Genomic DNA, 52,863 nt, shown 5'->3' with positions numbered 1-52,863 from the left:
AGCCACCTGCGGACGACCTACCAGTTCCTGAAGCCGACGCGGGTGTCGATTTGCCCGATAACGCTCAGGCTAACGTCCCCACAAGCGCAGATGAACCTCCAACCGATGTGCCGGGCTTCGATCCGACGATGCCTCCGCCAGATGACTTCAACGCGAACGACTTCGACCCGCTCGACCCCACTTTGCCACAGGGAGTCGAACCAAGCGTGCTGATTCCCGGTCCTGTCGATCCAGTTGCGCCTGTCATTACTGAGAGCAACCCATTTGCCGACTATTTCGATCCATTTTTTGGCGTGTATTTACCGGCTCGTGGCGAAGAGCCAGTACTACCTAACGGCGAGGACGGCTACACGGTTGACGATTTATTCGTGTTTGGCGATCGTCTGACCGAGAACGGCGGCGAGTTTGGTAAGAACGCCGTAGCCAAAAGCACTGGTGCGAACCCACCCTACGACGAAGCACCCTACTCACCGCTTGGCAACTTCACCGACGGCTTGAACTGGACTACTTACCTCGCGCGCGCTTTGGGTGTTGAGGATTCTGCCGAGCAGGACACCAACTTTAGCTACTTAGATGCTACAGCGCGGAATTTGGTCAACCCTGTTGACCCCTTCGGCGAGGCTACTGAATTGAACACCTTCGCAGGTCAGATTAATACCTTCGAGGAAACCTATGGCACGTTTACCGAAGACGATTTAGCGATCGTCAACTTTGGTGGCAACGATCTAACTTTACCGCCAGAGGAAGGGGTAGCCCCAGAGGAGGCTGCCCAGCAATCGATCCAAGCGACCATCGATGGTATTGCCAGCCTGCAAGAGTTGGGTGCCGAGAACTTCCTAGTCGGACTCGTACCGCCAGTCGAACTGGCACCGATCTTCAGCGATCGAGAGTTTCTCGATCTCCTTGGTGTCGAGCCTGGGTTCTTCGAGCCAGTAGTAGAGAACTACAACCAGGGTTTGACGGCTGCGCTGGAGGAATACGAAGCAGAGTCGGGCGCGAACATCGAGATCTTCGACACCAACGCGCTGTTCGATGCCATCGCTGCCGAGCCAGAAGCATACGGCTTCGTCAATGTAGACGAGCCAGTGTTAAGCAGCCAGACACCAGTGAACGGCGAACCAATAAAATACAATGAGGCAATTGTTGGAGAAGATCCAGCAGTGCAGCATTCGACGCTGTTCCTCGACCCTTACTTCCACCCGACCGCACTCGGTCACTCGATCGCCGCCGAGGCTGCCCGCGATGAACTGCTCGATCTAGGCGAGGCTATTTCTGGATCGACACCGAAAGAAACAGGACTGACCATTGAGCTTTACGATGCGGACAAAGATACCTCGATCGCATCTCTTAAAGATGGTATGCAAATTCAGGCAAGCGAAATTGCCGATAAGAATCTGACAATTTCTGCCACAGTCCCAGAAAATAGCAACTACTTTGAGGAGGTGGAGAGCGTATTTCTCAATCTAAATGATGGTCAAGTCACTAAAACAGAGAATTTTGAACCCTATGCTCTATTCGGTGCTGATGGTGGGGAGGATTTTAAAGGAGGAATTGACTTGCAGGGGGAAAACACCATCTCTTTCGATTTATATTCCCAAGATCGGCTTGGCGGCGAAATGCTTGGCAGCATAAATATAGACTTTTCGATTGTCTAAGTATTCCTGAGTTCGACAGTCCGTCGATCGCTAACTCGATCGCCTGAAGGCAAAACTCTGGTTAGGTATTGACGGATTGTCTGCGAGGTATGATTTTTGGGTAATTTATATCAAATCTGATTGCCAAAGTATACTTTTGGGTTTGGGTTTTATCCCAAATCCTGTTTGAATACAACAGTTATAGGTTATGCGAGGCTAGGGGGTAAAAGAGTTTGAGCTTTTTTTAGGTCATAATTGCAAATATTATAGAGCTATGCCAACTCTATTAGACTTCCTAATTGGAATAGTCAATCGCCTTTTTACACGATAAAACTAGACGTGTTAGATATTGACTCGATTGAGATGATAAATCTAATAATTTTAAACTTCCGCCCATAGTTTCCAACAAACTTTGTGACAGCATAAATTTCATTTTGGGGGACAACTTCATTTTGCTGCCGTTAGTATCTATTTCTTTGAGAAGATTGCGATCGCTACAGTTGTTTGTTGTCTCTTTACTATCAAGCCAAAGATTGGCACTACACTGCAAATCAATGTGAATATCGACGAAGTTAGGAACGTTGCTAGCAGTTGTAACCTCAATCTCTCCCCCATCCATTAAGGAAATACCACTATCGATTAAATTGGCAACTAACTGAATTAAACGCGCGCGATCTGCCAATACATAGAGAATAGGATCGGGTTCTGTTACTGTTAGTTTCAAATTACGATTGGCAGCTTGAAGATAAGTCAACTGTCGAACGCAATGAAAAATTTTGGTTAATTGTAGAGTTTCAAAACAAAGACTAGTGCTACCGTGTTCGATTTTAGAAACCGCAACGATTTCATCAATTAATTTCATCAGCTTTAACGCCGACTGATAAGCCTGTTCGATAAATTCTTTTTCTTCTTGAGGGTTTTCACAAAGGTCGGATAAAATTAGCTGATGAATTCCGATTAGGCTACTTAAAGGCGATCGCAATTCATGAGAAGTTCTTGCTAAAAAACTAGCTTTAAATTCGCTCATTTGAGCCGCCATTTGATAGGCTAGCTTTACCTGCTTTAGTTCTTCTTCTAGTTGCTCGTATTTATTCATTTATATCCAGTCTTTATTTGACTCCCCACCATTGTAAACACTAAAAACGAGCTTTAGGTTTCAAACAAAATTTTTCCCTGACGCAGTATGACCCAACTATTGCCCTCCCACTTGGCGACGGTAGAGGGTTGACCGCTACCAATGAGTTCTGTTTGACTATATAAACTGGTTTCTAAAACCAATATTTGGGGAAAAGCCTCCGCAATTGCTGCCATAGTCGTTAATGGCTGTTCCCCAGACAAATTCGCGCTGGTGGTAGCTAAAACGCCCGTTTCTTCTAAGATAGATCTGGCGATCGCGCTATCGGGTATGCGAATCCCCACAGTAGTCGGATCGCCAGTATTAATTACTTTAGGTACTTGTGAAGAGGCTGGTAAAACTAAAGTAACCGCACCTGGAAAATATTTTGCCATTGTCTCCCGCCAAATAGTCAACTCCCGTGACGTACCAGTAATATATGGTAATAGTTGTTGTTCGGATGCTCCCATTAAAATTAGAGGCTTGTGAGCGGGTCGTTGTTTGAGGTCGTAAATTAACTGTCCCAACTCTGGTTTTACTGCCAAAGCTGGTACGGTGTCGGTAGGAAAACTCACTACTTTTCCCGCGATCGCACCAGCAATTAGCTTGGTTTGAGAAACTTCACTCATAAAAAATAAACGTTTAACGACGATAGGCTAGAGCAAAACGCTCGATTCCTGCTAAATCGGGTAATATTTCGATTTTATGATAACTTCCCTGCTGTTTTAGCATCCAAGCTACGGTAGCTGCCTGTCCTACCATCATTTCTACTAACCAAATGCCACCAGAGACTAAATATTGGGGAGCGGTTTCTACTAGCTGACGAATTGCTACCAAACCATCTTCGCCTCCATCCAAAGCCAGATGGGGTTCGTGTTTTACTACTTCTGGCTGGAGGTTGTTTATCTCGGCTGTGGGGATATAAGGTGGATTGGATACCATACCTCTGACTTTACCTTTTAATGCCGTTAGCGGTTGCCACCAGCTACCGTGATAAAACTCAATTCTTTCTGAAAGATTCCATAAGCGAGCGTTGGTTCTGGCAACTTCTAGAGCTTCTTGACTGCAATCGACAGCATGAACTGTAGCGTGAGGAAAACTAGTAGCTAAACCGAGAGCGATCGCTCCGCTACCAGTACCCAAATCTAACCAGTGTTCCGTATCGCCATTGTTGGCATCGATCGCTGCTTTCAATGCTAAATCAATAATTAATTCGGTTTCTGGACGGGGAATTAAGACCGCAGGAGTAACAGTTAACTTAAATTGTCGCCAATAAACAGCACCTACTATGTACTGTACGGGTAGATTGAGTTCCAAACGCTGTTGCCAATATTCAGCTAGTTTGACTAAAGGTAGGCTCGCAGAAATTCGATCTGGAAACGAATTTAAACGCAAAGATAGAGTATCTATGTTGGTAGTTTCACGCAGCAGCCAATCTACTTCCCCAACAGCTATATCTTTAGCGATCGCTTCTTTTAAAGCTCGATCTCGCCAAAGATATAGCTCTTTACCTAAAATCTCAAACCGACTTTTATTCGGCAGGTTGAGCTTCTGGTGCTGGTTGTGCGCCTGGTTCTGGGGCTGCATTATTCTGTAGAAATTGTAAAGATTCAGTAGAGGGTACTAGAACAACTTTATTAAGCATTTCATCGTCACTAGTTTGCAAAGTGGAAATTACACCTTCTAAAGGAACTACTTCAATTTTGACGCTGTTGGCTACCTCAGGCTTTTGTTCTTTAAACTTTGCCACCATGTTTTCTAACTGTTGCTTCTCAAAAAAGAAGGGAATAACCTGCTGGGAATCTCTTTCTATAGTCAAATAACCATCATCTTGTCCGCCTTTGGCAACAAATAAGGGTACTCCCCCCTCATAAGTTTGTCCGCTTTGGTCTAAAACTGTCTTGGCAGAATTTACCGCTTCTTCATCAGGTACATAAGCAAAGTTAAGACCATTTTCTTGACTTTGGTTGGATTCGGCTAACTTGTATACTTCTCCTAGAGAAACAGGAACTACTTTAACTTTGTTGGCTAAATCTGGGTTTTTAGTCTGTAGCTGGCTGACAAAATTGTTAGCCGCCTCCTGACTGATAAACACTCCCGCTACTTTAGCATCGTTTTCTCCAGAAGCTACCAGAGGCGCACCTTGTTCGTCAGCAATGGTAAACACAGGTACGGGATTGAGTTTTTCTAGTACTGTCTCTTCTGGAAGTGCCACAGCCTTTTGCCCTAATGCACCCAAACATAATATGCCAACCGCAAGCGAACCTATGGTTTTGTTCCAACTAGTCAGTGTTTTCATTATTAATTTTTTCCCTTACGCTTTTGTTACTGCTACCCTATTTTGAATATACAATCGTTAATTATTTGATAATAAACAATCTTAAATAAATTCGCCTTCTTTAATCCTATTTTCATCGTTGGTCACTTAAAATAACATTTTTGTCGTATATATGTAAATGTCAAAATCTTTTTGACAGATATTGATTTCCCCTCCACTGCTGTCGTTCCATTGTTCTCACTTGAGATTTTTAGTTTTTCCTCTAGATTCAGAGTCTTCCTCGCAAAATACGGGGGAGTAATTTTTCTGGCAATTATTTTGATTAGTCTACTAGTCAAAATCCTTTTTATTTTTTATCAAACATAACCAAGCCTTACAACACTAAATCGAGAATTGCTATATCTTGTTTGCTTTTAGTTTTTATAATCTTAAGATAGATAAAAAGCTTTATTTAACGCTCTATGTCATCACCCAAGCTAGATACTCCAACTGAAGATAAAAACAGCAATGCTTATTTAGACGAACTTCCCGATGAAGTGGAAATGTCGTTGTTCGACCATTTAGAAGAACTGCGGATGCGCATTTTTTATGCTTTGATTGCAGTCGCAATTGGAGTAGCTGGCTGTTTTGTATTTGTCAGACCGATAGTACGCTGGTTGGAAATTCCAGCACGGGGAGTTAAGTTTCTTCAGCTTGCACCAGGAGAATTCTTTTTTGTTTCGATTAAGGTGGCTGGCTATAGCGGTTTGGTACTATCTACTCCGTTTATTCTCTATCAGGTCGTGCAGTTTGTTTTACCAGGATTGACCAGGAGAGAGCGACGTTTACTCGCTCCCGTTATCTTTGGCTCTAGCATTCTCTTTTTTGCTGGTTTGATTTTTGCCTATGTTGCCTTAATTCCTGCCGCGCTTAATTTCTTTATCAGCTACGGTAGTGATGTGGTCGAGCAGTCTTGGTCGATCGATCGCTATTTTGAATTCGTGTTGCTGCTGCTGTTTAGTACGGGGTTAGCGTTTCAAATTCCCGTAATTCAGCTTATTTTAGGTTTTTTGGGTATTGTTTCTTCCGCTCAAATGATTTCAGGTTGGCGCATTGTGGTTTTAGGTGCTGTCGTATTGGGTGCAATTCTTACTCCTTCAACCGATCCTCTAACTCAGTCTTTGCTTGCTGGTGCGGTATTGGGGTTATATTTTGGCGGTATCGGTGCGGTTAAACTTATTGGTAAGTAAAACCCTCACTTGTTAAATATTTATGCTCAAGATTTTAGGAACCTATAGTAGTAAGTTAATTATTGTTACTGCGGCAATTGTCTTGGGTTTGTATGGATTAGGTTGTTTATGTTTGTGGCTGTTCCAAAATCGCCTGATTTTTTTTCCCGTAAAAGTAATTTCTGAAACTCCCAAACAATATGGGGTACCTTATCGAGATTTATTTATACCAGTTTCTGATACTGGAGAGAAAATAAATGGCTGGCTCTTCCCTGCACCTAAAACCGAACAAAAGTCTAAATGGCTAGTTTATTTTCACGGCAACGGTGACAATATTAGCTGGAATATTCAAAAAGCAATTAAGTTACGCGATTTAGGTTTTTCGGTTTTAATTGTTGACTATCGCGGTTATGGATTTAGCGAGGGGAAGTTTCCGACTGAAAAGACAGTTTACCAAGATGCTGAAGCAGCATGGAACTATTTAACTGAAAAAGAACAAATAAAACCCAGTCAGATTTTAATTTATGGTTTTTCGTTAGGTGGTGCAGTGGCGATCGAACTTGCTAGTAAACATCCCGACGCATTAGGACTAATAGTGGAAAGTTCTTTTACTTCAATTGTGGATATGACGAATAAAACTTCTTTGCCGCCTATTTTTCCCCTCAAACTTTTAGTCAATCAGCACTTTAATTCAATTGCCAAAATTAAATCTTTATCTATGCCCGTTCTATTTATACACGGAACAGAAGATCGCGTAGTACCTTACACCATGAGTAAAGAACTATTTGCTGCTGCTTCAGAACCCAAACAGCTTGTTTTAGTTCCAGATGGCGGACACTATGACTCGGCTTTTCAAGATCATCCGCTTTATTTTCAGTCAATTAAAAATTTTGTGCGTAGTTTTGATTAGACTTTTTGTACAAATCACAATTTACTTTTATTTTACAAAATGGTCATTATGGCAGAGTTTACGATTTAGCAAAATTATAATTAAATTAGTGAGTGCGATCGCAGCGTTTATGTCAGCAAGGAATTAAACTGAAGTTTTAAACATAAATGTAGCTATAGATATTAGTCATGTGGTTAATTGCGGCAGGAACTCTTTTAGAGACTCAAATCGTTTTTCTCAAACCAGTAAAGATAAACGAAAATTTTGCCCTGCCCAATAGCGAACGAGCGATCGCTACAGAATATCGAAAAACCTACATTAGATCTAACGCTTCAAAACGATTTGCCGAGGGAGTTACCCTAAATAACTATTTCCTAAAAACCAGAACTATTCCACTTATCATCACTAAAGATGACTTAGATAATCGAAATAAATATGAATTTACACCAGGAAATACTGCTTGGGAAACTCAAACCAGGATAGGCACAGTTGGTTTAAATGGCGATTTTAACGATCGGGCTCATCTACAAGCAGGACAAGCTTTCTGGAAAAACGATATCGGAGTCGGTGCGTTAAATGGAGTCGGTGCGTTAAATGTCAATGCCAAAATCGATGACCAAACCAGATTTGTCGGTGGTGATGCTAATTTTGCCAGCAAAACTCCTTTGGGCGCACTAAGTATTAATGCTAACTTGAGCGATCGCATTAGTTTTATGGGAGCTAAAGCTGTTTTAGAAAATCAAACACCTATTGGTATTTTGAAGCTCAATGCTAATTTGAGCGATCGCGCCAGCTTTACAGGAGGTAATGCTAATTTAGCCAGCAAAACTCCACTCGGTGCATTAAGTATCAATGCCAATTTGAGCGATCGCGCTAGCTTTACAGGAGGCAATGCTAGCTTGGCAAGCAAAACTCCTCTGGGTTCTTTAAAAGTTAGTGCTAATTTAAGCGATACTGCCAGTTTTATGGGAGGTAATGCCGACTTAACCACTGAAACTAATATTGCTTCGTTTGGTGGTAGTGCCAAAATTGATGACCAAACTAGATTTGTAGGCGGTAGTGCTTTTGTCAAAACTAAAATTTCTTTTGCCTCTTTGGGAGTCAACGGCAACTTTGACGAAGATACCAATTTTACTGGTGGCAGTATTAGTTTGGGTGCAGATACCAAGATAGGCTCTTTGGGAGTTAGTGCTAATGTCGATGACCATACCGACTGGACTAGTAGCAGTGCTTTTTGGAAAACTAAAGCTGGTTATGGTTCGCTAAAGTTAGATGGTAATTTCGATCGTAATGGCAACTTTAAATCTAGTGTGGGTGTTGAAATTCCTTTTTAAAAATTGGCATCAGTTAGAGACTGAAAACGCCTCTAACTAAGTTGAGACTGAAATCATTAGGTAATTACAGTAGGTTCATCTCGCTGAGTATATTCGCGAATTTGGGCGATCTTTTGAGCGATTTCAATCAAAGGTTCTAAAGCCGTCTGGGTTTCGGTATCGTGTTTGCTAGCATCGGGTTCGTAGCTTTCTAGGTACAAACGCAAAGTCGCTCCTTTAGTTCCCGTACCAGATAGACGAAAGATAATCCGCGAACCATCGGTAAAGCCGATTCTGATCCCCTGATTTTTACTAACGCTACCGTCTACAGGGTCGTTATAGCTAAAGTTGTCGGCATAATCTACAGTATAGTTGCCGTAAGTGTTTCCTTTCAGGTCATCGAGCATACCTTGCAATCTCTCAAAAAGTTCGTTGGCGCGTTCTTTGTCTACCTCTTCATAGTCGTGACGGGAATAGTAGTTACGTCCGTAAGTTTTCCAGTGATCGCGAACCAAATCTTCGACTGATTTGCCAGTTGCCGCTAAAATATTTAACCAGAATAATACTGCCCACAGTCCGTCTTTTTCACGCACGTGGTTAGAACCAGTACCAAAACTTTCTTCACCGCACAGGGTGGCGCGATCGGCATCTAACAAATTACCAAAGAATTTCCATCCTGTAGGAGTTTCGTAACATTCTACACCTAGTTTTTCGGCAACCCGATCTACTGCGGCGCTGGTAGGCATCGATCGCGCTACTCCCGAAAGTCCGTCTTTATATCCTGGTACGAGTTTGGCGTTAGCGGTCAATACTGCCAAACTATCGCTGGGAGTAACAAAAAAATTATTGCCTAAAATCATGTTGCGATCGCCGTCGCCATCGGAAGCCGCACCAAAGTCTGGGGCATCGTCACCAAACATAATTTCTACCAGGTCGTGAGCGTAGACTAAGTTGGGGTCGGGATGTCCGCCGCCAAAATCTTCTAAAGGTTCGCTATTTTGCACCGTACCTTGAGGCGCACCCAAACGTTTTTCAAACAGATTTTTAGCATAGGGACCCGTTACGGCGTGCATCGAGTCGATACACATCTGGAAGTCTTGTCTAACTAGCTGCCGAATACTGTCAAAATCGAACAGAGATTCCATCAAACGGGCATAGGGTTCTACGGGATCGATAACTTCTACCCCCATTTCTCCCAGACGCATTACCGTTAGCTTGTCCAAATTAACATCATCGGTTTCTAAGATTTTGTAACTGTCAATTTCTTTAGTGCGATCGTAAATTGCGCTGGTTACTTTTTCTGGTGCGGGACCGCCGTTGGTAACATTGTATTTAACTCCAAAATCGCCATCTGGTCCACCAGGGTTATGACTGGCAGAAAGAATAATACCGCCAAAAGCCTTATATTGGCGAATAATACACGAAGCTGCGGGAGTAGACATAATTCCGCCTTGTCCTACTAAAACTCGACCGATACCATTAGCGGCAGCCATTTTGAGGATAATTTGAATTGCCTGACGATTGTAGTAGCGCCCGTCACCACCTAAAACTATGGTTTGTCCTTCACAGCCCTCTAGGGCATCGAAAATTGCTTGAATGAAGTTTTCTAAGTAATGAGGCTGCTGAAAAACTTCTACAGACTTACGCAGACCAGAGGTTCCTGGTTTTTGGTCGTCAAAGGGAGTGGTAGAAACAGTACGAATATTCATATAACTATTTTCGAGTAAAGCTTTTATTAGCGAGCGTTTGGCTCTATACTTCCTAATTGCAATAATCAAAAGATCGCTGCACTTGCTGTTTGAATACAACAGCATTAAACATTAGGAAAATATAAAGTTAATTTTACAGGTCGAGTGGATCTGGCAGGTTATCAACTGCTACCAATGTTCTTAACCTTGCCTAATACTGTCCCCAATTACTAAAACTTACCTTATGCAATTTATTTATGTTATCTGCGCTATTTTCGCAGGAGTTGCCTTTGCTATCCAACCTTCGGTAAATGGTAAAGTCGCTCAAAGTTTGAATTACCCACTGCAAGCTGCTTTTGTTTCTTTTGCTGTCGGAACTATCTTGCTTGCTGGTATCAATTTACTATTAAACTCCAAGCTTCCTTCTGTAGAGCGGTTATTTTCTATCCCCTGGTGGTTGTGGTTGGGTGGAGGGGCAATTGGAGCATTTGTGGTAACAGCAGCTTTAGTCATTCAACCCCAAATTGGTGCGGGAAGATGGATTTCTTATTATCTTTTCGGACAGTTAGTGATGTCGATGTTGTTGGACCACTTTGGCTGGCTGGGACTGGAAGTTCATCCGATTGGTTGGATGCGATCGCTAGGCGTTTTTTTATTGGTGTTAGGCACAATTTTAATCGCTAATTATTAGTAAATTAACTACTAAGTAATTGAGTTTTTTCTCTAGTTATTCTCGATTGCAGCTTAGTTTGTAAATTGACAAAACTCGATCGCAATTTACTTGAAACTATGAAAGCTGGAGATTTATTAGAACAATTTGCTATAGGAAAACATAACTTTAAAAAGATCGATCTTTATGACTGCGATCTAAGTTGGAAATATTTGGCGAGAATCAATTTAAGTTATGCCAATCTCAGTATTTCAGTTCTTGAAGGCATAGATTTGCCAGCAGCCATATTGATTAAAGCTAATTTATTCCGCGCTGATTTAACTGCTGCCAATTTGTTTCGAGCAAATTTACGTGGTGCAAATTCAAGAGGCGCTGATTTAAGAGGTGCAGATTTGACCAAAGCTAATCTATACGGGGCGGATTTGACTGGTGCTAGTTTTACAGGTGCTGAGCTTAGCGGTGCGATTATGCCAAATGGAACGATAATACCAAAACATAGTATTATTCGATGAAAAAATATGGTTGGGTAAAACGCAGTTAACTATATTGAAAGCTTTATTTTTAAGCAATATTTCTTACTTTTAAGATATTTCACAACGATTGTTTTTATTTTATTGAAAATTTTTGAAATATAAAATGGCAGTGCTTTATAGTACTGTAGCTATAGAAAACTAGTTTCAACTGCTGTAGAACGAAAATACTCAATTTTTTTTTAAATACATAGTTATATAGTGACTATAGCAATCCTAAATCAATTGTGAACAAAAGAAGGAATGAGAAGATGGGTGTGGATAATAAAAGAGAAGCTTAAGTTTGAACAACAACAGAAATGGAATCACTAACCGAATTTATCCAAAGCAGTAGAGAACCCAGAGAACTCAAACGAGCCTTAGCAGTACAAATGGTTCGACAGAATTATCCTTATAGTCAAATCAAAGAGGTCTTAAAAGTTTCAGTTGGTTTTATTAGCACTTATCAGACAAAGTTCAAGAAAGAGGGGATTGAAGGACTAAAGCTAAAGCACAAAGGCTCTCAGGGTTATTTAACTACCAAGCAAAAACAAGAAATTATCGGTTGGCTTCAGCAGAAAAATTATTGGCAGCTATCAGAACTTCAGACCCGAATAGAAGTAAAATACGACGTGGTGTTTGCTAGTCTTCAGAGCTATTACAGTCTATTTCACGAGGCGGGAATTAGTTGGAAAAAAACTCAAAAGTCTAATCCCCGTAAAAATCCTCAGTTAGTGGAGCAAAAAAAACAGAAATTCAACTTTGGTTGGAAGCGAATCGCAACAAAATCGCATCAGGTCAACTAAAAGTTTTTTTTCAAGATGAGTGTCATTTGTTGTGGGGTGATATTTGTGGCGCAGAGCCTCTCGGCTCAAGTCGCGTCTAGCGACGCTTGCAAGCTCTGCTTGCTGCTATGGGGTCAAACCAGCCAAAGAATTAAAGTACCGATAGTCAATGAAAAACAAAAACAGACCTACTATGGAGCAATTGACTTACAGACAAAAAAGATGCTGGTTCAGGCTTTTGAGAAAGGAGAATCCTCATGTACTATAGCTTTTCTCAAATATCTACAATCACAATATCCTCAAAGCCGTATTGCCTTAATTTGGGATGGTGCGAGTTATCATCGTTCTAAAGCAGTAAAAAGTTATCTCCATTCAGTTAATCAAGGACTTGAACCTAAAGAGTGGAAGGTTACTTGTATCCGCTTTGCTCCTAACGCCCCAGAACAGAATCCCATTGAAGATGTGTGGTTGGGCGCAAAACGTTTTGTACGGGAATTTTATTCTATTTGTTCTTCATTGGCGATCGCTAAAAGACTATTTGAATTAGCTACCGAACACCAAATTTTCGATTTTCCCAAACTTTCACTATACGGTTCTTTTTCATGAATCATTTAGGATTGCTATATATGTTTCTAAGCTAAAAAAATGACTAAAAAACCAAGCTACCATTTGGTTCTAGCGATCGCAATTATCGCGCTGGTTATTGCCTGTAATTCCGAGCCTAAATTGCAAAATACGCAAATAGAACAACAGCGATCGCTAGAGCGAGAAAACGGTTTACAAATTTGGTGGGATAAAGGTTATATTGCTGAAGAAGATGAAATTTTGCAGCAAATTGTCGATAACTGGCAACAAAAAAGTGGCGAAAAAGCAAAATTAAGTTTTTATGTCGCCGATGAAATAGCTCAAAAAACACAGAGAGCTATCAAAGCAGGTAATCCACCAGATGTTTTGTTTTCTAGCCGTGCCGAATATCCCTTACTGGCTTTACAAGGAGAACTTGCAGATGTTTCAGATGTAATCGAACCTGTCGAGCAATCGTATACCGATACAGCTAGAAAATCTGCTTATTTATACAATAACGTAGAAAAAAAATACAGTTACTATAGCGTTCCACTTCATCAAGCCACAATTCACATTTTTTATTGGCGAGACTTGTTAGAGCGAGTGGAGAAAAAACCTGATGATATACCACTTGAGTGGAATGAGTTTTGGGATTTTTGGCGAGATGTACATACGAGTATTTATCAAAAACAACCCGAGATCTATGGCTTGGGTATGCCTTTTTCTATAGAAGCTTCTGATACTTATTACTTATTCGAGCAAATTTTAGAAGCGTACAATGTACAAATACTAGACGATTCGGGAAATTTAGCAATCGATAATCCAAAAGTACGTGAAGGTATTATTAATTGTTTGCAATGGTATGCCGATTTTTATTTGCAAGACTATGTTCCTTCTGATGCTATAAATTGGTTAGATCCAGATAACAATCGGAATTTTCTCAACCACAACGTGGTAATGACACCTAATCCCACTCTTTCTATTGCCACTGCACTGCGTTCGGATAAAAAAACTTATTTAAACAAGTTGGGGACTATGGAATTTCCCCATAAACCCGATGGCGATCGCCTCAAACATTTAGTTTCTGTCAGACAAGCCGCAATTTTAAATACAGCAAAGAATCGAGAACTGGCAAAAGATTTTCTTAGTTATCTCATTCAACCAGAGGTGATTAACAATTATCTTAAAAGTGCTGGAGGTAGATATTTACCAGCAATAATTCCTGCAATACAAGATTCTTTCTGGACTAATCCTCAAGATCTCCATATTTCTACTGCAACTAAAACTCTAACCAAAGGTCAAACAAGACTGTTTTATTCCGTTCAAAATCCAATTTACAGTTCGGTATTAGAAGAAAACGTTTGGGGACTGGCACTAAATCGCATAATTGTAGATGGAGTCAGTCCCGAACAGGCAGCAGATGAAGCGATCGCCAGAATTGAAACAATTTTTTCTGAATGGAAGTAAATTTGCAAGTAAAGAGCTAAATTCAGATAAGATGACCGAGTATGTATTTGTTGCTTATATTGACTGATGATCTATCAACCACCTGCTGGAGCCAGAGATTTATTACCTTTAGAAGTAGAGCAAAAACGCTGGATTAACGATCGCCTACAGTCAATATTTCAGCAATGGGGCTATCAACGTATTGTTACTTCTACTCTCGAATGGCTCGATACTCTAACTGCTGGCGGCTCGATTAAACCTTCTACCGTAATTCAAGTCTTAAATGAGTCGGAAAAAACTTTAGGATTGCGCCCCGAATTAACTGCTTCAATTGCCCGCGCTGCCGTAACCCGTATGGCAGGCGATACTTATCCCCAAAGACTTTGCTATCGCGCTAATGTCTTTCGCAATTCTCCCCACGGCGATCGCGGTCGTCAACTAGAATTTTATCAGGCTGGAGTAGAGCTACTGTTTGCTGGCGGTATTTTAGCCGATGCCGAAATAATTTTACTGTTAGCAGACTGCTTGCAAAGTTTGGGCATCAAAGACTGGTCGATTCTTTTAGGAGAAGCAGAATTGACGCGATCGCTACTGGCGGTTTTTCCTCAGCAATTCAGACAGCAGGTAGGTCGCTGTATTGCTAATTTAGACCGCATTGCTTTGCAAAATTTGCCTCTCGAACCAGAATTAAAAGCGAGAGCTTTGTGGTTATTTGACTTAAGAGGCAAACCAGAAACTGTCTTAGCCAAAGTTGCCAGTTTGGATTTAGATGATGCGGCGAGAGTAACTGTAGAAAATCTCAAGTCATTAATCGAACTACTGCAAGAGAGCAGTTCTCAACCTTTGCCTTTAGTTCTCGATCTCAGTTTGCTACAGACCTTTGATTACTATACGGGAATTATTTTTAAAGCCGTTAGCTTTCAAGATTCCCAATCCTATATTTTGGGTGAAGGAGGGCGTTACGATCGCCTGTTAGAGCTATATCACCCTCAAGGAAAAAGCTCTCCAGGTGTAGGTTTTTCTTTTAATATCGAAGACTTACATTCTTGTCTGCTTTCTACTACCATGCTGCCCCAGCAAACTCCAGCGATCGATTGGCTGGTAATACCCGAAACTACAGAGGCGCGTGTTTTTGCCTTGCAATATGCTCGCAAACTACGCCAGCAAGAACATTTGGTTAGAGTCGAAGTCGATCTGGGTGGGCGTTCTCCAGACCAAATCAGAACCTATGCCCGTACCTGTCATATTCAGGGTTTAGTTTGGATACAAGCAGATGGTAATAGTCACAAAGAAACGATCGATTAGACACCAGAATCTTAACACCAGACATTTAAATGTATAGCGTTACGTTGTCCGAACTGCTTTATGTATCAGCTTCGCTAAATCTGCCCTCTCTAATAGCTTCTCGCAGTCGTTCCACATCACGTATCGGTGGTGCGCCAAAGAGCCGCTTGTACTCCCGATTAAAGTGCGAGGCATCGTCATACCCTACCTGGTATGCGGTATCAGTTGCGTCGAGGTTTTGCCCCAGCATCAGACGGCGAGCTTCTTGGAGTCGCAGTTGCTTCTGAAACTGCAAAGGACTCATGGCAGTGACAGCCTTAAAGTGATGGTGGAAACCCGAAACGCTCATGCCAAGATCTCGTGCGAGGGTTTCAATCCGAAGTGGTCGATCGAAGTCTTTACGCAGTCGCTCGACGGCTCTAGCAATATGGGGAGCATGGCTACCCAGAACCGCAATATGACAGAGCCGATTCCCTTGCTCTCCAATTAGAAGTCGATAAATAATTTCTCGTGTGACTAAGGGGATCAAAACCCGCGCCTCAGCAGGCTTGTCCAATAGCCGAACGAGGCGAACAACGGCATCGAGCAAGGGGGCATCTAGTGGACTCACATCGATCGCTTTAACATTGGCAATACTTTGGGATGCGGGATAGCCTGCCTCGACCATAACTGAAGCAACCAAAGTGGAATCGAGATCGAGGCGAAGGCTCAGGCACGGTTGCTCTTTGGAAGCTTCGAGAATATGGTTGATAATCGGCAGTTCGACTGTTGCTAACAAATAATGTGCGGGGTCGTACTGATAGCGATCGTTACCTAAAAGTACTTCTTTACTGCCCTGGGCGATTATACAAAAGGCTGGGATAGAGACAGCATGACAGGCTTCCATCGGCGAGGAGAATCGATAAAAATGTAAGCCTTTGAGCGGTTCGATCTTCCCATCGCGATCGATAGCCTGGGAGATGCGCTCTACCAATTCGTCTCGATTGGCTTGCATTCTTTCTGCCTCGCGCTTTGCCTGCGGATCATCGATTAAATTTATAGCGGACGTTTCACTCTTGTTAGCAGCGTTCATGTCAAAGTTTGCAGGATTGTACAACGATCCTAGACTATCGTTCTATCCCTAGCCTCTCAAAATTTCTAGGATGAAGCTAAAGCAATAAAAAGTGATTGGAGCTTCTTGCTAACATTCTAAATTTTTATTGAAGAAAAATTTTAGAAAGGAGTAAAAATGACAACGAACGAAAATGGAAACTACGCGGAAAAGGTTGCGTTTGTAACTGGGGCGGCGAACGGCATCGGACTAGCTACGGCACTGGCGTTTGCCCGCAAGGGAGCTAGTGTAGTCGTTGCCGACGTTGCGGAACAGGGCAATCGAGAAACGGCGCGCAAGATTGAAGACCTCGGAGGTCGCGTACTTGCCGTTAAGTGCGACGTGACCAAAACAGAGGACGTGAAGGCAGCTTTAGACAAGACTATCGAAACTTTCGGGAAGTTGGACTTTGCCTTTAACAACGCTGGTGTGGAGCAGAAGAAAGCACCAGTAGCGGAAATTGAAGAAGAAGAATGGAATCGCATCGTAGATACCGACCTGCGTGGCGTTTTTCTGTGCATGAAGTATGAAATTCCGCTGCTACTCAAGCAAGGAGGCGGTGCGATCGTCAACACGTCATCGGGTGCTGGGGTCATAGGCATCAAGAGCGGAGCCGCATATACTGCTGCCAAACACGGCGTAATCGGACTGACCAGGGCAGCGGCTCTCGACTATGCCTCACAGAACCTCCGCATCAACGCCGTTGCCCCTGGTTACATTGACACACCGATGATGGATCGCTTCACTGGCGGCACTGCCGAAGGACGAGAACAAGTGACCTCCCAAGAGCCAATTGGAAGAATGGGTCAGCCCGAAGAAATCGCCAATGCGGTCGTTTGGCTGTGTTCTGATGCGTCCTCCTTCGTCGTCGGACATGCCTTGGTGGTCGATGGAGGTCAAACGGTGTAGTGATGTTTGTCGTCAAGGCGTTAGTAACTACTCAACATAAAGAGGAATAAAATGATTAAAGATAAAGTTGTAATTATCACTGGTGCATCATCAGGAATCGGTGAAGCAAATGCAAAATTGCTGGCAAGCAAAGGTGCTAAAGTCGTGTTGGGGGCGCGACGCGAGCCAAAACTCAAACAACTAGTCAATCAAATTCAAAGTGCTGGCGGACAAGCCGTCTATCGGGTTATGGATGTAGTTAACCCATCAGATAATGCTGCAATCGTCGAACTTGCCAAAGAAACATTTGGAGGCATCGATGTTATTTTCTCGAACGCTGGCATCATGCCTAGTTCTCCAGTTTCTGCATTGAAAACAGATGAATGGCATCAGACGGTTGATATCAATATCAAGGGTGTATTAAATAGTGTCGCCGCTGTGTTGCCAATATTTATTAGCCAAAAGTCTGGGCATATTATCACAACTTCATCGGTTGCTGGGTTAAAAGCTTATCCAACTAATGCGGTGTATGGTGGGACTAAATGGTTCGTGCGCGAGTTTATGGAAGTTCTGCGTATGGAGTCTGCTCAAGAAGAGACTAATATTCGCACTGCGACACTTTATCCTGCTGCAATTAACACTGAGTTGTTAGATCGGATTACCGACTCAGATACGGCTGAAAACATGACAGCGCTGTACGAGCAGCATGGTATTTCAGCCGAGCGAGTCGCCAATGTTGTGGCGTTTGCGATCGACCAACCAGAAGACACAAACGTGAGTGAATTTACCATTGGTCCGACCACGCAGACTTGGTAACGAACTTTATAAAAACATCATTAGGAAAGCGATCGTGAATAAATTATTTAATACCACAGCTATGGCAATAATCCTTCTAAGTGGGGCTGCCATTGCCTCGGATAAGCAAGTAAAGGAAGAAATGATTATTAAACGGAGTGAAGCACAGGAATCCATTGCAGGACCAGCAGGGTATTTTACTGGAGAAGCGCGCATCGAACCGATTCATCTAGAAGCACGAGAACCCTCGCGTGTAACCTCTGCCCTGGTCACTTTCGAGCCAAGAGCGCGCAGTAATTGGCATAGACATCCCTTGGGTCAGCTATTAATCATAACGTCGGGTACTGGCTGGACGCAGATCGAGGGAGGAGAGCGCGTGGAAGTGCGTGAAGGAGACTCGGTCTGGTGTCCACCAGGACAAAAACATTGGCACGGTGCGACCGCCACAACCGCTATGAGTCATATTGCTATTCAGGAAGAACTGGATGGTAAAAATGTCGAGTGGTTAGAACCAGTCAGTGACGAGCAATACCAGCAGCCTTGAGAGAGAAGTAGAACCAGTTTGAAACTTTATTAAAATCTAAAGCGAGAACTAGTATCCATGCTTATTTAAAATTTCAGTAGCGATCGCCGCAACTTTTTCTGGGCATTCTACCATTGCTAAGTGACCGCATTCGGGCAGTTCGTAGACATTACTTCTGTCTTGTTTAAAAAGATGATGGAAGCTGGCTAAATGATTGACGTATTTAAATTCCATAATCTTGTCATTCGCGCCGCCAATAAAGTAAACGGGCTGTTCCAATTGTGCTACCAGACGAGGTAATAAATGTACTTCTGCTTCTGTGGTCGATTTTAACAATGCTCCTAAAGCCGCTGATTCTGAAGCCTTAGTAAAGTCAATAATTCTTTGATGACCCCAGGCAAGAGACAGAGGACGGGCAACCATCATTCGGGCAAATAATAGACTGAGAAAAGGAAAATATTTGAGCCAGCCAGGGCGAAATTTGACTAACTGTTTACCTGCATTACGAAACCGCTCGAAGTCTTCTTTTAAATAAATTCCCCCACCAGAATTGAGACAAATGACTCCTTTTACTCTTTGCGGACAACGACTGGCAGCCCAAAGAGCGATACTGCCACCTAATGAATGTCCGATTATCCAGGCGCGCTCGATCTCTAGTTTTTGTAGTAAATCTTCTAAATCTCTGGCATAAGCAGCCAAACTATAGCTATGTTCTCGATCTTCGAGAGTTTTAGCTGATGAGTCACCAAAACCTCTGAGATCGTAAATTAAGCATTGAAATTTTGACTGTAAAAGTTCTATGACAGGTTGCCAATAGCGATGGCTTAACAACCAGCCATGAACAAAAACCAATACGGGAAGTTGGGAGTTGGTAACAGGTGGAGTTAATTCATATTGATGAGTTACTCCCAACAACTTAATTGACGGCATACTCGTTATCGAATTTTATTGTAATCTTTTAATATTTTCCCATATAACAAGTATGGAGCAGCAACAAAATCGCTTATTTTGCTGGTAGATTACGTGGTGGTATATCTTTGCCTCGATAAAACCTTTGTTCTAATTTTCCTAGTCTCCACCAGGTAAAGCTAGAAAATAGTACGAGCGATGTTAGACCGATCGCACTCCAAACTGGTATAGATTCCAGTGATACCAAAGATAACGGTATAATAGCCCAAATTAATATTGCCACAGCCGCAGCTATAGTTCTCAACTTGTGAATGTTTTTTAGTGCCTGACGACAACTAACGCAACTGGCTGTATGAGATGAAAAACGATCTAATAGTTGTTCTTTAGATAGGGGAGCAGAAAACTGAGCATCGGGAAAAGGATCGGCATGATAATAATTAACCCATTGGCGGAGTTCGGAAACGTATAAATCGGCTTTAGTCGGTAGATAAAACGCCTTGGCAAAGTTATCGCTACCTCCCGATGCTGCCAAATAGCGTTCTTGATAGTGCAGAAAAATCTGATCGTCTTCTAATACGCCATTTTGGTTGAGATGAGAATACCAACGCGGAGATAATTTAATAAAAAAGCGGGGAAAAGGCGAAGCAAACTTAAAGGGAAAACGAGCGAATAAACGACACTTACCTTTACTGATAGGAGTAGCGTAAACTACCGTCATCGTTCTACCAAATTTTTTGGAAGTCAGATCGTGCCACATCAAACCTGGAGCGACAAAGGTAGTGTACTGCGTTCCTAAAGTGCCTTTACGGGGTCCTTCTTCCCAGACACCCCTAAAACCATGTTTGCCAGATTCAGTTATCTTTAAGTCTATCGCCGCAGCATTAGCGCGATCGCTGACGGTTTTATGGTGGGTAAAGGGAATATGACTGGCATCGATAACGTTTTCCAGTAAAGTCAGCGCGTCATAGGGTAAATCTCTAAAAGTATCCAGACATACCCATTCATCGGCAGCTTCTTCTAGAGGCGGTACGATGGGAACTGGAGTCTTTTCAGCTCGTTCGGGAGTGCCTGGATAGACAAATAGCAGTCCTTGAGCGATCGCAACTGGCAGAGAAGTCGCACAGGCTCTAGATGAAATTGTTCTTTTTTCCGTTTCTGGCTGTTGGGGAATAAATTTACATTCTCCCGAACCCGCAAACGCCCAACCGTGATAGGGACATTCTAATAGTCCTCGTTCGTTGACTCTGCCTTCGCTTAGAGGTGCCAGACGGTGAGGACAACGATCTTCAAACACGCGCCAGGAGTTAGCCGACTTGTCCCACCAAATAACTAAATTGGTTTCTAATAAGGTAAAGATTGCTAGTTTGCTTTTATCTAGATCTTCTAGATAATAAATTGGATACCAGGCTTCTTTGGGGTCAAAAACAGTAGACTCATCTCCTCCAGGAAGCAGTTGGTTATTGGTACTTGCGATCGCAGTGGTAGTCATCCCGAATCTAACTTTAACTTTTTTATAGCTCTGTTATTAATTGTTACACGGGATTTTTAATCGGTGTGAGTTTACGCTGTACGGTAATCCTAATTATTCGATCTTGCTACCCAAAATATCTTCACTCTCATCCAATAAATCTATCTAACTCTGGTACGTCTACCCAACCTCCACTTGCATGGGATTTATGAGTCAAGTCCATTAATAGTTGAGAGTAAACTCCTTCTTTTAGCGAAGGAACTAGCGTTTTGCCAGAATCGATCGATTCGACCAAACGATTTACGATGCGAATAAACGGTGCAATTCTGCCATCGGTAAATACTTGAGGAAAATCCATAGATTTAGGGATATCTATCGATTTTAATGGTTTACCTGCGGGTGCGCCTGAAAGATGAAAACCATGAACGTAATCTTTTAAATTATCGCTGCCTAAAACTAAAGTTCCTTTTTCACCGTAAACTTCTACATAATGTCCCCTACCACCATAGGTTACAGAGCTAACCGACAGTTGGCAGGGCGTACCGTCAGCCATTTCCAGCATAATCAGACAGGTATCGTCGGCATCAACTGGTTTCATTTTGCCGTCATCTGATTTGTCGGGACGTTCGGGAATGGCGCAGTTGAGATAGCCATTTAACCGCGAGACAGAGCCAAACAGCCAGTGAATATAGTCGAAAGAGTGAGAAGCTACCGCACCTAATGCACCACCGCCAGCTTCTTTTTGGGAATACCAGTTCCAGGTGCGATCGGGATTGGCGCGACTGGTAACTAGCCAATCGATTTTTATCAGTCTTTTTTTGCCCACATAATCATCTTGCAGATGTTGTGCCAATAGTTGCCAGGCAGGAACGTAACGAAATTCAAAATCGGGCATTGCTACTAAGTTCCGTTGTCGTGCTAAATGATATAGCTCTCTAACTTCTGTAGCGTCCATCGCCATTGGCTTTTCTATTAGCACGTGCTTTCCTGCTTCAAGTGCCTGCTTTGCCATTTCGTAGTGTAAAAAAGGTGGCGTAGATATACTAACTACGTCAACTTCGCTCAAGCTTAAAATTTTATCGAGTTTGTTATAAGCATACGAGATTTTATATTCATCGGCGATCGCTTTAGCTTTTCCTAAATCGGGATTGTATACTGCTACTATCTCTGTACGGGGATGATTTTGAAAACCTGGAATATGTACTTTTTTGCCAAAACCCGTTCCAATTACAGCTACACCGATGCGATCGCCTGAAGTCATAATAATCTTAGTAAACAATTTTTCTAACAATTATCATAGATCGCTCTTAGCAACCTTCAAACTACTCGCTGCCTCTTTAAATTAAATGAGATACATTTCCGACTAGTCAGACTCTAAACTTTAAAAGTTTGAGCGGTTCTCATCCAAGTTAAAATCGTATTAAAGTTGACATTAAAACTTCTGTATGCTGAGTTCTAACTATTTTGAAAACCCAAGCGACACGATAACTACCAAAGGAGATCGTCTGTCTGAAGATAGTATGTCCCTAACTGTAGAAGATTTAGAGCAACTGCAAGCACAACATCCAGACTATCGGATGGAGCTAGTCGAGGGGAAAATTATCGTTATGAGTCCTTCTGGTTATGAGTCTGATGAGGTTGCCTTTCGAGTTGGAGCAAAATTGTGGAACTGGATCGAACCCAATCAACTTGGACGAATTACTGGATCTAGTGCGGGATTCAATCTTGCTAATACTCGCGCTCCCGATGTTTCGTTTATTCGTGCCGAGCGTCTGCCTCGTTCTCCTCGCGGCTATGCCACTATCCCTCCTGACTTAATGGTAGAAGTTAAATCTCCCACCGATAAAATTTCCGAACTGCAAGATAAGATTGACGAGTTTTTGACTCAAGGCACAGTAGTTGGGATTTTAGTAAATCCAGAGAAACGCACCGTAGAAATTCGCCGCTACGAACAAAACCCGATTATCTTAAAGGATGGTGATATTTTAGCGGTTCCCGATTTACTGCCTGGTTGGGAAGTGCCAGTTACAGAATTATGGTCGCCCGTGTTTGATTGACGAAGGAAGAAGGACGAGTCCAATGGTGGGTGGGCAAACAAGAACACCAGTTAATGAGAGTGTTTCACCTTATAGCTTGTTGCCCACCAGTCGGCAATAAAATTGCTCTAGAGTTTATACTGCGATCGGGTGTAGTTGGGATAGTTGATATGTTTAATTTTATTGGTGTTGTTAGTAATATAGTTTGTCGTCGGGCAAAAGTAGTATTCGCTCTAATATTTATTTTCGTCTCCCTTACAGGATGCAATCCAGCAAATTTTAAACAAGCCGATGCTGAAAACGTCCCCCAGCTAGTTCAGGCTATTCTCAGCGATCCTAAAACTTTTAATCCCATATTGGCTACCGATGCCACTAGTAGCAGCGTGGGAGATATGATGTTTGACGGTTTGGTTTCCCAAAATCCCATCACCAGTAAAATCGAACCTGCTTTAGCCGAATCCTGGGAAATGTCTGAAGATAATCTACAGATCGTCTTTACTTTAAGAAAAGGTTTGCAGTGGTCGGACGGTGAGCCTATAACGGCTGATGATGTAGTTTTTAGCTACGATGGACTGTATCTTAACGAAGAAATTCCTAGCAGTTCCAGAGACGTTATTCGGATCGGAGAAAGCCAAGCACTCCCAAAAGTACGCAAACTCAACGATCTACAAATTGAGTTTAGCGTACCCGAACCTTTTGCACCATTTCTCGATACTATCGGTGGCTTATCGATTTTACCCGCCCATATTTTGCAACCTAAAGTAGAAAATAAAACTCCTGATGGTAAACCGCTATTTTTATCTACTTGGACGATAGACGCTTCACCAGAAAATATCGTTGCTAATAGTGCTTATAAACTAAAAAATTATGTTACCAATCAACGACTGATTTTTGAAGCCAATCCCTACTACTGGAAAAAAGAGGTAGTAAATAAAAATATTCCTTATATCGAACGAGTTATTTGGGAAATTATCGAATCTACCGATACTTTTTTATTACAGTTTCGTTCTAATAGCTTAGATTCTATTTCTGTTAGCCCAGAATATTTTTCGCTTTTGAAAAAAGAAGAAAAAAGAGGGAATTTTACCATATATAATGGTGGTCCAGATTACGGTACAAACTTTATTACCTTCAATCTCAATCAGGGATCGAAAAACGGTAAACCTTTAATCGGTTCCAACAAATTGCGCTGGTTTAATAATGTTAATTTTAGAAAAGCTGTTGCTCATGCTATTAATCGTCCGCGAATGGTCAACAACATTTATCGTGGACTAGGACAACCACAAAATTCTCCCATTTCAGTACAGTCGCCTTTTTTCTATGAAGGTTTAATCGGGTATGATTACAATCCCGAAAAAGCCAAGCTATTACTACAAAAAGCAGGATTTAAATATAACGACAAGCAACAATTAGTAGATAGTGAAGGCAATCGCGTCAGCTTTGTTTTGTATACTAATTCCGGCAATAAAATTCGCGAAGAAATGGGCAATCAGGTTGAAGAAGATTTAGCCAAAATTGGTATTGACGTAAAGTTTCGTCTAGTCAATTTTAATGTTTTAGTTGGTAAATTAAGTAACTCTTTGGATTGGGAAGCAATTATCTTAGGTTTTACTGGCGGTAATGAACCTAATGGTGGAGCTAATCTTTGGGCTGTTGATGGTAATTTACACTTTTTCAATCAAAAACCAACGGCAGGACAAGAGCCAATTGAAGGCAGAGTAGTAGCTGACTGGGAAGCAAAAATTGGCGAACTTTTTGTAGCTGGTGCCAAAGAACTAGACAAAGAAAAACGCAAGGCTATTTATGCCGAAATTCAGCAAATAGTTAGCGATAAAGCTCCAATTATCTATTTAGTTAATCCTTTGGCTTTGGGTGCAGTTCGCAATAAATACGAGGGAATTGATTACTCGGCTTTAGGTGGCGCGTTCTGGAATTTGGAAGAAATAAAAATAGTTGAGTGATATACTCTGCTATGATTCAAGTTGCGATGATTCGGATTGTGCTTAGACGTTAGGCAACATAAATAACTTTTCAGACATCCTCTAATGTAGGATCGAAAATAAAATATTGTCCTTTTTCCTGAGATTTTGCCCGATACATTGCTATATCTGCATCTTGCAGTATATCTTTTGGTTGCTGATAATTAATAGTACTAAAGGTAATACCAATGCTAGTACTAGTATATATTTCTTTATTAACTATAAAAAAAGGTTGCAGAAACTGTTTTATAATACGCCGAGCGATTATAATAGCTTCATTTGTATCTTCAAGATTTTCTAATAAAATAGCAAATTCATCTCCACCAAGGCGTGAAACTGTATCGCTGGTACGCACACAAGTTACTAATCTTTGAGCCACCTGTTTTAGTAATTCATCTCCAAATAAATGTCCAAAACTATCATTAATTATTTTAAAACGATCTAAATCGAGAAACAAAAAAGCATACAAATATTGTGGATGTCGTGCAGCTAGTTCGATTGATTTAGCTAACAGTTTTATTAACAATGCTCGATTTGCCAAACCTGTTAATGAATCGTGAAAAGCATCGTATTCTAGCTGTTGTTTATCTTGCTGTAGTTGTACTAAAGATGTTTCTAACTGCTTTACTTTTTGTTTTTCTCTATCTTCTGAATGCTGTATATCGAGATATAAGTTAGCATTTTTCAGGGAAATAGCAGCTTGAGAACAAAGAATGTTAATTACTTCTAGTCGCTCGTCAGTAAAAACATTTTTGGTTACCTTATTTTCTAAATAGAGAATACCAATTAGTTCCTGGCGATCGAGTATTGGTGTACACAAAATTGATTGGGGTTGATTTACAACGAAATAAGGATCGGCAAGATAAATAGTATTTTCTATTCCTTCAGCTAGTATTACAGGTTTGGCGGTGAACTTAACTTGATTGAGAATACTGTTAGGTAAGTTTTGCTGTAAAGCATCTAGTTTGTGGCGATCGAACTCAACTATAGGAGAATTGATTTGTATGGTAGCTGCTGCTAAAAAAACTGTCGATTCTCGATTTAACAAAATTAAAGCTCCAGTTTGCGCTCCAGAAGATTTAACAACTATATCTATTAAGGTAGCTAGCAGTTTGTCTAATTTAATTTCTTGAGAAATAGCTTGAGTAGTTTTGATTATTGTCTTTAAATCTAAGCGGTCAAATTTGATTTTTGAAGTATAAAGATTAGTTAGCTTAGTTTCTTCAGTTAGAGTTACTTCAGGCTTAATAACTGGTGCGAGCAATTGGGAGTAATTTTTAGCCAGGTTTTTAACTTTAGCTATTGCTCCCCAGCGAGCATAACTATAATAAGCATCAGTTAGATATAGTCGTGCTATATTTCTTTTACCCCAGGTCAAATAAAATTTAGCAGCTAATTCTTGTGCTAAAGCTAGATCGTTAGAATATTTATTAAGCTCGGCAAGTTCGATCGCGCGATCGTAATTGTCGATCGCCTGAAGATAATTACCTAAAACTCGCTGCTGTTCTGCTGCTACTAAATAATATTTATGCCAATAATTCATTGGTGCAGATTTAGCCCAAATTTTTAGCTGCTTTTGGTTGGCTGTAACTTTTTTAATTAAAGATTTTTTTTCTAACCGAGAAGCATTATTATAAACTGCTAAGCGAGTTAAAGAATCATAAAAATTAAACAGGGGAATAATCAAAGTTGCTTTAACACCATGAAGATATTTTTGTGTATTATTGGCATTAACTAAAGCTTCAGTATATTTTTCAAATAGATAGCACAAAATAAGTTTGTGACAATATAAATGGCAAAGTAGGGAAAGATGATTGGCTTTTAAAAGTAAAGGTAAACTTATATCTTCGTCAAAACTTTGACCTTTAAGATAAATAGGAGCTTCAACCGCTGCGCTCAAATTATAAGTTATCTGATGATAGAGTTTTAATAAATTATGTGCTGTTTCTTGATTTAGTAGAGCGATTGCTTCTAAATATTGCGATATTTCTCGTTCGAGTTTGGTAAGTTCTTTGCCGATAAGATAAGAATGATAACTATAGACAAATACAGCATAAGAAGCAAATTCGAGATCTCCCGTTTCCAAACCACTACAGTAAGCCTCTTTTAAAGCTCCCAATCCCGCTTGCGGATGTTCTTGCCAATGTCTGATAAAGTTATTAAAAACCATTAATGTCTTGGCTTTAAATTCTTCAGCATCGAGCTTTTCTAGTAAGTTTAAAGCCAGTTGACCAAACTGATAGCCACGCTCGAATTGTCCTAAAGAGCCACACAAAGCTACCCCATAACTAGCATATCCATAGATAGACATGGCAGTATTACCTTGCTTAAGCGATAGATTAACCGCTCTTAAAGCAAGTAAAGGAACTAGATTGGGGGTGGAGTTATAGGCAGGAGAACCCACGATGCCAATAATTTTCATCACTGCTAATGATTGGGGCTCGGACATTCGGGGTAGATCGATTAGATTGGTATCTTGTTTGGCTAACAGTAATTTTGTCCGAACTAATGCCTCCAAAAGCTGTAGTTTATTAGGCTGGAGAGGAAAACGAACGCCCAAAAGCTCTAATACTTCTAAGGTAACTTTAACCGCTTTCAAGGGTTCTCCTAGAGCAATGTAGGCATAAATTTTCACTTCATAGCCTCGAACTCTATCTAGTAGCGATCGCCCGCGCTGTAAGATAGTAGCAACCAACGATTTCATTTGCTTGAAATTGCCACAGAGATAGGCTGCTTCTGCTGCGGTTACAGTTAAATCGAGAGTCAAATCATACTTAGTTTCCCAGCAATCTGGCGTTAGTAGTTCTAATCCTGTAGAGCAGTATTGCCAGGCATTAAAGAAAGCATTAGCAGCTTTGGCTTTATTACCAGCATTTAGATTTAATTCTGCTAACAGTTCTCGTTGCGATCGCGATTGAATTAGATCTACTGCCATATTTAAATGGTGGACAATGGCAAAAATTTTTTCTTCTCTAGCAGCAACGGCGTTACGCTCTAACAACAATTGTCCGATTCGCCAGTGAGTTTTTACTCGTTCGGATTGAGTAATTAGTTGGTATGCTGCTTGTTGTAGGCGATCGTGTAAAAATTGATAGGAAGTGCGCTCGAAATCACTTCTAGCCATTCCTCTCTGGCTTAGAGCAAACTGATAAATTTCACTGGTTGGCAACACCAAACTTTCTTGTATAGCATGGCGAAGCTCGATTACAGTATCTAACTCCGATTTACCACAAACAATTGCTAGAGTAGCTAGATCGAACTCATTACCGATACAGGCAGCGATAGTTAATAAACTTTGAGTGTCTGCCGATAGCTGTGTTAGTCTCTGAGTCATAAACTCAACGACATCATCACTAACTGCTAAAACTTTTACCTTGGCAAGATCGCACTGCCAATATCCCTCGGCGCGATCTAAAGTAATTAGTCCTTCTTGATGTAAAAAGTACAGTAATTCGATCGCGAAAAAAGGATTGCCTTGAGTTTTCTGCCAGATAGACTCGGTTAGAGGAAATGCTAAAGCTTCGGAACAACAGAGGCTGTCGGCGATGGTGCTGTTGAGAGTCATCAGATTTAATGGCGATAAACCTAAGCGATTAATTGCCACCGACTCATTATTATTGCCAACATTTCCTTCGATCTCTGCTAATTTTATTGCTAGCGGATGTGCCGCACTAACTTCGTTATCTCGATAAGCACCAATAAGTAATAAATGGGTAAAATCGCGATCGCCCATTAATAGCTGAATAAATTTTAGCGAAGCCAAATCCGCCCACTGTAAATCGTCGAAAAAAATAATCAAAGGATGTTCGGCAGTAGCGAACAGGCGAATAAACTTTCTCAAAATAAGCGTGAATCTATTGCGCGCGGCATCGGGTTCTAATTTAGTAACTGAAGGCTGTTTGCCGATAATTGTTTCTAATTCGGGAATTACATCAATAACTAGCTGTCCGTTATCTCCTAAAGCTTGTAACAGCTGATGCCGCCACTGCTGCAAAGTTTGTATGGATTCGGTTTGAAGCTGCAAAATGAGACTTTGAAACGCCGAAAAAATTGCTGCCAAAGGGCGATTGCCTAGAAACTGCTCGAATTTTCCTCGAACAAAATAACCAGGCTGCTGCAAAATCGTTCTGCTGACTCGTTCGATTAATGCTGTCTTGCCAATACCCGCACAACCAGACACCACCAGCAACTCTTTTTTACCCCGACAGACTCGCTCGTAGGCATTTAGTATGGTTTCTATCTCCTTTTCTCTGCCATAAAGTTTATGGGGAACGATCGGGCGATCGCAAATATCGCGCGTTCCCAAACTAAAGTTACTAATCTTGTTGCTGTCTTGTAATTGTTGCCGACACGTTTCTAAATCGCATTTTAGTCCCCAGGCAGTCTGATAGCGTTCTTCAGGATTTTTAGCTATCAGCTTGAGTACGATCTTGCTAAGAGCCAGGGGAATACGGGTGTTTACTTTGATAGGTGCAATGGCTTCTGCTGCCAGATGGCAGTGAATTAATTCTATTGGATCGCTTTTAGTAAAGGGAAGCTGCTCCGTCAGCAGTTGGTAAAAAGTTATTCCTAAAGCATAAAAATCGCTACGGTAATCGATACCGCGATCGATTCTACCCGTTTGTTCTGGAGATATATAAGGAAGAATCTCGTCGGTAAGCTCTAGATTTTGTTTCAGTTGTCGATTTTTTGGTAGCAGGGAGGCAAGGCTAAAATCTTTTAGCTTCACCTGTTGACTATGGGGAGCGATTAAAATATTTTGCGGTTGAATTTTTTGATGGATAATATGGTTGCGGTCGAGTTCTGCTAAAGTTTCTACTACTCGAATGGCAATTTGTAAAAACTTTAATAACTGTTGTCTCGATGGAGTTTGGTTATTAGTAGCAACATATTCTAGCCAGGAAATACCGCTAAAGTTCTCCATAATTAGCGCATATCCGTTACCAAACTTTTCTAAGGCATAAATTTTGACTACACCATCTATATTGAGGTTGTAGGTAATAATATATTGATTGCGAAACCGTTTGAGTTGGGCAAGACTCGGATATCGTTCTGTTGAAATCGCGATCGCAACTTGTTGGCGATCTTGGACGCGTTCTCCGCGATAAACAATAATCTTAGTTCCTTCGGAGATTTTCTCAATATTTCTATATCCTGCTAGTGCGATCGACATCTAAGTCTTAGTTGTTTGGCTTCTAGTTTAGGCAGTAAATCTGGTCTTCATTTTATAACTGAAGACGTTTGTAATTTTAACGAAAAACTATTTTAAGACGATCGCCATATTATTAAAACATTGTTTCGGAAGGTTGCCAAAGCTATACATAATTACTATTGTAGTATTTCGACTTTCGAGCGTATATTCTGTATTGCTCGAATAAGATCTTTCCTTACTTTCTCTACTTGCCGAGCAATTAAAGGTTGAAAATCATTAATAGCGATCGCTATTAAACAGAAAAATATTTTTGTAGCAAAATAGCTGGCTTAAATATTACTTCTAATAATGCTGCTTGTTTTCTTATCTTTACTTATTAAACAATTGTTTAATAAGTATTTAATTCTAATATTTGCTCGGATGATAAATGTCAAAAAATAACAATTTCTTTTTCTATTCATTTTACAGCGTTTTTAAGACTGTTAACTATAAAGTAATAGATTGAAAGCCAAATGCTATATTCTTTGTGCGATCGCAATCTGCTGTATCTCAAACACCTCATAGGATTTTTTAAAATACAATTAATACTTAAATAACCAAAATATAAATTTTTTATAAACCTATTAGCAATTTCAAGTAAAGTTTTTTATGGATGACAAATTATCTTGCCACAAATTAGACTTTTATTGTCATTTTAAATAATAAAAACTGCCTTGTTGATAAATTATGAACGAGCAAGTGATTTTAGTTAAAGATATCAATTCTGGTGGAAGTAATTCCTTTGTCGATAATTTAACTGTAGTTAATGAGACTCTCTACTTTACTGCTACCGATGGCACTAATGGTGAGGAATTGTGGAAAAGTGATGGCACTGCTGAAGGTACGGTTTTAGTCGAAGATATTAATCCTGGTGGGGATAGTTCTTTTCCCAACAATTTTACCGAGGTTAATGGTAAACTCTACTTTACTGCCAACGATGGTACTAACGGCGATGAACTTTGGTCTTTATCAATCTCTCCTACCGTATATCGCTTTTTTAATCCTTCACTCGGCGTACATTTTTACACTCCTTCAGCAGCAGAAAGAGATTATGTGCTAGATAACCTTTCGGATTATCAACTAGAAAGCAATAATGGTATTGCCTTCTATGTCGAATCGGTATAAATAAACGTAAGTTCGATAGATACAAACGCCTGTGTCAAACCAATATAAAGTTAGCAGGATCTTGATCTCGCCGATGTCTTAAAGGTATAGGCTCTCCTTGACTATCACCTACTAAGGCGGCAGTTTTTTCTAGAGAAGTCTTTAGCCGTTTGGCGGCATAAATAGACATATCTCGCGGTACATTAATCCTGTCGCGCAAATATCGTAGGGCAGAATCAGAACCTTGAGGTGGCGTACATTCTTCTTCGCTCATCATATAAGTTAAGGCACAGCGTAAAGCTGTATCAAATAATTTATCATCGGCTGGATTGACCCGAATAATATTATCATGGTGCTTGATTACCCGATAGAGAGCTTCAGCGCGAGAGTTATCTGGTTCTGGATAAGTAGCATCTGGTAGCCCAAACCAGGGACCGTTATCTACTCGCGACTGATTTAATTTTGTCTGTGGTTCGTCGTTCGACCAGCAGCCACCCATTTGTGGTGGTAAATCGTGAGCGTGGGTATGAAAATCGCTTTGAGTTCCTCGATAGGCAGGACGGCTTTCCATCGCCTCAAACCATTTTGATAAATAAGTATTTGACTCTCGTAGGGAATAACCTTTGTAATAGTAAAGACTAGCATTCATGCGTTCGACATAAGGGGGAAAAATTACATCTACAGTACCGAACTCAGCTAAAAAGTACGCTCCAGTAGTACTGGCTAAAGCCTCCTCAACTTTCTTTACCACTTCGATAAACTGTTTGCGGTTGTGCTGCTCTTGCCCAGGAAAACGCGCTGGAGAACAAAGCCAGGTACACCAGGCTCTAAACAACAGACGCTCCAATCGCCGTAGAGGTAGCACCGAGGGGTCTTGCATACTTTGTCCCAAAGCTCCAAAAGTTTCTTCTAGGGCAATCAAAATATCATCACTTTCCGTAATCAGGCGGTCGTCTAATTCAATAGCTGGCAACATTCCCGATGGTACTTTTCGCTTATACCAGCTTTCTTTCTTGCCATAGCAAAACATGGTAATTTTTTCAATACGGTAGGGAATCTGTTTTTCCTCTAGCCATAGCCAGACTTTTTGACAATAAGGACACCAGGCATGATTATCGCGGTATAGCGTCACGCGCACTTCTGATTCGCTCGCTCCAAACAGGCGCAAACGAGCTTGCGGGTTGGTAGCACCATTGACAGGATCTAATTGAAAGTATGTCAGGGTTTTTAGTTCTGACCAGCTTAGGGGAATATTAGTTGTTTTAGTAGACATTCTTATAAAAACAAGTAGAGAAATAGGTACGTTTAAAAAAATACTAAATCTGTTTGTAGATTGCCAAAGATATTACTATTTACCAGCGTTAGCTCTATAGTTTGTCGGTTCGATTAAAATTGGGCGATCGCCAGATTTTAAGCTGTAAGTCTATATAAATAAACAGGTAAAGTTTAAATTAGTATTTCTTCTAAATTACAATGCGCGTTGTCTTCCAATAACAATTATGTCAAAACGATGAATAGATCGGCGATCGCCTCTAACAAAAGAGTGTATCGTCTGGCATTATCTCTCAATCTACAAAATCAGTTACCGCTACACTCAATAAAGTATAATACACAGTTTATTTACAATAAAATTTACTGTACGATGCTTTACTAGATGAATTTATAGGAGCTGAGTATGAACGATCTTAGCAGAGAAACAATGCGCGAAAGATTGGGAAATATCGACCGAATTCGCGATCTGCTATTTGGGTATGAAATTCAAGAATACCAGAAGCGGTTTGAAAATTGCGAACGGCGTTTAGAAAAGATCGAGTCAGAGTTTACTCAGTTTCAGACGGAAATGAACGCCCGTTTAGAACATCTTCAGTCCGATCTGTCTACAGAAATTCACTCAGCCGTTGATTCTTTGGAGAAAAAACTAAGGTATCTTACTCTCACAACTCAAAATGAGACTAGCAACTTCAAGCAAGAATTGAAATCGCTAACCGATCGCAATTCTGGCAGTATTGACTCTTTATATAAAGATGTCGAGGCTAAGACTAATTCGGTTCGAGATGAACTAACACGAACCAAACAAACCCTCCAAGAAGATGTTCGACTATTAAGAGAGCGAATATTTACCGAACTAGAACAAAAGTTTGACAATCTCAAAGATGCTAAAATTTCTCGTGCCGAACTAGCAGAATTTTTGTTCGAGCTTTGTTTTAAGGTTAAAGGAGCAGAAACGTTTCCCGAACTTAAAGAAGCAGAAGAAACTCTAGCCAAAGCCGAATTATTATTACCTGAGTAACAGGATCGATATAAATAAACTTGAGCCAGCAGCCCAATGAGCCAAATTCAGAAGCAGCAGAACAGCTAGAAGAGTTAATCGATCTGTTGTTTGATGTTTTGCTGCAAGAAAAACAATCCGAGCGGCAATCACTCGTAAGTCAACAAGATACTTTTGTAGAGCGAGAGCAACAGCCACCAGAAAGCGAGACAGCTGAAATTATACCATTAGAAATAACCACTCCCTCTCAATCGCTTCGCCAAACCTCAAGCGATGAGGAACAAGAAAGCGATCGCTCTATAGAGTCAACTAACTTATCCGATTTACGCCAGCTTATTGCAACTTTGGAGCAAAAACTAAAACAGTTGGAAAGTCAGATTTACGAGCCGACAGAAATTATCAATCCTCTGTTACCGCTAATTACAGAATTGTTAGAAGCTAAGTCTAATGAAACGCAAGAATCTTTACTTAACTCTCTTATTCCGATCGTTGATGAAATAATTCGCCAAAAGAGCCAGCAATCTCCGCAATCTATCGGTAAAGCGATCGCTCCTGAAATTGCTTTTGCCATCCAAGAACAGATTCTTTTAGAACGAGATTCTATTTCTAGAGTCCTCGGTCCACAGATGGGCGAAGCAATCAAAAATCAGATTGTGGTCGAGCGAGATGCAATGGTAGATGCGCTATATCCCGTAATTGGCAATACCATCTCTAAATACATGGTAGAAGTAGTTAAGGATATTAATAAACAGGTAGAAAATACTTTCTCTCCAGAAGGAATCAAGCGCAAAATTCGTGCCAAAGTGCAGGGAGTCTCGGAAGCCGAATTAATCTTTAAAGAAGCCATGCAATATGCAGTATTGGCTGTGTTTTTAATTCACAAAGATTCGGGATTGGTGATTCGAGACGTGCAGCCAGAATCGACTTTTCAACTCGAAGCCGACATGATTGCAGGAATGCTCACCGCAATTCGAGTTTTTGTCAACGACAGCGTTGCTATTCCTGGAGAAGTTTCAGAACTACACGAAATTGAATACGATGCTTCCAAAATCATTATTGAAGTTGCAGGATACTGTTATCTCGCCGTAGTTGTTAAAGGCGAACCTTCTAAAGCTTTACTACAAAAAATTCGAGACACGCTAGGCACCATTGTCCTCGACTACGGTAGATTTATTGAAGGCTACAATGGCGACCCGACAACAATCCCAGATTCCCTACAGCCATTGCTAGTAGATTTAGTAGAAGTCAAACGCAAAGAACCGCGCACTTCCTCTCTATCTGGGTTGCTGGTATTTTTATTGGTTGTTGTCAGCTTAGTTTTCTTGCCTTTAGGCTTCTTGTGGTATCGCAGCTACTCAAGCGATCGCCAGGAATCGAAAATAGCAGCAGCTTTAGATGCAAACCCAGAATTATCGGTTTATCGCCTTACTCCCAAAGTTCGCCAAGGGCAAGTAGTTTTGACTGGTAGAGTTCCCAGTCAGTATTTGCAAACTAAAGCGGCGCAAGCCGCCGAGCGAGCGGTGCCAGAGCTAGAACTAACGAATCAAGTTGTTGCGGTAGATGTTCCGCCCGATCCGATACAAACAGCAGCAGAAGTAAGACGAGCGACGGCGTTAATCAATCGCAGACAGGGTATAAATATTACCACGAGCCTTAATAATAATACCGTTACCGTGTCGGGTAACTCGCCCGACGAAGCTGAGGTCAAACAAATTGTTCGAGAACTAGAGCAAATTCCAGGTGTTCGTTCTGTTATTGCTACTGTAGAGACAGCAATACCAATCCTCGATACTAAAATTTACTTTGAATCTGGTTCGGCTCAAATAGAGGGAGATGCCTCCGAGCAGATAAGAACTGTCGAGCAATTTTTAACTCAACATCCGAATCTGCATTTGAAAATTATCGGTCATAGTGATTCGACAGGAGCTATTGAAGATAGACATAGCCTGGCACTAAAACGCGCTCGTGCCGTAGAACGGGCTTTAATCGAGCGAGGCATAGAACCGTTACGTCTGCAAGTTTTCGGCAGTTCCAAACTTCCTCCTGACGTAACCGAATCTCAACCATCGCGTTTGAGTCGAGTCGTTCGTTTTGAGACATTTATCCCCCCAAAAAATTAATTTTTAATTAATAGATAATTAAATAGTTTTTAACCAAGTGTAAATTACTAAGTATTGTTTGCTAAAGTACCGACTAAAATTAGCGGTTATTCGTATAATTACTTTTAAGCTGTCTATTTTTGGTAGGAGTAACTGTATGACACAATTGTCTTAATTGCTCCAAAAATCATCAAAAACATTAATGTCTATAATTTCCAAAAAAATCTGCCTCGTTGGTGACTTTGGAGTTGGCAAAACCAGTTTGATGCGGCGTTTTGTCGATCGCCAGTTTAGCGATCGATATCTGTCAACCATCGGCGTAAAAATTTCGCGTAAGATTGTAAGAGTTGCGGCTCCTCAGCGTTTAGAATGCCAAAAAGTGCAGTTGTTAATTTGGGATGTTGAAGGGCAGACTAAATTTCAGCCAGTCGAACAAAATTATCTACGCGGTTGCGCGGGAGCAATTGTGGTTGCCGATTTGTCTCGTCAAGACACTATTTCTCGCCTCTACGAACACTTGAATTTAGTGTCTTTGGCTAATCCCAGGGGAGTAAGAGCGATCGCGGCTTTTAACAAATCAGATTTACTGACTTCAGAAAAATTAGCAACTGTTCTGCAAGAGAAAAAATACTCTCAAAATGTACCTACGTATATTACATCTGCAAAAACAGGAAAAAATGTCGAGCAGATTTTTCAAAAATTGGTTTGTCTCATGCTCGATAAACCGTAAACATGATTTTACATTACCGAAGTTAAGCCATAACTAAGCTAATGACTGTAGAATGGGCAATTGACAAATATCCACAGATCGTTCGGGCAGAAACCAACGTAACTGAAGCGATCGCTACTCTGTCTCAAACTCAGGCAGGCTGCATTCTAGTAGTCGAGTCAGAAAAATTAGTAGGTATCTTTACTGCTCGCGATGCGATCGAGCTTGCCGTCTCCACAGCCAACTGGCAAGAACTTTCATTGGCTAGAGTCATTTCCCCAAACCCAATCGCTCTAAAAGTGACAGAGCTACCTAATATTTCGGTTTTAATGGATTTAATGCAGCATCAGCAACTTAAGTATCTGCCGATTGTTACAGTAGACTACCGCGTTTATGGTCTGGTTAGTCTAAAGTCAATAGCAGAAGCTTGGCAAAAGTCGGCAGTTGCTAGCAAGCAAGAATTAGAAATAGTAAAACAAGAACTAAATGAATGCAAAAATTTAGAAGCGGAACTGCAAGCCAATCAACAAGCATTAAGCATAAATCAAGAAAGGCTCGATAGCATTTTCGACTCGATTGAAGATGTCGTTTGGTCGGTCGATCCCCACAAATTTCAGTTGCTTTATCTTAATGCAGCAACAGAACAAATTTATGGACGTACGATTTCTGAATTTTTGGGCAATTTCAATCTTCGACGAGAGGTAATTGTTTTAGAAGATCGCCAACGAGTTAGAGAAGCAAATAAAGCTTTGTACTCAATTGGTAGCCAGGATATCGAATATCGAATTTGGCGACCGAATGGAGAAATGCGCTGGGTACGCGATCGCGCTCGCCTGATTTTAGACAATTTAGGCAATACTATTCGCATCGATGGCATTGTTACCGATATTACCGAACGCAAGCAAGCGCAGCAACAGTTAGAATACGATGCCTTTCACGATGGGCTAACTGGATTGGCAAGTCGAAGACTATTAATGGAGCGATTGGAGCGGGCGATCGATCGCAGTCAGTTACAGCCCGCTCGTGGTTTTGCCCTTTTGTTTCTAGATCTGGATGGCTTTAAGGTGGTTAACGACAGTCTGGGTCATTTGGTAGGCGATCGATTACTGATTGAGGTAGCGCACCGTTTGCAAAAGTACGAACGTGAAAACTTTATTATTGCCCGTCATGGAGGAGATGAATTTGCCATTCTCCTTGAGGAACTTGCGGATCTAAAGGAGGCGATCGCAGTGGCTGGACAGATTCAACAGATTTTAAAACCGCCTTTAATTTTAAATGAGCGCGAGGTATATGTCTCTGCTAGTATCGGCATCGCTCTTGGAGATCGAGCTAATTTATATGCCAGTGACGGTCGGGCAACGAACCTATTAAGAGACGCAGATACGGCAATGTACTACGCCAAATCACGAGGAAAGGGAGGGTATGAAGTTTTTACTCCCTCAATGCATACCGAGATTTTGCAGCGATTGGAGTTGGAACACGATTTGCGGCTAGCGATCGAACGAGAAGAATTTGTGCTGTATTACCAGCCGATTATCTGTTTGGCTACTCAAAGACTCTGGGGATTTGAAGCATTAGTACGCTGGCAGCACCCTTGGCAGGGTTTGATAAGTCCAGATAAATTTATTCCCTTAGCCGAAGAAACAGGTCTAAGCGTGGCGATCGACCGCTGGGTTTTACGAACTGCCTGCTGTCAGTTGCGATCGTGGCAAGAGCAGTTGCCGACTACTACTCTCAAGGTTAGTGTAAATTTATCTGGCAACCAGTTTTTTCAACCCGATCTAATTGAGGTTTTCGATCGAGTTTTAGGAGAAACTGGCTTAAAAGGAAGTTGCCTAAAATTAGAAATTACCGAAAGCGTGATGATCGATAATTCGCCAACGACGAGCGTAGTTTTAGAGCAGTTGCGATCGCGCGGAGTGCAGTTGTGTCTAGATGATTTTGGAACGGGCTACTCCTCCCTGAGTTATTTGCACTCTTTGCCGTTTAATCTTTTAAAGATCGATCGCTCTTTTATCGAACGACTGGGAACAGAAGGAGAGAAGGGTGAAATTGTTAAAGCTATTGTCGCTTTGGGCTCGAATTTGGGAATGGATACGATTGCCGAGGGAATTGAAACTAAAGAACAGCTAATGCAGCTTAAAAGTTTGAACTGTGCTTATGGACAAGGCTTCTGGTTTGCCAAACCCATGAATAGTCGAGCAGCAATTGGTTTTGTCGGTGATTGGAATGCTCAAAATATTAAAAACTAATATCAGTTATTAAATATGGCAAGAGAAATAAATTGGACTTTGGACAAAATAAAAGATAGTTCGCGATTAATATTCGCGAACTTAGTCTAATAAAGAAGGGGCAGAAGAAGTGAGAAGATCGAGCGCAGTTTCCCAAAACTGATTTCAATGGACTCATAAACAATGCCCCAAAACAACTATAATCAATCTCGAAAAGAGTTCGAGCAATTTCGAGCAAAATTGTATCAGAGTTTTAACTATAGACGAGATACAGTAATGGATTTGGTGGATGCTATAGCTGCCAATACTACAGCCCGTTCGCCAGTTGAATTAAGTTTAAGTCCTTTGTTTACTAGAGAATATAGTGCCTTGTATAAAGGAATTCAAGAATTGAGTCGAACAACTCAAACCGATTCGACAGAAGCATCTAAGAGTCTACTAAATCGAATCGAAGCCCGAACTCTAGCTATTGCCGAACTAATTCCGACTCCCAAACAAAAGCAATTTTACTTGTGGGCAATAGATGTGACACCTTTACCACGACCCTACGCCAAAACCTTATTCGAGAGAAAGATAATTTATCAACCCAATACAATTAAAGGCAATAGACCAATTAATATCGGTCATTCTTACTCTGTATTAACATCTCTTCCTGAAAGAGAAGATACAGGGGATCTCTCGTGGGCAATTCCTTTAACAGTCGAACGAGTCAAGAGTGACCAAACAGGCAAGCAACTTGGTTCACAACAATTAAAGCAGATTTTAAACCAGTCAAATTTGCCTTGGTCGAATCATTTATCAGTAGTCGTAGTTGACAGTGATTACTCAGCTAAGACTTTTCTGGCAGAGCAAAAACAACATACGAATCTAGTAGTGGTAACTAGAGTCAGGAGTAATCGGGTATTCTATACTTACCCTAAATCTCAAGCCAAACCGTCGAAAGGTCATCCTCAATGGTATGGAGATAATTCGACCTGAAAGATAAAGCTACTTGGCACGAGCCAAATGAAATAGTTCAAACCAACTTCACCACTAAAAAAGGTAGACTACTCCAGGTCACGATTTCTGGTTGGTCAGATATGTTGATGCGAGGCTCTCATGACTGTCCCATGCACCGTCAGCCATTTACCTTGATGCAGATACAAGTTGCTACTGCCGAAGGAATTCGCATTTGGAAACCGATGTGGTTGATTATGGTTGGTCAACGTCGAAATGAATTAACAATCACCGAAGCATATCAATCTTATCGACAACGATATGACGAGCGACCCCAGCGAGGTTTCCTCGCTATGGGAACGCGCGAGCGTTGATATTGAACATCTACTTCGTTTTAGTAAACAAAAATTGTTACTCAATGCCATTACTACTCCTGAAGTTAAACATGAAGAGAATTGGGTGCAACTCAGCTTTTTGGCTTATGTTCAATTGTGGGCAGCTAGAAAACTAGCTTTGACTTTACCCCGACCTTGGGAACGTTATCTATCAAAAAAATCCGCAGGTTTTCTCACTCCTTCTCAGGTTCAAAGAGATCTGAATCGAATAATTACGGAGATTGGAACACCAGCTAATTCGCCCAAACGTCGAGGTTATTCTCAGGGGCGAACCCAGGGCATGGTTCAAACTAAAAGAACTCGTCATGAGGTCATTAAAAAAGGCAAAAAAGAGAAAAAACCAGAACCTACCTCACCAATTGCGGTCTAATTGACTATAGATTGTCAGCTAGATATCGAGTCCAAATGAGCGAATTTCCATCGCGAATCATTTTGCTGTTTGTCCAAAGTCCAAAAATAAAGCGATTAAAAATTAATTTAAGATTAGGACTTGCCATAAGAGTCTTAATTTTGCTAAATTAATCTAGCACAAGCAAAAATTGGCAGGATAGCTCAGTCGGTAGAGCAGAGGACTGAAAATCCTCGTGTCGGCGGTTCAAATCCGCCTCCCGCCATCCTTTGTACATTAAAGAGTTATTTGTCAGATTTAAAGAATTAATGTCAAAAAACTGCATGGCTTGAACGATTTTATAGGCGTTTGAGCCTTTTTTATGTTTTTATTGGTTTAAAGTGCAAAGATTTTTGCCCAAAAAACCAGATTTAAAGAATTAATGTCAAAAATTAATTCGATTTATCTTAACTGAAACACCCTTACAGTTTTCAGTCCTCTGCTCCTTTCAACTTTTTCCAATACAGAAATCTTTCAACATCTCCCATAGCGGGAGAGGCGAAGCAACATTTTAGTCATTTTATTTGTTGTAGTTTTGTATGGTTCTTTCAACATCTCCCATAGCGGGAGAGGCGAAGCAACACCTTCCAAACATAGTTGCTCGTCTGGATAGCGATCGCTTTCAACATCTCCCATAGCGGGAGAGGCGAAGCAACTCTACCCGTTGAAACCCTTGTCTGAAGATAGCTGTAATCCTAGTTTTGTTGAAGGTATAAAAAATACTTCTCAAAAATTCAAAATAACCGTTAATATTAGAGTTTCAATATTAATGTTAAAAGCTAGAAAGAATGACAGACAAGGATTTGCTGATTTTTGTCGAACCTCCCAGGGATTTTGCCCCCGCTTAGCTTCGACAAAAAGACGAGCGACCCTGCTGATGTTTCATCAGCTAAGGAACGCGCGAGTATGGAAAAAGTTCCCCAAAAAGGGGTGATTTGGTAGCCACAAAACCATATCTTGGCATCCTGAATTGCAAAACCTAAATTTTGAAGTCAGAATTGAGCCTCTGGAAAATTTCCTCAATCCATCGGCTTACTCACTTGCTGAGAGCGCACCTTAGCCTATAATATTGAAAAGAACGAGCAATTCAACATTATAGGTTTTGTCCCAATCCCTAGAGGAAGGAAATTGGCAGCAATACGCCTCCTGACGATTATTCACGCGAGAAGGTAAATGAGCTAGCAGCTACGAGGGTACAGAAAGTAAGACCGTCATCTCAACAGTCAAACAAACCCACACTGTACATAACCTTATTAAAGGCCACGGCGCATAGAATTACCTTAATATTTATTTGTCCAAGTACGGCGAAACTTTCAAAAATCTTAACTATGTTTTTGCTGTCTAGAGTGATAGACACTCAAGGCTAAATCTTTAGCTGGCATGACCGACAAAGTTTTAAAAGCTACTTGTTTATCGTATTCGATGGCAATATTGTGTCGAGCAGCTTTAAAAGCGATCGCCTCACACAAACGAGCGTAACTCCAGCGATGAATATTTTGGCGATACTTTTTAGCATATAGCTTTTGAGCTTTTTTAACCCCAGGTATTTTTGCCTCGGCTCTAGCAGCAATTTCACTTTCAAGAATTTCTCTGATGTTAGTTAAATCTGGCATGACAATACTACTAACTCGATAGTTAATAGCTATTTCTACAATAGCCTTTGCCAACAGGCGATCGACATATTCTCCCAAGTTTGATTCTCCAAAGCGATTATCACCAGCTTTGATTTGTGCTTGTTGTCTTTTAAAATCATTTTCCTGCTGTTGCTGTCTGCGCCTCAACAAGAATCCGTACTGAGTATGCCGTTTAGCTTGCTTACCTTGCTTGGGCTTCTGTTGAACTGGTTTGTTTAGAAGTTGTTTGGTATCGCGATCTAGTAAAACTTCTCCAGTTGGCACATTAATAACCGCTACGGAAACGGGTTGTTGTAAACCTATGCTTACGCCCATAATTATTGCAGGATCTCGAACAGAAGGTACTTTGCTAGGTCGAGAAAAACCCCGAAAAGTTTCGAGAAGACGTAAAGAGGTTCGAGCGGCGAGAAGTCTTTGCCGCTGATTAACACTTAGGGAATCTTATTGAAGTTTTGTCAATTAGCTTGTTTTCAGCGTTTTTTCTTTTGCTTTTTGCCTTTTGCTCCCAGAACGAGAATGGTTCTGTTCTATCCCTGGCTCGAACTATACCGAGATATTTTGCAGGTTGTCCGTTTTCTTCTTTGGTATAAGCCATCAACCTCAGAATATTACTGGTATCGTAACGCAGTGTTATGTATTCTGACTGGCAGTATTTAAGACATTCGCCAATGTAAATTTCGTTTTCAAATCGAATTTGTCCTTTTTTTCAGGAAAGTCCATCCCTGTTAAATCCCATCCCTACAAAGCGATGGAAATATTTTGAGGTTATAATTTTTGGCAACGCCATCGCGAATTTAAGCAAAAAATACCCGTATTAGTTATTACTGGCGGTCAAGACCCCAGAAATGGGTGAAGAGTTAGCCAGTCATTTTTCGACAGGAGAGCATTTACATCTATCAGATGCAGGACATCTATATAATTGCCGAATATCCTCAAATAGTGAATGAAGCGGTTACGCTTCCGCGTAGCCTTCGGATCGCCAGATTTGTCGCTCGAATTTAAGCTCTTGCTGGATAACCAAGCATCATGATTCTTTTATTTGCTCGACGGTCTCAAAACTTTCAACTTTCAACTCCTCGGCAAATCTTTTGATTGCCCCTGCCAGAGGAACGGCTAAAACTAATCCCAATACACCTCCCAATTTAGCTCCTAGCAGTAAAGAAATAATAATCCACACGGGGTTGAGTCCGACTAAGCCACCAAAAATACGCGGCGCGATCGCCTGGTCGATTGCCTGGTCGATAATGGTGGCGACAATCAATACTTCCCCTCCCAACCAAACACTCTTGAGAGCCATCAGCAAACTCACGCTGACAATCCCGAAAATATCTCCCAAAGGAACTACTACCAAAACTCCAATCCCCAAACCAAACAATAAGCCAAAGGGGACTTTAAGCAGTAAAAAGGCAATTGTAATCGTCACACTCATCAAAGAGGCGATCGCCGCTTGTCCGATAAAATAATTTTGAAAGCTTTGTTTGAGAGCCGTCTGAAGCCGACCGCTCCAACTCGAAGGCAACCATTGCCAAATTCCCGACCAGAAACTCTCGCCATGAAGCGTCAAATAAAAAGTTAGCACTACTGTTATTAGTAGCTCCAAACTGCTGTCAAATGCTCCGATTAAGAAATTGATGACATACGCGGGCAAAGTTTTTACTTCCGAAGCAAAACGCTCTTCAAGCTGGGTCATCAAAGCACTGACATCAAATGGCAGATTCTTTTGGGCTGCCCAAGCTGCAAAAGTTTGCAGTTGCATCGAGCCAGAATCGATCCAGCTTGGCAAGCGACTGGCAAATTCATTAAGCTGCCCGACTAATAGAGGCAATAAGGTAAGAGTTAGCACCACTAAAACGATTGCTGCTGAGAGAAACACTACTCCTACCGCATAGCTACGTTTTAATTTCCAGATCGTTAGTAGGCGTACGGGATAATCTAAGAGAAAAGCCAGCAGTGCTGCCGTTACTATCAAAGTTATGGTAGGTCGTAAGTAACGCAATACGGGAAGCCAAAGGTAAACATTAACCGCAATAAAAGCCAGCAATAGACTCCAATTTAACCAGCGGGGAAATTTATTCTCAAACATAATTGCTTTGAACTGTAAAGCGGTGGAGTAATCTCTGACCGTTGGTCAGTTTAGCTCAATTATCCTACCAAGTTTAAAATCGATCTTCTGACTCGACAACAATATTTTTGATACATCAAACATTTAAAATATTTAAATTATTTTACTTTTAGGTACTCAATTGTTCGGACATCTCGATCCTAAACCCAGACTACTTATTTCTCTTACAGGGTCGTCAATTGTCTATTTTTTGACTCCTGACTGGTTGCAACTATCGACGAGAATTATTATTTGTTGGAATGTTGGAGCGGTTTCCTTTTTAACTTTAGTCTTGCTAATGATGAGCAAAGCTACACCAAAAAAAATGCGTTCTTACGCTCGGCATCAAGACGAAAGCCGCTGGATAATTTTATTTGCAGTTGTCGCGGCTGCCTGTAGCAGTCTGTTAGCAATCGTTTTAATGCTTAGTGGTAGTAAAAATACCTTTGAGGGAGCATCCCTCTTACACATCATTCTGGCTCTGTTCACTATTGTGGCTTTCTGGTTGCTGATTCACACCATGTTTGCTTTACATTACGCTCATTTATACTATCAAACTTATAACGACCGATACATATAGCAGTCAATGATTCATGAAAAAGAACCGTAGAGAGAAAGTTTAGGAAAAACAAAAATTTGATGCTCTGTAGCTAATTCAAATAGCCTTTTAGCGCTCGCAAACGAAGTGCAAAGAGAATAGAACTCGCGCACAAAACGCTTTGCAGACAACCAGACATCTTCGATGGGGTTCTGTTCGGGAGCATTAGGCGCAAATCGGATATAGGTAATTTTCCACTCATTAGGCTCAAGTCCTTGATTAACTGAATCAAGGTGACTTTTAACCTCCCCAAAGCGCAGATTCAAAACAATTTTACTTGCTAAATAATTGAGTAATCACTTCTGTAACCATGATTGGCTCGCGTTTTTGTTCTCTAACAGTTTCTAAATTTTGTTCGGCTTGTTTGAATAGCTGGCGGGCATCAATTACATCGGCAGGATCGGCGATCGGCTTTGCTGGTGCGCGGAGCGCAATCGCACCACCAATAAATGCTTTGAGAGGTAAGTAAGATATGGTAACAATTTTGCGATCGCCTCGGTCATTTAACATTTATCGATGTTTAGTTGAGAACTTTTTAAAGATTAGTTTTGGCCAAAGCTGCAATAGTTTATATTCTAAGCAATTAGAGAGTCATATCGAGATAATGCTGAGACAAAGAACGAGAATTGGACTGTGGACGGCAGCCTTATTAACAGGTGCGGTAGGAATAGCTAACTTGCTTTCGGCAGTTACCCCAAGTTTACCCGAAAGAGTTGACTGGCTGGAGCAAATATTTCCCTTTGAAGTTAGAACTGGAGCGCATCTATTTGCCGTTCTTAGCGGTTTCTTTCTCTTGTTACTAGCGAATAATTTACTGCGTCGCAAACGTCTGGCTTGGATACTAGCAATCGCTTTACTGGTAGTATCGATCGTCAGTAACTTGCTTAAAGGTTGGGATTACGAAGAAAGCTTGTTGTCAGCATTTTTATTAGGGCAGCTTTTGTTGATGCGAGGGGTGTTTACTGCCCGTTCGGATCGCCCTTCGATGATTCAAGGTATTCGCGTATCGATTTTCGCCCTGTTATTTACTCTTGCTTACGGTACTCTAGGCTTTCTTTGGTTAGACCATCACTACTCTACTGCATTTCGTTTGAGGGATGCAGTCGGGCAGACTATAGCACTATTGTTTACCGTTGATAATTTGGGACTACAATCAACCTCACGTTTCGGACATTTTTTTATTGATTCAATTTATATTATCGGTGCAGTAACGCTGCTTTATACGTTGTGGATGCTGCTGCGTCCCGTCATAGTTCATGATGAGGCAACTGCTGAGGAAAGAAGGAAAGCTAAGGAAATTGTCACGCTATGGCTGTTCTTCCTTAGCCAAATTTGCCCTACTAACTGATAAGTCATACTATTTTAGTCCTTCGGGTCAGAGCGTTGTGGCATATGTACCAAAAGGAAGGGGAGCGATCGCTCTAGGCGATCGCAGGATTTAAGCAATTTTGCGCCCTTAATGACTGGATACCTGCTTTTTATCAAACTTCACCTGAACATTTAGAGCTATACCGCTCGCTTAACTTTAAAACCCTCAAAATTGGGGAAGAAGCAACAGTCGATCTTCGTGCTTTTACCCTCCAGGGTAAGGCGGGGAAAAATTTACGCACTGCGGTAAATAAATTTAATAAACTGGGTTATTCGGTGCGGTTTTACGCTCCACCTATTGCCGATGAATTGCTACAAGAATTACGAGCTATTAGTAATGAATGGTTGGGACATATGGCTGGTTCGGAGAAAAAGTTTTCTCTTGGCTGGTTTGATGATAATTACCTGCAAGACTGCGAAATTGCCTTGGTTTGTAACGAGCGGGAAAATCCCATTGCTTTTGCCAATATTATTTCTGAATCTCAACGCAACGAAATAACCATCAACCTAATGCGTCATTTGGCTGAGGTAGAACGGGGAACGATGGACTTTTTGTTTATCTCATTGTTTGAACACTTCAAACAGCAAGGTTATGAAGGTTTTAACCTGGGTTTGGCTGCTCTGTCGGGGGTGGGAGAAACGGTGGATTCTTCACGTATGGAAAGAGGAATGCACTATCTTTACGAACACCTCGATCGGTTTTATAACTTTCAAGGATTGCGGGCATATAAAGATAAATTTCATCCCCATTGGGAATCGCGATACTTAGTATATCCTCAGTTGGCATCATTACCCGATGTAGTAATAGGATTGGTTAGAGCGGATTCTGGCGATCGCTTGCAGGATTATTTGGGAACTCAATTTTTAAGTACCGCCGTAACTTCTATCTCTCAAAGATTGAGTCGCATTGCACCCATATTCTTTAGCGTTTTACTGTTTGGTCTTTCAATTTGGGCGATTGCCTCTGAATTACGTAAGTATCGCTGGCAGGATGTAGTTAATAGCTTGACTGCTATCCCAAACCAATATATTTTACTGGCGCTCGCTTTTACTCTGCTCAATTATCTTTTACTGACGGGATACGATACCCTGGCAGTGCGTCATCTGCGCCAAACTCTTCCTTACCGCAAAACTGCTTTAGTAGCAATTCTCAGTTACGCTATCAGCAATAGCGTCGGCTTTGCTTTACTCAGTGGTAGTGCAATCCGCTACAAATTTTACTCGGCATGGGGATTTTCGGCTGCTAAAATAGCTCAAATAATTACCTTTTGTAATCTCAGTTTTTGGCTGGGGTTACTTGCCGTTGGCGGTACGGTTTTTGCTTTTACTCCTTTAGCAATTTCCCAACAGCTCAATCTACCGTTTTTATCGGTGCGTCCTCTAGGGTTTATTTTTTTAGTAATTATTATTGCTTACCTGCTGTGGAGTGGATTGAGTCAGAAACCGCTAAAAATTAGAAACTGGGTGTTTACTCATCTTTCCTTAAAGTTTTCTTTGGCTCAAATTGCTCTTACTTCGGCTGATTGGATACTAGCTTCGGCAGTGCTATATGTTTTGTTACCGACTCCCAAACATTTTTCTTTCTTCAGTTTTTTTGGCATTTATTTATTAGCTCAGATTGCAGGAATTATTAGTAACGTTCCTGGAGGACTGGGAGTATTTGAAACCGTGTTGATTTTGTTGCTCTCTCCACCAATCCCTTCTAGCCAGCTAATAGGCTCGCTTTTAGCTTATCGCGGGATTTACTATTTTTTACCTTTGGGTTGTTCGGTATTAGTGCTGGGTGGATATGAATTAAGACAGCGAATGTCTCGCAGCAAAACTACAACCTAAACTTAGTTCGCTCAACGCTGAAGCTTTGAAGCTTTAGTGAACTTTAAATTCTTGAGGGTAACATACCAGATAAATCATTGAAAAATCTAGTCTACCGACCAAAATCTCAAAACTAATATTTCAAACTCGGCACAAAATTTAGAAATGATAAAGTTTCAAATGTCAAGGTGTTAGACCGAGCTTTTGCCCAAGGACAGCTAGCTATGGGACAATTCTATGAAAGTCAAGCTCAAGCCTCAGAGTTTCAAGGAGAATTAGCCACAGCAGGTAATGAAGTAATTGCTTCATTTCACCAACTCCAGGCTGCTAACACTTGGTTAGGTGGCGACAATGCCAATCTTCAACTAGCTGTTTTAATTTAGTGGCATCTAGAGAACGAAGCAAACTGATTGGTAACGCGGATTTGCTGATGCTTCTGAGATAACCCCCAGTCAAATATGGCGCAAATTCCTCTCGCTCCGATAAATAAGTTTGAAAGTAAGCCACGCTGAGAACTTTAAGATAGTTGCGAGCGATCGCTAGTTTAGAACCAATTATTTGTGAGGGCGACAAATCTGAAAAATCTTCCTCGCCGATAAAAGAAAAATGGGTACTATTTTTTACCAGAGCTAAGTACTTATCTTTCTCTGGCAACCAGGTAAAAGGCTCGATCTGCTCGTCTAAAGCAGGAGCAAACAGATCTTTGTCTCCCGTAATTATTATTAGTGGAGATTTTAGTTGACTCATTCCCTGTAGACTAAAGACTGGATTAGTTACGGGATTAACGGCGATCGCGGCGACTATTCGGTTATCTTTTAAATTGGTATCGGGTGGAGCAGCCGTAATACTCTGACATTGCCAGAACAGTGAAGGGTTTAATTCGATCCGATCTGGATTTTTTATTGCCTGACATTCCTGTTGGAGATGGTGCCAGTCTACCTTAGCTCCCGCGCTTGCTAATGCCGTATAACCCCCTAAAGATTGACCGATAACACCCACTTTTTGCAGATTTAGTTTTCCCTGCCAGATGGGATCGCGCTCGGACTTGTACTCTATCTCATCTAACAACCGAGTAATGACTTTTGGTTGCTCCACCCACTGATTGCCAGAGGGTGGCGTATCTAAACCATTTAATACGGCATTTACCCGTCTGGCATTAGTACCTAGAAAGTTAACCGCAGCTACTCCAGAACCATAAGAAGCCAAATGCTCGGCGATATAAGTAAAGTTCTGCCAATCTGTATTTAATCCAGGAGCAATTACAACTAGAGGTGCTGGTTTATTAACGGCAACAGGCAGATAAACTACTCCATTAATATTAGGGTCGAGTGCTAAAAATTCCCTACGCCATTGTTTTGAACCCGATTTAGTAAGATCGGCTAAGTTATTAATATTCGGTGAATTAGAAGTTTCAACACTAATTCTTGCTTGGCGTTCTAATGCTGTAAAAACTCGTTCTGTATCAGCCAAAATTTTGGTAGCTTCTTCAACTGCTGTAATAATTTTGTCAGTGTCGAGCTTGAGAGTTTTGGTACTGTAAAGACGAAGAACATTCAAAATTGTCAGTCCTTTAGGTCGTGCAGCAGCTAAGACTATTGCACCACGCAGAGCAGGCTGACTTACTTTTGCAGGAGAATCGATAATCGAGCTAACTTCTCGGACTAATTGTTTGCCAATTGGTAAATTGAGAAAAATATTTGCTGTAACTTGGCTAACATTAAAGTGTCGATTGAGTACATCTCTCAATTCTGCTAAATCTTCTTTACTGACGCGGTCGGCATAATAAGCAAAGCTAGGTGAAATTTTACCTTCTCTGGCAAAGATTTCTAGGTCGGCGATCGAGATATAAAACTCGCCAAAGAAGCCATAGGAAAAGGCGATGCGATCGGCACTTACCGCAAGTAAAATCCAGGTAATTAAAAAACCACAAACAAGCCAGGCTAAAAAGTAAACTCGATAAATTTTTTTACGCTTTAGTTTACTAGCTCCATTAATGTTCTTACTTTTGGCTAAATTCATTCCAAAAAACAATATTTATTGGCAACTTAAAAAGTTATTTAAGAATATTAATTAATGCTCCATCGGCAGCACCACTGATGGCATTCTTACCCGCATGACCGTTACCTATCACTGCACCCGTAACGATATTGGTTGCCGCACCAACCGCACTGTCTTGCAGCAAGCTAGGAATTTTTTTAGCCGATTTTTTGTGAGTTGCGTTGACTACAGCACCAATGGCTGCTCCACTAGCAGCATTACCAACAGCAGAACCATTATCGAAGATTTTACCAGAGATAACGTTACCACCGACACCTATTCCTAAATCCTTCAAAACATTGGCACTAGAAGGTTTTATTGCTGTCAAAGTGCTAGCAGCAATAATTAGTGGTAAAACTGAGGCTTTAATTACTCTGTTCATAATTGACCTCTTCATACAAAACATGATGAGAGAATACTGTGCTTTTTTAAGTATCTTTAGTTTAGAAACTACTGATGACAAAGCAGTGTCAACTTGATGTCAAAAAAATTCTTTACCGAGTAGTTAACGCAGTAGAAAATGGCATGAGCAAGGCAGAAGCAGCAAGAGTCTTCGGAGTCTCTCGCACGGAAGTACATCACTAGACAAAAATAGGTACGGAAGCTCTAAAGCTCTTAAGGCGAAACAGCGAGGCAGAAGACATCGCCCACACCTAGCTCCTCATCAAGCAGCAACCACTGTGAGATTAATCAAACAAAAATGTCCTGATGAGTTGAGCTTAGACTTTCCCTTATGGACAAGAGAAGCAGTTCAACAACTGCTTTCGAGAAAAACATGTCTCTTATGCTGCTTAGTACTTAGTCTTCTGTTCACTTTTTCCTGCTCTGATTAGTAAAGCGATTTCTAAAACCTAATCTCCACAGGGTTCACCGTGACATTTATTTACTTCAACAGTCGTATGAACCAGCGATGGAATATAGCTGAGTAGTTCCTTATAGTATTGAGGCGACTGGGGATAATGCGTGACTAGAGATATGGTTGCAGCCAAAGAATTTTGTCCGAGATACCAAATATGTAAGTCTGCAATGCGCGTATCTTGTTCTGCTTCGATAGCGGTAATTATATCTAGCTTAATTTGCTTATCAGGCGAACCATCGAGCAAGATCGAACTGGTGTCTTTAACTAAACCATAAGACCATTTAGCAATTACTGCCATACCTACTAATCCCATTACCGCATCCAGCCAAACCCAACCTAAAAATTTACCAGCAATTAAAGCAATAATTGCCAAGACTGAAGTGAGTGCATCGGTCAATACATGAAGATATGCAGCACGTAAATTATGGTCGTGATGGTGATGTTCGTGAGACTCTCCATGATGTGAATGGTGATGGTGGTCTTGCAATAACCAAGCACTAATTAAATTAACTGCCAAACCTAGTGCGGCTACAGCGATCGCTTCATTAAATTTAATCGTTTGAGGCTCGAATAAACGCACTACCGACTCTATTCCCATAACCAGAGCAATTACCGCCAAAGCTACAGCACTAGCAAAGCCTCCCAAAACGCTAACCTTACCAGTACCATAAGTGTAGGCAGGATCTTGAGCGTGTTTTCTGGCATAGCGATAGGCAAAAATTGTAATGCCAAAAGCAGCAACGTGAGTTGCCATGTGCCAACCATCAGCCAGCAACGCCATCGAACCGAACCAAATTCCCGCTACAATTTCCGCAACCATTGTTACTGCCGTCAGCCACATAACGGTTTTGGTGCTATCTTCCGCACTTTTGCGATCGCCTGAAAAGTCATGTGAATGCTGCCATTCTTCGAGCGTATGAAAGTGCATAGAATTTAGATCTGGAAGAACAAATTGCGCTTACTTTAATATAGTCCCAAATTTTCTTTATAAGTTAGTAGTTTGTAATTGCTCAGGCGATCGCCTCTTAAAGAACCAGTGTCTTGTAAATTTTCAACTTTCATAAGGGAAAACTAAATCTTAGTTAACTAGATTTTTTTTAGGGTGAAGACAATGGTATTTTCGGGTTGGGAAGTTTCAAGAGTCATTCCTCATGACACAATTGTAGGATTGATTACAGGTCAATATAAACTTCATGGTGGAGTAATTCGTTGGGCAGCAGGAACATCAAATGCTGGACAAATTGTCAAACATCTGATGCCAGTTGCATCTAATTCACTCAATGTTATTCCAGGTCTTAATTTTGTTCCAGGCATTGTTGCTAATATTCAACTAGAACAGCTTAAAAATATAAATCAGTTCAATACACACCAATTGATGAAGTTATCAGGGCAAATTGGCTTGCTGTCTCAGGCAACCTCTCAAGTTCTTCAAATTGCTACAGGAACAGCCTTATTGTCAGGCTTGGGTTTGACAGTAAGTTGTATTGGCTTTGCTTCTATTAATAAAAAATTAAACACCATTGATACTACTCTCAAGAAAATTCAACAAGATGTTCAAGCTATTAAGTATTTTCTTGAAAGTAGCGAACGTGCTAGACTTTATGCCGCTCTTCATGCCTTATTAAAAATTGATAATCAAACTGCATTAGAACATCGTCATACTATTTTGCATAGCTCTCGAAATACTCTTGCCGAAATTAATATGCGATATCGAGAACTTTTGTCTGAAGCCAATACAATTGAAACTGCAATGACATATGAGGAATATTTCTCTTTAACTGCTTTAGCGCAGGTTCGCTGTACAGCAGAATTAGAAATGTTAGATATTGCTCATAAAGAAATAGAAGAACTAGTGACTTTTTGGCAATCTCAAGCTAATCGTATTGCCAAAGAGTTATTAATAGGAGATTATCCAGAAAGATTTTTGGCAACAGATTTTGCTAATGATGTTTCAGTTACAGAACTCGTTCAATGGTTGGATTTTATTTACGATGAAAATAAAGGTTCATGTTGGATTGATGAACTAAGAGTTAAAATCAACGAGACATGGTATTCAGAAGAT

General features: G+C 41.0%; 40 protein-coding genes, 1 tRNA gene, 5 pseudogenes and 1 CRISPR repeat array (1 of these 47 cut by a window edge). Of the genes and pseudogenes, 28 read left to right on the top strand and 18 right to left on the bottom strand.

Going from position 1 to position 52,863, the window contains the following annotated elements; translation table 11 throughout:
- The coding region (locus tag KV40_RS01955) for an SGNH/GDSL hydrolase family protein (protein WP_036477429.1) at positions 1–1,655 on the top strand (1,655 nt) is incomplete at its 5' end.
- Between the two features lie 274 nt (positions 1,656–1,929).
- On the opposite strand, the gene KV40_RS01950 is transcribed toward KV40_RS01955, so the two are convergent.
- Genes KV40_RS01950 through KV40_RS01935 form a run of 4 tightly spaced genes read right to left on the bottom strand, consistent with a single transcriptional unit; the run spans position 1,930 to position 5,047 of the window.
- Positions 1,930–2,730, bottom strand: coding sequence for a sensor histidine kinase KdpD (locus KV40_RS01950; protein ID WP_036477426.1), 801 nt, complete (start codon positions 2,728–2,730; stop codon positions 1,930–1,932).
- Between the two features lie 53 nt (positions 2,731–2,783).
- Positions 2,784–3,377, bottom strand: coding sequence for an L-threonylcarbamoyladenylate synthase (locus KV40_RS01945; protein ID WP_036477423.1), 594 nt, complete (start codon positions 3,375–3,377; stop codon positions 2,784–2,786).
- Positions 3,378–3,390: 13 nt separating this feature from the next.
- On the bottom strand, positions 3,391–4,335 hold the full coding sequence (gene prmC / locus KV40_RS01940) for a peptide chain release factor N(5)-glutamine methyltransferase (RefSeq protein ID WP_081942724.1): 945 nt from the start codon (positions 4,333–4,335) through the stop codon (positions 3,391–3,393).
- Positions 4,280–5,047 carry a Tic22 family protein gene (locus KV40_RS01935; protein ID WP_036477420.1) on the bottom strand — a complete coding sequence of 256 codons (768 nt, stop codon included), beginning with the start codon at positions 5,045–5,047 and terminating at the stop codon, positions 4,280–4,282. The genes prmC and KV40_RS01935 overlap by 56 nt, the downstream gene beginning before the upstream one ends.
- A gap of 440 nt (positions 5,048–5,487) precedes the next feature.
- Between KV40_RS01935 and tatC the strand changes: the two genes are divergently transcribed.
- The 3 genes from tatC to KV40_RS01920 all read left to right on the top strand — a co-directional run bounded on the left by tatC (position 5,488) and on the right by KV40_RS01920 (position 8,457).
- A complete protein-coding gene (tatC, locus tag KV40_RS01930) occupies positions 5,488–6,255 on the top strand; it encodes a twin-arginine translocase subunit TatC (protein WP_036477417.1) in 768 nt (255 codons plus the stop codon).
- 22 nt (positions 6,256–6,277) lie between these two features.
- On the top strand, positions 6,278–7,144 hold the full coding sequence (locus tag KV40_RS01925; RefSeq protein WP_036477414.1) for an alpha/beta hydrolase: 867 nt from the start codon (positions 6,278–6,280) through the stop codon (positions 7,142–7,144).
- Positions 7,145–7,311: 167 nt separating this feature from the next.
- Positions 7,312–8,457, top strand: coding sequence for a hypothetical protein (locus tag KV40_RS01920; RefSeq protein WP_036477411.1), 1,146 nt, complete (start codon positions 7,312–7,314; stop codon positions 8,455–8,457).
- A 56-nt stretch (positions 8,458–8,513) separates the two neighbouring features.
- Here KV40_RS01920 and KV40_RS01915 read toward each other — a convergent pair whose 3' ends face one another.
- Positions 8,514–10,145 carry an alpha-D-glucose phosphate-specific phosphoglucomutase gene (locus tag KV40_RS01915; protein ID WP_036477475.1) on the bottom strand — a complete coding sequence of 544 codons (1,632 nt, stop codon included), beginning with the start codon at positions 10,143–10,145 and terminating at the stop codon, positions 8,514–8,516.
- 223 nt (positions 10,146–10,368) lie between these two features.
- Here KV40_RS01915 and KV40_RS01910 point away from each other — a divergent pair, with 223 nt between their 5' ends.
- The 5 genes and pseudogenes from KV40_RS01910 (at position 10,369) to KV40_RS01890 (ending at position 15,403) form a co-directional block, all read left to right on the top strand.
- Positions 10,369–10,815: a DMT family transporter gene (locus KV40_RS01910; protein WP_036477408.1), complete on the top strand. Its 447-nt coding sequence runs from the start codon at positions 10,369–10,371 to the stop codon at positions 10,813–10,815.
- Between the two features lie 98 nt (positions 10,816–10,913).
- Entirely contained in the window at positions 10,914–11,306 is a 393-nt protein-coding gene (locus tag KV40_RS01905; protein ID WP_036477405.1) for a pentapeptide repeat-containing protein, read from the top strand.
- 317 nt (positions 11,307–11,623) lie between these two features.
- Positions 11,624–12,694 (top strand): annotated as a pseudogene (locus KV40_RS37175) (IS630 family transposase).
- Between the two features lie 39 nt (positions 12,695–12,733).
- On the top strand, positions 12,734–14,119 hold the full coding sequence (locus KV40_RS01895) for an ABC transporter substrate-binding protein (RefSeq protein ID WP_036477403.1): 1,386 nt from the start codon (positions 12,734–12,736) through the stop codon (positions 14,117–14,119).
- 66 nt (positions 14,120–14,185) lie between these two features.
- A complete protein-coding gene (locus KV40_RS01890) occupies positions 14,186–15,403 on the top strand; it encodes an ATP phosphoribosyltransferase regulatory subunit (RefSeq protein ID WP_036477401.1) in 1,218 nt (405 codons plus the stop codon).
- 58 nt (positions 15,404–15,461) lie between these two features.
- Here the strand turns inward: KV40_RS01890 and KV40_RS01885 are convergent, their stop codons facing one another.
- Positions 15,462–16,454: an AraC family transcriptional regulator gene (locus KV40_RS01885; RefSeq protein ID WP_036477398.1), complete on the bottom strand. Its 993-nt coding sequence runs from the start codon at positions 16,452–16,454 to the stop codon at positions 15,462–15,464.
- A 156-nt stretch (positions 16,455–16,610) separates the two neighbouring features.
- On the opposite strand from KV40_RS01885, the gene KV40_RS01880 reads away from it, so the two are divergent.
- From KV40_RS01880 to KV40_RS01870, 3 genes are all read left to right on the top strand, one after another.
- Positions 16,611–17,381, top strand: a complete 771-nt coding sequence (locus tag KV40_RS01880; protein WP_036477396.1) for an SDR family oxidoreductase — start codon at positions 16,611–16,613, stop codon at positions 17,379–17,381.
- A gap of 51 nt (positions 17,382–17,432) precedes the next feature.
- Entirely contained in the window at positions 17,433–18,176 is a 744-nt protein-coding gene (locus tag KV40_RS01875; protein WP_036477394.1) for an SDR family oxidoreductase, read from the top strand.
- Positions 18,177–18,297: 121 nt separating this feature from the next.
- Positions 18,298–18,699, top strand: a complete 402-nt coding sequence (locus KV40_RS01870) for a cupin domain-containing protein (protein ID WP_036477474.1) — start codon at positions 18,298–18,300, stop codon at positions 18,697–18,699.
- 48 nt (positions 18,700–18,747) lie between these two features.
- Here the strand turns inward: KV40_RS01870 and KV40_RS01865 are convergent, their stop codons facing one another.
- The 3 genes from KV40_RS01865 to KV40_RS01855 form a co-directional block, all read right to left on the bottom strand.
- The gene (locus KV40_RS01865; protein WP_036477391.1) at positions 18,748–19,608 is read right to left on the bottom strand and encodes an alpha/beta fold hydrolase; all 861 of its coding nucleotides are present in this window, start codon (positions 19,606–19,608) and stop codon (positions 18,748–18,750) included.
- 73 nt (positions 19,609–19,681) lie between these two features.
- Positions 19,682–21,076, bottom strand: coding sequence for a Rieske 2Fe-2S domain-containing protein (locus tag KV40_RS01860; RefSeq protein ID WP_036477389.1), 1,395 nt, complete (start codon positions 21,074–21,076; stop codon positions 19,682–19,684).
- Between the two features lie 127 nt (positions 21,077–21,203).
- Entirely contained in the window at positions 21,204–22,316 is a 1,113-nt protein-coding gene (locus KV40_RS01855; protein WP_036477473.1) for a Gfo/Idh/MocA family protein, read from the bottom strand.
- 259 nt (positions 22,317–22,575) lie between these two features.
- Here KV40_RS01855 and KV40_RS01850 point away from each other — a divergent pair, with 259 nt between their 5' ends.
- A complete protein-coding gene (locus KV40_RS01850) occupies positions 22,576–23,112 on the top strand; it encodes a Uma2 family endonuclease (RefSeq protein WP_036477469.1) in 537 nt (178 codons plus the stop codon).
- 149 nt (positions 23,113–23,261) lie between these two features.
- Positions 23,262–25,052 (top strand): ABC transporter substrate-binding protein, encoded by a 1,791-nt coding sequence (locus KV40_RS01845; protein WP_036477466.1) that lies wholly within the window; start codon positions 23,262–23,264, stop codon positions 25,050–25,052.
- Between the two features lie 70 nt (positions 25,053–25,122).
- On the opposite strand, the gene KV40_RS01840 is transcribed toward KV40_RS01845, so the two are convergent.
- Complete coding sequence (locus KV40_RS01840) at positions 25,123–30,243, bottom strand: diguanylate cyclase domain-containing protein (protein WP_052055264.1); 5,121 nt, start codon at positions 30,241–30,243, stop codon at positions 25,123–25,125.
- A 705-nt stretch (positions 30,244–30,948) separates the two neighbouring features.
- Between KV40_RS01840 and KV40_RS01835 the strand changes: the two genes are divergently transcribed.
- Positions 30,949–31,386: an ELWxxDGT repeat protein gene (locus tag KV40_RS01835; protein ID WP_036477387.1), complete on the top strand. Its 438-nt coding sequence runs from the start codon at positions 30,949–30,951 to the stop codon at positions 31,384–31,386.
- Between the two features lie 34 nt (positions 31,387–31,420).
- On the opposite strand, the gene KV40_RS01830 is transcribed toward KV40_RS01835, so the two are convergent.
- Positions 31,421–32,638 (bottom strand): glutathione S-transferase family protein, encoded by a 1,218-nt coding sequence (locus KV40_RS01830; protein WP_036477385.1) that lies wholly within the window; start codon positions 32,636–32,638, stop codon positions 31,421–31,423.
- Positions 32,639–33,040: 402 nt separating this feature from the next.
- On the opposite strand from KV40_RS01830, the gene KV40_RS01825 reads away from it, so the two are divergent.
- From KV40_RS01825 to KV40_RS01800, 6 genes and pseudogenes are all read left to right on the top strand, one after another.
- Positions 33,041–33,655 carry a hypothetical protein gene (locus tag KV40_RS01825; protein WP_036477383.1) on the top strand — a complete coding sequence of 205 codons (615 nt, stop codon included), beginning with the start codon at positions 33,041–33,043 and terminating at the stop codon, positions 33,653–33,655.
- 20 nt (positions 33,656–33,675) lie between these two features.
- Positions 33,676–35,754, top strand: coding sequence for an OmpA family protein (locus KV40_RS01820; RefSeq protein ID WP_052055263.1), 2,079 nt, complete (start codon positions 33,676–33,678; stop codon positions 35,752–35,754).
- Between the two features lie 181 nt (positions 35,755–35,935).
- The gene (locus tag KV40_RS01815; RefSeq protein ID WP_036477381.1) at positions 35,936–36,463 is read left to right on the top strand and encodes a Rab family GTPase; all 528 of its coding nucleotides are present in this window, start codon (positions 35,936–35,938) and stop codon (positions 36,461–36,463) included.
- Positions 36,464–36,504: 41 nt separating this feature from the next.
- A complete protein-coding gene (locus tag KV40_RS01810; protein ID WP_052055262.1) occupies positions 36,505–38,694 on the top strand; it encodes an EAL domain-containing protein in 2,190 nt (729 codons plus the stop codon).
- A 162-nt stretch (positions 38,695–38,856) separates the two neighbouring features.
- Positions 38,857–40,374: pseudogene (locus KV40_RS37170) on the top strand (NF041680 family putative transposase).
- Between the two features lie 171 nt (positions 40,375–40,545).
- A tRNA-Phe gene (locus KV40_RS01800) sits at positions 40,546–40,618 on the top strand.
- A 244-nt stretch (positions 40,619–40,862) separates the two neighbouring features.
- Positions 40,863–41,051: direct repeats of the CRISPR family, unit length 37 nt; unit sequence CTTTCAACATCTCCCATAGCGGGAGAGGCGAAGCAAC.
- Between the two features lie 663 nt (positions 41,052–41,714).
- On the opposite strand, the pseudogene cas12k reads toward KV40_RS01800, so the two are convergent.
- A pseudogene (gene cas12k / locus KV40_RS01795) lies at positions 41,715–42,440 on the bottom strand (type V CRISPR-associated protein Cas12k); the annotation flags it as partial.
- 102 nt (positions 42,441–42,542) lie between these two features.
- Here cas12k and KV40_RS34545 point away from each other — a divergent pair.
- The gene (locus KV40_RS34545; protein ID WP_156113907.1) at positions 42,543–42,683 is read left to right on the top strand and encodes a hypothetical protein; all 141 of its coding nucleotides are present in this window, start codon (positions 42,543–42,545) and stop codon (positions 42,681–42,683) included.
- A gap of 367 nt (positions 42,684–43,050) precedes the next feature.
- Here the strand turns inward: KV40_RS34545 and KV40_RS01790 are convergent, their stop codons facing one another.
- Positions 43,051–44,109 carry an AI-2E family transporter gene (locus KV40_RS01790; protein WP_036477378.1) on the bottom strand — a complete coding sequence of 353 codons (1,059 nt, stop codon included), beginning with the start codon at positions 44,107–44,109 and terminating at the stop codon, positions 43,051–43,053.
- A gap of 160 nt (positions 44,110–44,269) precedes the next feature.
- Between KV40_RS01790 and KV40_RS01785 the strand changes: the two genes are divergently transcribed.
- On the top strand, positions 44,270–44,707 hold the full coding sequence (locus tag KV40_RS01785; protein WP_052055260.1) for a DUF1345 domain-containing protein: 438 nt from the start codon (positions 44,270–44,272) through the stop codon (positions 44,705–44,707).
- An 11-nt stretch (positions 44,708–44,718) separates the two neighbouring features.
- Here KV40_RS01785 and KV40_RS35945 read toward each other — a convergent pair.
- Positions 44,719–44,961: pseudogene (locus KV40_RS35945) on the bottom strand (IS630 family transposase); the annotation flags it as partial.
- Positions 44,962–44,998: 37 nt separating this feature from the next.
- A complete protein-coding gene (locus tag KV40_RS01775) occupies positions 44,999–45,235 on the bottom strand; it encodes a hypothetical protein (protein ID WP_036477376.1) in 237 nt (78 codons plus the stop codon).
- A 94-nt stretch (positions 45,236–45,329) separates the two neighbouring features.
- Here KV40_RS01775 and KV40_RS37165 point away from each other — a divergent pair.
- The 3 genes and pseudogenes from KV40_RS37165 to KV40_RS01760 all read left to right on the top strand — a co-directional run.
- A pseudogene (locus tag KV40_RS37165) lies at positions 45,330–46,942 on the top strand (phosphatidylglycerol lysyltransferase domain-containing protein); the annotation flags it as partial.
- Positions 46,943–46,978: 36 nt separating this feature from the next.
- Entirely contained in the window at positions 46,979–47,926 is a 948-nt protein-coding gene (locus KV40_RS34530; RefSeq protein ID WP_052055267.1) for a lysylphosphatidylglycerol synthase domain-containing protein, read from the top strand.
- Positions 47,927–48,093: 167 nt separating this feature from the next.
- A complete protein-coding gene (locus tag KV40_RS01760; RefSeq protein ID WP_036477373.1) occupies positions 48,094–48,288 on the top strand; it encodes a hypothetical protein in 195 nt (64 codons plus the stop codon).
- On the opposite strand, the gene KV40_RS01755 is transcribed toward KV40_RS01760, so the two are convergent.
- A complete protein-coding gene (locus KV40_RS01755) occupies positions 48,233–49,924 on the bottom strand; it encodes an alpha/beta hydrolase (protein WP_052055258.1) in 1,692 nt (563 codons plus the stop codon). The genes KV40_RS01760 and KV40_RS01755 overlap by 56 nt on opposite strands.
- Positions 49,925–49,958: 34 nt before the next feature.
- Positions 49,959–50,324 (bottom strand): hypothetical protein, encoded by a 366-nt coding sequence (locus tag KV40_RS01750; protein WP_036477370.1) that lies wholly within the window; start codon positions 50,322–50,324, stop codon positions 49,959–49,961.
- Positions 50,325–50,398: 74 nt separating this feature from the next.
- Here KV40_RS01750 and KV40_RS34525 point away from each other — a divergent pair, with 74 nt between their 5' ends.
- A complete protein-coding gene (locus KV40_RS34525; RefSeq protein WP_156113905.1) occupies positions 50,399–50,527 on the top strand; it encodes a helix-turn-helix domain-containing protein in 129 nt (42 codons plus the stop codon).
- Positions 50,528–50,793: 266 nt separating this feature from the next.
- Here KV40_RS34525 and dmeF read toward each other — a convergent pair whose 3' ends face one another.
- Positions 50,794–51,729 (bottom strand): CDF family Co(II)/Ni(II) efflux transporter DmeF, encoded by a 936-nt coding sequence (dmeF, locus tag KV40_RS01745; RefSeq protein ID WP_036477367.1) that lies wholly within the window; start codon positions 51,727–51,729, stop codon positions 50,794–50,796.
- Positions 51,730–51,912: 183 nt separating this feature from the next.
- On the opposite strand from dmeF, the gene KV40_RS01740 reads away from it, so the two are divergent.
- On the top strand, positions 51,913–52,863 hold the 5' portion of the coding sequence (locus KV40_RS01740; protein WP_036477364.1) for a hypothetical protein. Its footprint extends 318 nt past the window's final position; the window shows 951 of its 1,269 coding nt (coding positions 1–951); its start codon is at positions 51,913–51,915; the stop codon falls past the right edge of the window.

The sequence above is a fragment of the Myxosarcina sp. GI1 genome (genome assembly GCF_000756305.1).
Taxonomy (GTDB): Bacteria; Cyanobacteriota; Cyanobacteriia; order Cyanobacteriales; family Xenococcaceae; genus Myxosarcina.
Note: the sequence above shows the minus strand (reverse complement) of the source record. Positions and strands in the feature narration are given on the sequence as shown.

What these genes read in the sequence shown, in the direction of transcription:
- dmeF (WP_036477367.1), bottom strand. Translation starts at nt 51,729, where the DNA reads ATGCACTTTCATACGCTCGAAGAATGGCAGCATTCACATGACTTTTCA.
- KV40_RS01835 (WP_036477387.1), top strand. Translation starts at nt 30,949, where the DNA reads ATGAACGAGCAAGTGATTTTAGTTAAAGATATCAATTCTGGTGGAAGT.
- KV40_RS01845 (WP_036477466.1), top strand. Translation starts at nt 23,262, where the DNA reads ATGTTTAATTTTATTGGTGTTGTTAGTAATATAGTTTGTCGTCGGGCA.
- tatC (WP_036477417.1), top strand. Translation starts at nt 5,488, where the DNA reads ATGTCATCACCCAAGCTAGATACTCCAACTGAAGATAAAAACAGCAAT.
- KV40_RS01915 (WP_036477475.1), bottom strand. Translation starts at nt 10,145, where the DNA reads ATGAATATTCGTACTGTTTCTACCACTCCCTTTGACGACCAAAAACCA.
- KV40_RS01775 (WP_036477376.1), bottom strand. Translation starts at nt 45,235, where the DNA reads ATGTTAAATGACCGAGGCGATCGCAAAATTGTTACCATATCTTACTTA.
- KV40_RS01825 (WP_036477383.1), top strand. Translation starts at nt 33,041, where the DNA reads ATGAACGATCTTAGCAGAGAAACAATGCGCGAAAGATTGGGAAATATC.
- KV40_RS01920 (WP_036477411.1), top strand. Translation starts at nt 7,312, where the DNA reads ATGTGGTTAATTGCGGCAGGAACTCTTTTAGAGACTCAAATCGTTTTT.
- KV40_RS01750 (WP_036477370.1), bottom strand. Translation starts at nt 50,324, where the DNA reads ATGAACAGAGTAATTAAAGCCTCAGTTTTACCACTAATTATTGCTGCT.
- KV40_RS01910 (WP_036477408.1), top strand. Translation starts at nt 10,369, where the DNA reads ATGCAATTTATTTATGTTATCTGCGCTATTTTCGCAGGAGTTGCCTTT.
- KV40_RS01890 (WP_036477401.1), top strand. Translation starts at nt 14,186, where the DNA reads ATGATCTATCAACCACCTGCTGGAGCCAGAGATTTATTACCTTTAGAA.
- KV40_RS01925 (WP_036477414.1), top strand. Translation starts at nt 6,278, where the DNA reads ATGCTCAAGATTTTAGGAACCTATAGTAGTAAGTTAATTATTGTTACT.
- KV40_RS01905 (WP_036477405.1), top strand. Translation starts at nt 10,914, where the DNA reads ATGAAAGCTGGAGATTTATTAGAACAATTTGCTATAGGAAAACATAAC.
- KV40_RS01950 (WP_036477426.1), bottom strand. Translation starts at nt 2,730, where the DNA reads ATGAATAAATACGAGCAACTAGAAGAAGAACTAAAGCAGGTAAAGCTA.
- KV40_RS01860 (WP_036477389.1), bottom strand. Translation starts at nt 21,076, where the DNA reads ATGACTACCACTGCGATCGCAAGTACCAATAACCAACTGCTTCCTGGA.
- prmC (WP_081942724.1), bottom strand. Translation starts at nt 4,335, where the DNA reads ATGCAGCCCCAGAACCAGGCGCACAACCAGCACCAGAAGCTCAACCTG.
- KV40_RS01840 (WP_052055264.1), bottom strand. Translation starts at nt 30,243, where the DNA reads ATGTCGATCGCACTAGCAGGATATAGAAATATTGAGAAAATCTCCGAA.
- KV40_RS34525 (WP_156113905.1), top strand. Translation starts at nt 50,399, where the DNA reads ATGACAAAGCAGTGTCAACTTGATGTCAAAAAAATTCTTTACCGAGTA.
- KV40_RS01850 (WP_036477469.1), top strand. Translation starts at nt 22,576, where the DNA reads ATGTCCCTAACTGTAGAAGATTTAGAGCAACTGCAAGCACAACATCCA.
- KV40_RS01810 (WP_052055262.1), top strand. Translation starts at nt 36,505, where the DNA reads ATGACTGTAGAATGGGCAATTGACAAATATCCACAGATCGTTCGGGCA.
- KV40_RS01880 (WP_036477396.1), top strand. Translation starts at nt 16,611, where the DNA reads ATGACAACGAACGAAAATGGAAACTACGCGGAAAAGGTTGCGTTTGTA.
- KV40_RS01885 (WP_036477398.1), bottom strand. Translation starts at nt 16,454, where the DNA reads ATGAACGCTGCTAACAAGAGTGAAACGTCCGCTATAAATTTAATCGAT.
- KV40_RS01870 (WP_036477474.1), top strand. Translation starts at nt 18,298, where the DNA reads ATGATTATTAAACGGAGTGAAGCACAGGAATCCATTGCAGGACCAGCA.
- KV40_RS01855 (WP_036477473.1), bottom strand. Translation starts at nt 22,316, where the DNA reads ATGACTTCAGGCGATCGCATCGGTGTAGCTGTAATTGGAACGGGTTTT.
- KV40_RS01865 (WP_036477391.1), bottom strand. Translation starts at nt 19,608, where the DNA reads ATGCCGTCAATTAAGTTGTTGGGAGTAACTCATCAATATGAATTAACT.
- KV40_RS34545 (WP_156113907.1), top strand. Translation starts at nt 42,543, where the DNA reads ATGGTTCTGTTCTATCCCTGGCTCGAACTATACCGAGATATTTTGCAG.
- KV40_RS01830 (WP_036477385.1), bottom strand. Translation starts at nt 32,638, where the DNA reads ATGTCTACTAAAACAACTAATATTCCCCTAAGCTGGTCAGAACTAAAA.
- KV40_RS01815 (WP_036477381.1), top strand. Translation starts at nt 35,936, where the DNA reads ATGTCTATAATTTCCAAAAAAATCTGCCTCGTTGGTGACTTTGGAGTT.
- KV40_RS01935 (WP_036477420.1), bottom strand. Translation starts at nt 5,047, where the DNA reads ATGAAAACACTGACTAGTTGGAACAAAACCATAGGTTCGCTTGCGGTT.
- KV40_RS01790 (WP_036477378.1), bottom strand. Translation starts at nt 44,109, where the DNA reads ATGTTTGAGAATAAATTTCCCCGCTGGTTAAATTGGAGTCTATTGCTG.
- KV40_RS01895 (WP_036477403.1), top strand. Translation starts at nt 12,734, where the DNA reads ATGACTAAAAAACCAAGCTACCATTTGGTTCTAGCGATCGCAATTATC.
- KV40_RS01755 (WP_052055258.1), bottom strand. Translation starts at nt 49,924, where the DNA reads ATGAATTTAGCCAAAAGTAAGAACATTAATGGAGCTAGTAAACTAAAG.
- KV40_RS01875 (WP_036477394.1), top strand. Translation starts at nt 17,433, where the DNA reads ATGATTAAAGATAAAGTTGTAATTATCACTGGTGCATCATCAGGAATC.
- KV40_RS01945 (WP_036477423.1), bottom strand. Translation starts at nt 3,377, where the DNA reads ATGAGTGAAGTTTCTCAAACCAAGCTAATTGCTGGTGCGATCGCGGGA.